Source organism: Nocardia amikacinitolerans NBRC 108937, from assembly GCF_001612615.1.
GTDB classification, from domain to species: Bacteria; Actinomycetota; Actinomycetes; order Mycobacteriales; family Mycobacteriaceae; genus Nocardia; species Nocardia amikacinitolerans.
In genome coordinates this window covers 113,708-171,378 of record NZ_BDAU01000009.1, presented here as the reverse complement: position 1 = coordinate 171,378, position 57,671 = coordinate 113,708, and the positions used below count along the sequence as shown (strand labels likewise).

At 70.0% G+C, this 57,671-nt stretch carries 49 protein-coding genes and 3 pseudogenes (1 of these 52 cut by a window edge); 11 read left to right on the top strand and 41 right to left on the bottom strand.

Annotated elements, in window-relative coordinates:
* From dprA to NAM01S_RS08805, 9 genes are all read right to left on the bottom strand, one after another.
* On the bottom strand, window positions 1-708 hold the 5' portion of the coding sequence (gene dprA, locus NAM01S_RS08850; RefSeq protein ID WP_255284297.1) for a DNA-processing protein DprA. It extends 426 nt beyond the left edge of the window; only the first 708 of its 1,134 coding nucleotides appear in the window; it begins with the start codon at window positions 706-708; its stop codon lies off the left edge, out of view.
* A 571-nt stretch (window positions 709-1,279) separates the two neighbouring features.
* Window positions 1,280-2,788 carry a YifB family Mg chelatase-like AAA ATPase gene (locus NAM01S_RS08840; RefSeq protein WP_067782174.1) on the bottom strand — a complete coding sequence of 503 codons (1,509 nt, stop codon included), beginning with the start codon at window positions 2,786-2,788 and terminating at the stop codon, window positions 1,280-1,282.
* Complete coding sequence (locus tag NAM01S_RS08835; RefSeq protein ID WP_067782692.1) at window positions 2,788-3,144, bottom strand: YraN family protein; 357 nt, start codon at window positions 3,142-3,144, stop codon at window positions 2,788-2,790. The genes NAM01S_RS08840 and NAM01S_RS08835 overlap by 1 nt, the downstream gene beginning before the upstream one ends.
* 315 nt (window positions 3,145-3,459) lie before the next feature.
* Window positions 3,460-3,765 (bottom strand): DUF2469 domain-containing protein, encoded by a 306-nt coding sequence (locus NAM01S_RS08830; protein ID WP_011210678.1) that lies wholly within the window; start codon window positions 3,763-3,765, stop codon window positions 3,460-3,462.
* A gap of 123 nt (window positions 3,766-3,888) precedes the next feature.
* Window positions 3,889-4,644, bottom strand: coding sequence for a ribonuclease HII (locus NAM01S_RS08825; protein ID WP_084482673.1), 756 nt, complete (start codon window positions 4,642-4,644; stop codon window positions 3,889-3,891).
* A 57-nt stretch (window positions 4,645-4,701) separates the two neighbouring features.
* On the bottom strand, window positions 4,702-5,472 hold the full coding sequence (gene lepB / locus NAM01S_RS08820) for a signal peptidase I (protein WP_067782171.1): 771 nt from the start codon (window positions 5,470-5,472) through the stop codon (window positions 4,702-4,704).
* An 83-nt stretch (window positions 5,473-5,555) separates the two neighbouring features.
* Window positions 5,556-5,897 carry a 50S ribosomal protein L19 gene (gene rplS / locus NAM01S_RS08815; protein ID WP_011210681.1) on the bottom strand — a complete coding sequence of 114 codons (342 nt, stop codon included), beginning with the start codon at window positions 5,895-5,897 and terminating at the stop codon, window positions 5,556-5,558.
* Between the two features lie 178 nt (window positions 5,898-6,075).
* The gene (locus NAM01S_RS08810) at window positions 6,076-7,392 is read right to left on the bottom strand and encodes an FAD-binding oxidoreductase (protein ID WP_067782168.1); all 1,317 of its coding nucleotides are present in this window, start codon (window positions 7,390-7,392) and stop codon (window positions 6,076-6,078) included.
* 34 nt (window positions 7,393-7,426) lie between these two features.
* A complete protein-coding gene (locus NAM01S_RS08805; protein ID WP_253798518.1) occupies window positions 7,427-7,915 on the bottom strand; it encodes a DoxX family protein in 489 nt (162 codons plus the stop codon).
* Between the two features lie 183 nt (window positions 7,916-8,098).
* On the opposite strand from NAM01S_RS08805, the gene sigJ reads away from it, so the two are divergent.
* The gene (sigJ, locus tag NAM01S_RS08800) at window positions 8,099-8,995 is read left to right on the top strand and encodes an RNA polymerase sigma factor SigJ (protein ID WP_067782165.1); all 897 of its coding nucleotides are present in this window, start codon (window positions 8,099-8,101) and stop codon (window positions 8,993-8,995) included.
* 7 nt (window positions 8,996-9,002) lie between these two features.
* Here sigJ and NAM01S_RS08795 read toward each other — a convergent pair whose 3' ends face one another.
* The 4 genes from NAM01S_RS08795 to NAM01S_RS08780 all read right to left on the bottom strand — a co-directional run bounded on the left by NAM01S_RS08795 (window position 9,003) and on the right by NAM01S_RS08780 (window position 16,191).
* The gene (locus NAM01S_RS08795) at window positions 9,003-9,875 is read right to left on the bottom strand and encodes a hypothetical protein (protein WP_067782162.1); all 873 of its coding nucleotides are present in this window, start codon (window positions 9,873-9,875) and stop codon (window positions 9,003-9,005) included.
* Window positions 9,876-9,908: 33 nt separating this feature from the next.
* Entirely contained in the window at window positions 9,909-12,299 is a 2,391-nt protein-coding gene (locus NAM01S_RS08790; RefSeq protein WP_176579725.1) for a Tex family protein, read from the bottom strand.
* Between the two features lie 617 nt (window positions 12,300-12,916).
* Complete coding sequence (locus NAM01S_RS08785; RefSeq protein WP_067782160.1) at window positions 12,917-14,551, bottom strand: AMP-binding protein; 1,635 nt, start codon at window positions 14,549-14,551, stop codon at window positions 12,917-12,919.
* Window positions 14,548-16,191, bottom strand: a complete 1,644-nt coding sequence (locus NAM01S_RS08780; RefSeq protein WP_067782158.1) for an AMP-binding protein — start codon at window positions 16,189-16,191, stop codon at window positions 14,548-14,550. Before NAM01S_RS08780 ends, NAM01S_RS08785 begins: the two co-directional genes overlap by 4 nt.
* A 96-nt stretch (window positions 16,192-16,287) precedes the next feature.
* Between NAM01S_RS08780 and NAM01S_RS08775 the strand changes: the two genes are divergently transcribed.
* A complete protein-coding gene (locus tag NAM01S_RS08775; protein WP_067782156.1) occupies window positions 16,288-17,139 on the top strand; it encodes a helix-turn-helix transcriptional regulator in 852 nt (283 codons plus the stop codon).
* A gap of 161 nt (window positions 17,140-17,300) precedes the next feature.
* Window positions 17,301-17,669, top strand: a complete 369-nt coding sequence (locus NAM01S_RS08770) for a VOC family protein (protein WP_067782154.1) — start codon at window positions 17,301-17,303, stop codon at window positions 17,667-17,669.
* A gap of 9 nt (window positions 17,670-17,678) precedes the next feature.
* Here the strand turns inward: NAM01S_RS08770 and trmD are convergent, their stop codons facing one another.
* The 4 genes from trmD to rpsP all read right to left on the bottom strand — a co-directional run bounded on the left by trmD (window position 17,679) and on the right by rpsP (window position 19,705).
* A complete protein-coding gene (gene trmD / locus NAM01S_RS08765) occupies window positions 17,679-18,362 on the bottom strand; it encodes a tRNA (guanosine(37)-N1)-methyltransferase TrmD (protein ID WP_067782152.1) in 684 nt (227 codons plus the stop codon).
* Between the two features lie 61 nt (window positions 18,363-18,423).
* Window positions 18,424-18,948: a ribosome maturation factor RimM gene (rimM, locus tag NAM01S_RS08760; protein WP_067782146.1), complete on the bottom strand. Its 525-nt coding sequence runs from the start codon at window positions 18,946-18,948 to the stop codon at window positions 18,424-18,426.
* On the bottom strand, window positions 18,949-19,191 hold the full coding sequence (locus tag NAM01S_RS08755; protein WP_067782143.1) for an RNA-binding protein: 243 nt from the start codon (window positions 19,189-19,191) through the stop codon (window positions 18,949-18,951).
* An 82-nt stretch (window positions 19,192-19,273) separates the two neighbouring features.
* Window positions 19,274-19,705, bottom strand: coding sequence for a 30S ribosomal protein S16 (gene rpsP, locus NAM01S_RS08750; protein ID WP_067782140.1), 432 nt, complete (start codon window positions 19,703-19,705; stop codon window positions 19,274-19,276).
* Window positions 19,706-19,990: 285 nt separating this feature from the next.
* Here rpsP and NAM01S_RS34855 point away from each other — a divergent pair, with 285 nt between their 5' ends.
* Complete coding sequence (locus tag NAM01S_RS34855; RefSeq protein WP_157107647.1) at window positions 19,991-20,164, top strand: hypothetical protein; 174 nt, start codon at window positions 19,991-19,993, stop codon at window positions 20,162-20,164.
* A gap of 52 nt (window positions 20,165-20,216) precedes the next feature.
* Here NAM01S_RS34855 and NAM01S_RS08745 read toward each other — a convergent pair whose 3' ends face one another.
* The 10 genes from NAM01S_RS08745 to ftsY all read right to left on the bottom strand — a co-directional run bounded on the left by NAM01S_RS08745 (window position 20,217) and on the right by ftsY (window position 31,335).
* Entirely contained in the window at window positions 20,217-20,657 is a 441-nt protein-coding gene (locus NAM01S_RS08745; RefSeq protein ID WP_253798520.1) for a dihydrofolate reductase family protein, read from the bottom strand.
* A complete protein-coding gene (locus NAM01S_RS36445) occupies window positions 20,650-20,838 on the bottom strand; it encodes a hypothetical protein (RefSeq protein ID WP_253798523.1) in 189 nt (62 codons plus the stop codon). Before NAM01S_RS36445 ends, NAM01S_RS08745 begins: the two co-directional genes overlap by 8 nt.
* Window positions 20,839-21,081: 243 nt before the next feature.
* Entirely contained in the window at window positions 21,082-22,176 is a 1,095-nt protein-coding gene (locus tag NAM01S_RS08740; protein WP_067782680.1) for an amidohydrolase family protein, read from the bottom strand.
* Window positions 22,177-22,206: 30 nt separating this feature from the next.
* Entirely contained in the window at window positions 22,207-22,380 is a 174-nt protein-coding gene (locus NAM01S_RS34850) for a hypothetical protein (protein ID WP_157107646.1), read from the bottom strand.
* Between the two features lie 567 nt (window positions 22,381-22,947).
* Window positions 22,948-24,516, bottom strand: a complete 1,569-nt coding sequence (ffh, locus tag NAM01S_RS08735) for a signal recognition particle protein (RefSeq protein WP_067782138.1) — start codon at window positions 24,514-24,516, stop codon at window positions 22,948-22,950.
* A 102-nt stretch (window positions 24,517-24,618) separates the two neighbouring features.
* Window positions 24,619-24,906: a hypothetical protein gene (locus NAM01S_RS08730; protein WP_372508152.1), complete on the bottom strand. Its 288-nt coding sequence runs from the start codon at window positions 24,904-24,906 to the stop codon at window positions 24,619-24,621.
* Window positions 24,907-25,064: 158 nt separating this feature from the next.
* Window positions 25,065-27,515: a [protein-PII] uridylyltransferase gene (locus tag NAM01S_RS08725; protein WP_067782133.1), complete on the bottom strand. Its 2,451-nt coding sequence runs from the start codon at window positions 27,513-27,515 to the stop codon at window positions 25,065-25,067.
* A gap of 83 nt (window positions 27,516-27,598) precedes the next feature.
* On the bottom strand, window positions 27,599-27,937 hold the full coding sequence (locus NAM01S_RS08720) for a P-II family nitrogen regulator (RefSeq protein WP_067782130.1): 339 nt from the start codon (window positions 27,935-27,937) through the stop codon (window positions 27,599-27,601).
* A gap of 4 nt (window positions 27,938-27,941) precedes the next feature.
* A complete protein-coding gene (locus NAM01S_RS08715; RefSeq protein WP_174554792.1) occupies window positions 27,942-29,240 on the bottom strand; it encodes an ammonium transporter in 1,299 nt (432 codons plus the stop codon).
* Between the two features lie 442 nt (window positions 29,241-29,682).
* A complete protein-coding gene (gene ftsY, locus NAM01S_RS08710; protein WP_067782676.1) occupies window positions 29,683-31,335 on the bottom strand; it encodes a signal recognition particle-docking protein FtsY in 1,653 nt (550 codons plus the stop codon).
* 163 nt (window positions 31,336-31,498) lie between these two features.
* On the opposite strand from ftsY, the gene NAM01S_RS08705 reads away from it, so the two are divergent.
* Window positions 31,499-31,888, top strand: a complete 390-nt coding sequence (locus NAM01S_RS08705) for a DUF2237 family protein (protein WP_019048221.1) — start codon at window positions 31,499-31,501, stop codon at window positions 31,886-31,888.
* Window positions 31,889-32,267: 379 nt separating this feature from the next.
* Here NAM01S_RS08705 and NAM01S_RS08700 read toward each other — a convergent pair whose 3' ends face one another.
* Complete coding sequence (locus tag NAM01S_RS08700) at window positions 32,268-33,050, bottom strand: TetR/AcrR family transcriptional regulator (RefSeq protein WP_067782125.1); 783 nt, start codon at window positions 33,048-33,050, stop codon at window positions 32,268-32,270.
* Window positions 33,051-33,157: 107 nt separating this feature from the next.
* Between NAM01S_RS08700 and NAM01S_RS08695 the strand changes: the two genes are divergently transcribed.
* The 3 genes from NAM01S_RS08695 to NAM01S_RS08685 all read left to right on the top strand — a co-directional run bounded on the left by NAM01S_RS08695 (window position 33,158) and on the right by NAM01S_RS08685 (window position 36,320).
* Entirely contained in the window at window positions 33,158-34,075 is a 918-nt protein-coding gene (locus NAM01S_RS08695; RefSeq protein WP_067782123.1) for an NmrA family NAD(P)-binding protein, read from the top strand.
* 242 nt (window positions 34,076-34,317) lie between these two features.
* Window positions 34,318-35,202, top strand: coding sequence for an MBL fold metallo-hydrolase (locus NAM01S_RS08690; protein WP_067782121.1), 885 nt, complete (start codon window positions 34,318-34,320; stop codon window positions 35,200-35,202).
* 137 nt (window positions 35,203-35,339) lie between these two features.
* Window positions 35,340-36,320, top strand: coding sequence for an Acg family FMN-binding oxidoreductase (locus NAM01S_RS08685; RefSeq protein WP_067782673.1), 981 nt, complete (start codon window positions 35,340-35,342; stop codon window positions 36,318-36,320).
* A 26-nt stretch (window positions 36,321-36,346) separates the two neighbouring features.
* On the opposite strand, the gene smc is transcribed toward NAM01S_RS08685, so the two are convergent.
* Complete coding sequence (smc, locus tag NAM01S_RS08680; protein WP_067782119.1) at window positions 36,347-39,961, bottom strand: chromosome segregation protein SMC; 3,615 nt, start codon at window positions 39,959-39,961, stop codon at window positions 36,347-36,349.
* Window positions 39,962-40,425: 464 nt separating this feature from the next.
* On the opposite strand from smc, the gene NAM01S_RS08675 reads away from it, so the two are divergent.
* A complete protein-coding gene (locus NAM01S_RS08675; protein ID WP_067782116.1) occupies window positions 40,426-41,877 on the top strand; it encodes a hypothetical protein in 1,452 nt (483 codons plus the stop codon).
* Window positions 41,878-41,888: 11 nt separating this feature from the next.
* Here the strand turns inward: NAM01S_RS08675 and NAM01S_RS37215 are convergent.
* The 4 genes and pseudogenes from NAM01S_RS37215 to NAM01S_RS08660 form a co-directional block, all read right to left on the bottom strand.
* A pseudogene (locus tag NAM01S_RS37215) lies at window positions 41,889-42,260 on the bottom strand (WD40 repeat domain-containing protein); the annotation flags it as partial.
* Window positions 42,261-42,434: 174 nt separating this feature from the next.
* Window positions 42,435-46,259, bottom strand: a pseudogene (locus NAM01S_RS08670) (nSTAND1 domain-containing NTPase); the annotation flags it as partial.
* Between the two features lie 116 nt (window positions 46,260-46,375).
* Window positions 46,376-47,308, bottom strand: a complete 933-nt coding sequence (locus tag NAM01S_RS08665) for a DUF4231 domain-containing protein (protein WP_067782110.1) — start codon at window positions 47,306-47,308, stop codon at window positions 46,376-46,378.
* A gap of 65 nt (window positions 47,309-47,373) precedes the next feature.
* Window positions 47,374-47,799: a DUF1707 SHOCT-like domain-containing protein gene (locus tag NAM01S_RS08660; RefSeq protein ID WP_067782105.1), complete on the bottom strand. Its 426-nt coding sequence runs from the start codon at window positions 47,797-47,799 to the stop codon at window positions 47,374-47,376.
* A gap of 171 nt (window positions 47,800-47,970) precedes the next feature.
* Between NAM01S_RS08660 and NAM01S_RS08655 the strand changes: the two genes are divergently transcribed.
* A complete protein-coding gene (locus NAM01S_RS08655) occupies window positions 47,971-49,056 on the top strand; it encodes an S-(hydroxymethyl)mycothiol dehydrogenase (protein ID WP_067782102.1) in 1,086 nt (361 codons plus the stop codon).
* Window positions 49,053-49,679, top strand: a complete 627-nt coding sequence (locus tag NAM01S_RS08650; RefSeq protein WP_067782099.1) for an MBL fold metallo-hydrolase — start codon at window positions 49,053-49,055, stop codon at window positions 49,677-49,679. Before NAM01S_RS08655 ends, NAM01S_RS08650 begins: the two co-directional genes overlap by 4 nt.
* 59 nt (window positions 49,680-49,738) lie before the next feature.
* Here the strand turns inward: NAM01S_RS08650 and NAM01S_RS08645 are convergent, their stop codons facing one another.
* From NAM01S_RS08645 to NAM01S_RS34845, 8 genes and pseudogenes are all read right to left on the bottom strand, one after another.
* Complete coding sequence (locus NAM01S_RS08645) at window positions 49,739-50,188, bottom strand: DUF350 domain-containing protein (protein ID WP_067782094.1); 450 nt, start codon at window positions 50,186-50,188, stop codon at window positions 49,739-49,741.
* Window positions 50,189-50,227: 39 nt separating this feature from the next.
* Window positions 50,228-51,394, bottom strand: coding sequence for a glutathionylspermidine synthase family protein (locus NAM01S_RS08640; protein WP_067782091.1), 1,167 nt, complete (start codon window positions 51,392-51,394; stop codon window positions 50,228-50,230).
* Window positions 51,394-52,092 (bottom strand): hypothetical protein, encoded by a 699-nt coding sequence (locus tag NAM01S_RS08635; RefSeq protein WP_067782088.1) that lies wholly within the window; start codon window positions 52,090-52,092, stop codon window positions 51,394-51,396. Before NAM01S_RS08635 ends, NAM01S_RS08640 begins: the two co-directional genes overlap by 1 nt.
* 31 nt (window positions 52,093-52,123) lie before the next feature.
* Complete coding sequence (locus NAM01S_RS08630) at window positions 52,124-52,432, bottom strand: acylphosphatase (protein ID WP_067782085.1); 309 nt, start codon at window positions 52,430-52,432, stop codon at window positions 52,124-52,126.
* Between the two features lie 139 nt (window positions 52,433-52,571).
* Complete coding sequence (locus tag NAM01S_RS08625; protein ID WP_067782082.1) at window positions 52,572-53,039, bottom strand: OsmC family protein; 468 nt, start codon at window positions 53,037-53,039, stop codon at window positions 52,572-52,574.
* A 137-nt stretch (window positions 53,040-53,176) separates the two neighbouring features.
* Window positions 53,177-53,848, bottom strand: a complete 672-nt coding sequence (locus tag NAM01S_RS08620) for a response regulator (protein ID WP_253809573.1) — start codon at window positions 53,846-53,848, stop codon at window positions 53,177-53,179.
* Window positions 53,849-54,702: 854 nt separating this feature from the next.
* Window positions 54,703-57,177: pseudogene (locus NAM01S_RS08615) on the bottom strand (DUF4118 domain-containing protein); the annotation flags it as partial.
* Between the two features lie 71 nt (window positions 57,178-57,248).
* Window positions 57,249-57,407: a hypothetical protein gene (locus tag NAM01S_RS34845; RefSeq protein ID WP_157107645.1), complete on the bottom strand. Its 159-nt coding sequence runs from the start codon at window positions 57,405-57,407 to the stop codon at window positions 57,249-57,251.
* Window positions 57,408-57,671: the final 264 nt, after the last annotated feature.

Here is a 57,671-nt window from a genome sequence, read left to right as displayed (position 1 = left end):
CAGTCCCGCCTCGGTGACCAGCACACCATCGGCAAACGCCGCGATCAGGCGGTTGCGCGCCAAGAAGTGGTGCTTCCTGGCGACCGTGCCGGGCGGATACTCGCTGACCACCAGGCCGACGTCCGCGATCTCGGCGAGCAGCCGCTCGTGCTGTGCGGGATACGGACGGTCCACGCCGCACGCGAGCACCGCGATGGTCGGCCCGTCGACCGCCAGCGCCGCGCGGTGCGCCATGGCGTCGACGCCGAACGCCGCGCCGGACACGATGGTCCAGCCCTGGGCGGCCAGATCCCCGGCGATCTCGGCGGTGACCTGATTGCCGTATCCCGTGCTGCACCGCGATCCGACCACCGCCAACGCGCGTTCGCTCGACTCCAGCAGGGACCGCGGTCCGCGCACCCAGAGCACCAGCGGGACCGCGCCGTCCGGATCCCGCCCCACCTCGAGTTGGCTCAGCCCCAGCAACCGCCACGCGGGCCATTCCGGGTCGTCGGGCGTCACCACCCGGCCACCGATCCGCTCGATGAGCTCCAGATCGTCCGCCGCCGAGTCGATCTCGCGCCGCCGCCTGGTCGGTCCGCGCAGCGACTCCGGCAACTCGCACTCGCGCACCGCCCGTGCGGCCTCCACCACCCCGACCGATTCGATCAACGCGGACAACGCCGCACAGGGCCCTTCGACGACCCGCGAAAGGTACACCCATGCCAACTTCCGCTCGTCCGCCGTTCCCGCACCACCCACTACCCGCGACTTCGCACCGGGCGCTTGCCGCCGACCACTCGGGTCCGCGCCACAACCCGCGACACCGAGCTCCGACCCACACCCGTCCCGCTCGTCGGCCCACACCGCTCGCTCCGGACCAGAACCATCCCCGCCGAAGCCTCGAATGCCGGACTCCACACCACCCTCGCCGTCCTCGTCCATCGAAACCCTTCGACCCCCGCGAGCCGCGCGCCGGTCGACGCCGCCCCGATCGAGCTCAACCGTGCAGTCCGGACGACCGTCAAGATATGCGGCTGGCCGCGAAATGCCCGACCGCCCATCGAAACCGTGGCCATCCCCTACGCGGGGAACCACCTCGTACCCGACGGCATCCCGCCCCGCTCGGCTCGCGCCGGTCATCGCGCACCCCCGTCGCGGCCGTCCGCCGACAAGGACATCGCCACACGGCCGCGGCACGGCGCCCACCGTTGAGTCGATGCCGCAGCGCGGTCACCGCACCGCACCATCGATGGCTGCGGCGGCACCTCGGCGCCAAAACCCCTGCCACGCCGCGTGTTCACTGCGCACCCCGCTGGCGGAAGTTCAGCGCCAACATGACGTCCTGCGCGCTGGGGACATCGGCACCGCGCAGATCGCAGATCGTCCAGGCGACGCGGATGGCGCGGTCGGCGCCCCTGGCGGACATGCGTCCCATGCGCAAGGCGGCCTCGACCGGGGCGACGGATTCGCGGGGCAGTCGGAACCGTTGGCGCAGTGCGTGTCCCGGGACCTCCGCGTTGGTGAGCCAGCCGTGCTCGCGCCAGCGGTGCAGCGCGGCCTTTCTGGCCGCCGCGACGCGCTCGCGCACCACCGCGCTGCTCTCGGCGGCGTCGGAGCTGAACGTGGCGCCCGACTGACCGTGCATCTGCACCCAGATGTCGATGCGGTCCATCAGCGGCCCGGACAGTTTGCCGAGGTAGCGGCGGCGGGCCAGAGGTGCGCAGATGCAGTCCACGTCGCGGGCGGGCGCGCACGGGCAGGGGTTCGCGGCCAGGACCAGTTGGAAGCGGGCCGGGTAGCGCGCCACCCCGTCGCGGCGGGCGATGCGAACTTCGCCTTCCTCCAAAGGCGTTCGCATCGCTTCGAGGACCTTGACGCCGATCTCGGCGCACTCGTCGAGGAAGAGCACGCCACGGTGGGCGCGACTCACCGCGCCCGGACGGGCCGAGCCCGAGCCGCCGCCGATCATCGCCGTGACCGAGGTGGAGTGGTGCGGCGCGACGAACGGCGGCACGGTGATGAGCGGATGATCGCCGGACAGCGCGCCCGCCACCGAGTGGATCGCCGTCACCTCCAACGCCTCCGCTTCCGACAGCGGCGGCAGCAGACCGGGAAGACGTTGCGCGAGCATGGTTTTGCCGATGCCCGGCGGCCCGGTGAGCAACAGGTGGTGGCCACCCGCCGCGGCCACCTCGAGCGCCCAGCGTGCCTCGTCCTGACCGACCACCTCGCTGAGGTCGCCGTAGGAGTGCGTAGTGTCGGGCAGTTCGCCACTCGGCTCCGGCAGCGCCGCCTCGCCGCGCAGCCAGGCGACCACGGCGCGCAGACTCGCCGCGCCGAACACCTCGACGTCTTCCACCAGACCCGCTTCCGCCATGGCGCATTCGGGTACCACCACCGTCGAACAGCCCGCGTTGCGCGCGGTGATCACCGCGGGCAGGATGCCGCGCACCCGGCGCACCCGCCCGTCCAACGCGAGCTCGCCGAGCAGCACCGTCTTCGCCAGCCGTTCCGAGGGCACCGCGCCCGCAGCGTCCAGTACCGATACCGCGAGTGCGAGGTCGTAGACGCTGCCGATCTTGGGCAGGGTCGCGGGCGACAGGGCCAGGATCACGCGGCCGTCCGGCCACTTCTCCCCCGAATTGGCCACCGCCGAGCGGACCCGGTCGCGCGATTCGGAGAGCGCGGTGTCGGGCAGGCCGACCAGGTGCACCGACGGCAGCCCCTGACCGATGTCGGCCTCGATCTCCACCAACTGCCCGTCCACGCCCGCCACCGCGACGGAATGGGCGCGCCCGAGCGCCATCAGAAGACCGCCTCGAGGTGGTCGATCACCGGGTTGTGGCCGGGCTGGATCAGTACCGAGATCACGTCGAAGCGGATCCGCCGCCACGGACCGTCCTGCTCGGCCAGCCAGAGCAGCGCGAGCCGCCGGATGCGCTGCTGCTTGGCGAAGGTGACGGCCTCGGCAGGCGTGCCGAAGCCGAGACCGCTGCGGGTCTTCACCTCGACGAACGCGGTGGTCCCGGAATCACGCGCGATCAGATCGAGCTCGCCGTACCGGCAACGCCAGTTGCGCACGACGATCTCCATGCCAGCGTCCTGCAGGAACCGTGCCGCCAGCTCTTCCCCGTATGCGCCGAGCGCCTGTTTGTCTGCCACCCGACGATCGTGACCGCGCCGCACCGCGGTCCGGTCGCGGTGACCTGGGCCGATGCCCGCCCTGTGGACTACGCCGCCGCTGTGGACAACACGCCGCCGCGCGGTCCGCAGCCGGGTCGTGTTGTCGGAGCGCAGTGGTAAGGCGCTGCCGACGGCGTGCTCGTCGACCTACGCACGGCCGCGACCTGGGCGAGGCAAGCTCGGTCGACGCGAACGCTGTTGTCGGCTCGCGGATGGCCGGAGAGTCCGAGGTCTACCGGGCGGCGCTGCCGGACGTAGTCCAGCGCCGTCCGCGAGCGCTTCCCGCCGACCGGACTACTCCGGAAGCCGCAGGTCCGGCTTCTCCAACTCCTCGATGTTGACGTCCTTGAAGGTGATCACCCGGACGTGCTTGACGAAGCGGGCGGGCCGGTACATGTCCCACACCCACGCGTCGCTCATGCGCACCTCGAAGTACACCTCACCGTCGGCGTTCTGCGGACGCAGTTCCACGGAGTTGGCCAGGTAGAAGCGGCGCTCGGTCTCCACCACGTACGAGAACTGACCGACGATGTCTTTGTACTCGCGATACAGCGAGAGCTCCATCTCGGTTTCGTACTTCTCGAGGTCCTCGGCACTCATCGGGTGGGACGTCCTCCTTCTCGCCGCACTGCATCGTATCGGCGGCGTTCGCGTGGCCCGCGTGGTTACCCCGCGCTATCGCCTCCTGGCCTGACGCTCACACCGCCTGGTCGTCTCTTCACATCATCTCGCATGGGCGGCATCGGTAGCCACTCGGCTGTCCTCGAGGCCGTCGGCGAGCACCGCGTCGGCGTACTCGACGGCCGGATCGAGCGGCCGCAATCCCGCCGTCTCACGCACATTGCGCCACGATCGCCGGTGCTCGCTGCACGGACCGAGCTGCTCGAGCGCGGCGGTGTGTTCGGGCGTGTTGTAACCCTTGTGCGCCGCGAAACCGTAGCCGGGGAATCGCTGGTCCATCTCGACCATGATGCGGTCGCGGGTCACCTTGGCCAGGATGCTGGCCGCCGCGATGCAGGCCGCCGCGGCGTCACCGCCGATCACGGGCAGTGACGGCACCGGAATGCCCGGGACACGGAAACCGTCGGTCAGCACGTAGCCGGGAGTCTGCCCGAGGCCCGCGACCGCGCGGCGCATGCCCTCGATATTGGCCACGTGAATGCCGATCGAGTCGATCTCCCACGCCGGGATCACGACGACCTTCCAGGCCAGCGCCAGCCGCGTGATGACCGGATACAGCTGCTCGCGGGTGGCTTCGGTGAGCCTCTTGGAGTCGTCGAGGCCCGCGAGTCTGTCGTAGGCCTTCGGTGCGAGCAGGCAGGCCGCCACGACCAGCGGCCCGGCGCACGGGCCGCGACCGGCCTCGTCCACACCCGCCACCGGGCCGAGCCCGCTGCGGATCAGCGCCGCCTCCAGCGTGCGCAAGCCGCCCGCTTTGCGCATCACCACGCGCGGCGGCCACCCATTGCTTGCCGTCATTCGGTTACCCACTGCTCCGGCCTGCCCCACCGTCCAATTATCCTGCGGCCGCGCCGATCAGTTGGTCTGCGGGTCCTGGGAACGGATGAGCCCGATCCGATTCGGCGGCCAGATCTTCACGACGGCCTTGCCTCGGACGTTGTCGATGGGGACGGTGCCTTGCAACTCGTCGCCGACGTGGGCGCGGGAGTCCGCGGACTGGTTGCGGTTGTCGCCCATCACCCACAGGTGCCCGTCCGGAACCTTCACCGGACCGAACACGCGGCCCGCGGGATAGGTGGGGTTCTGCTGGCCGGGCAGCCAGCGGTAGTCGTTCTCGACGTAGGGCTCGTCGAGTGGTTTGCCGTCCACCATGACCCTGCCCTGCGCGTCGCAGCACTGCACGGTCTGGCCGCCGACCGCGATGACCCGCTTGACCAGGTCGTTCTCGTCGGGCGGCACGAGGCCGAAGAAGGAGAAGAAGTTCTGCACGCCGCGCACGATCGCGTTGTCCGAGCGGATCGACTGGTAGCGGGTGTTCCAGGAGGGCGGTCCGACGAAGACCACCACGTCACCGGGTTGCGGGTCGCTGCCGTAGTAGCTGACCTTCTGCACGTAGATGCGGTCGCCGATCTGGAGGGTCTCCTCCATCGACTGGGAGGGGATCACGTACGGCCGCCCGACGAAGCTGACCATCAGCGCGGCGATGACGGCCGCGATCACGATGAGGACCGGCAGCTCCTGCCAGAACGGGCGCTGCTTCTTCGGCTTCTTCGCCTGCCGCCTGCCGCGGCGTCCCCCCTCGTCGTCCGATCCGGACACCGACACCGACCCACTTTCGTCTGCCACGCGGAACAGACTAGCCCGGCACCATGACTCGCGTCCGGTGCCGGGCCAGTGAAGATCACTCGTGCCGGGTCAGGGCGAAGCGCTCAGCGCTTTTCCTTGATCTTGGCCGCCTTACCGCGCAGGTCGCGCAGGTAGTACAGCTTCGCCCGGCGGACGTCACCGCGGGTCACGACGTCGATGTGGTCGATGTTGGGGCTGTGCACCGGGAAGGTGCGCTCCACGCCGACACCGAACGACACCTTGCGCACGGTGAAGGTCTCGCGGATGCCACCGCCCTGGCGACGGATCACGACGCCCTTGAAGACCTGGATGCGCTCCTTCGAGCCTTCGATGACCTTCACGTGCACATTGAGGGTGTCGCCCGGACGGAAGTCGGGGACATCGCTGCGCAGCGACTTTTCGTCGACGAAGTCAAGGGTGTTCATTTCCATCCTTCTGGAGTTCGCGCGAACAGAGGACCCTGGCGGCACAGCGCGTGCTCGACCGGTTCATGCTCCGAATTAAGGGATGCTCCCGGGGTCGACATGCACCCAGGGCAACCTGTGCATTGTGCCAGACCGAGAGGGTCCGCCGAAAATCGGGGCCGAGGGAGTCCGCCTCAGCTCATCCGAGCACCGGGTAGTTCGCGCGGAAGACACCTCGCGGATCACGGGCCCGTTTGATGTCGGCCAACCTGCTCACCGTCGACGCGTCGAAGGCTGCCGACGCATGCTCCCCCGGCGTCAGGAAGGTGTACGGCTTGCCAGCGCCGAGATGGCCGTCCAGCGCGCCGACGATCCGCCGCTGTTCGGCGGTCACCGCTTCGGCGAGGTGCGGAAGACCGAGGCCGAGCAGGTAGAGCAGGTACGGCTCGCGCACCGCCGCGCGGGCGCCCGGCTCCGGCTCCGGCCCGGTCGCGGCGAGCGCGCCGCCGAGGTGGCGGATCTGCAAATTCACCAGCGGCGCGAGCGGATCGTCGAGCAGGATCTTCGCCACCGCGTCGTCGAGATCGGTCAGCAGCTCGGCACGGGACAGTGCCGGGCTCGGATCGGTGGGTTCGGCGGTGATGTCGCCGAGGTTCGCTACCGACAGCTCGCCGCGCTTGTCGGCGATCGCGCCGCCGATGGCGTTCACCCCGGCGAGCAGTTCCCCGGCCGCCTCGGCATCGCCGAGATAGGCGAGGTCGAGCGCGACCATCGGTGGGGCGTCGGGGAATTGGAAGCGGTGGAACCACAGCGACAACTCGTCGGGAGCCCGCTCGGTGAGTTCGGTGAACGCCTCGAAGACGGCGCGGGTCGCGGTGCCCGGCCACATCAGGCGGCCGCCGTAGAGCGCGGGCGCGGGGTGCAGGTCGAGTTCGAGCGCGGTCACCAGCGCGTAGTCACCGCCGCCTCCGCGCAACGCCCAGAACAGCTCCGGATCGGACGCGGCGGTGACGCGCGCGGGACGGCCATCGGCATCGACGATCTCGAACGCGCGCACGCCGTCGCTGGCCCAGCCGAACTTCCTGCCGAACCAGCTCAGCCCGCCGCCGAGGGTGTAGCCGGTGACGCCGACGACCGGGTTGCTGCCCGCCAGACCGGTCAGACCGTGCGCGCCGACGGCCGATTGCACCTGCCCCCACGTCGCGCCGGCGCCGACGCGCACCCACCGCTCGCCGGCGTGCACCTCGATACCGTCGAGGCGCGCGGTGCGGACGAGGATGACGCCGTCACCGTTTCCGGACGCGCCGTGGCCGGTCGGCTGGGTGGCGACCGTCAGCCCGGTGCCGCTCGCGTGGCGGACCAGCGCCGCCGCGTCGGCGGCATCGGCGATCTCGACCACCGCGGCCACGGATTGGCGCACGGTGAGGTTCCACGCCCGCGCGGCGCCGTCGAATTCCTCGTCTCCGGGGAGAAAAACCCGGCCGCGAACGACGCCGCGAATATCTTCCAGTGTCATTTCTCTTCTCCTGTCTGCTGTTTCGAAAGAATTGCTAGGCGCGGCCGAATCGGCGCAGCGCGGACCACGCTTCGGGCAGCGGTTTCGGATCGCGCCGGGCGGGCGGACGCAGCGCCCAGGACGCGACGGTCAGCCCGAGGAAGACCAGCGGGGATATCGATGCGGCCGCAGGGTCGCCGACGGCCAGGTGCGAAAGGGCGGCGCCGCCGTAGACGAAAGCCAGTCCGGCGTAAGCCCATTCCTTCAATCGCGGCGTGCCGGGCGCGAGCACCGCGCCAACTGCTGCGACCTTGGCCGCGCCGATGATGGTCGCGAAGTAGAGCGGGTATTCGAGACGCTCGAAAGTGTCCTGTACGTACGGAATTCGCGCGAGATCCCAATACGCGCCGACAACCGATTCGGTCATCAGAAGGGCGGTGGCGCCACCGAAGGCGATCATCCGCGCGCGGGATCCGCGGTGCGACGCACCGTCTTCGGTCGGGGTCGTCATGAATTCCGTGCGAATCGGCGTTGCTGTCTTCATCTTTCGGCCTCTCGTTCATCCGATCGGCGCCGCGCCTTTCACGCATCGCCTGCTCGCTGTTCGACTGGATGACGGAGGGGAGCGCGGAAAGGTGACCGGGTGTGACGTAGCGCACAGGAAACCCCGGCGCTGTTACGTCCGGCGACTCGGGTTCGTCAGTACGTCGAACGGAGAGGACACGACGTGAACGACCACGAATTTTTGGCGGGGCGCTTCGAGGGCCATCGGCCGCATCTGACCGCGGTGGCCTACCGCATGCTCGGCTCGGTCGCCGAGGCCGACGACGCGGTCCAGGAGGCGTGGCTGCGACTGGCCAGGACCGATGCCGCCGAGATCGACAACCTCGCGGGCTGGCTGACCACCGTCGTCGGCCGTGTCTGCCTGGACATGCTGCGGGCGCGCACTTCCCGCCGGGAAGAGCCGATGGCGGAGCGCCTGCCGGACCCGGTGGTCGGCATCGAGGACGGCACCGATCCGGAAGGCCAAGCGCTGCTGGCGGATTCGGTCGGCATGGCGCTGCTGGTTGTCCTGGAGTCGCTGAATCCGGCCGAGCGGCTCGCGTTCGTGCTGCACGACATGTTCGCGATGCCGTTCAACCAGATCGCGCCGATCGTCGGCAAGTCGCCCGCCGCGGCCAAGATGCTGGCCAGCCGCGCGCGCAACCGTGTTCGCGGCCGGGCGCCGGTGCCCGATCCCGATCTGCCCCGCCAGCGCCGCGTCGTCGACGCGTTCCTGAGCGCGGCGCGCGGCGGCGATTTCGACGCGCTGCTTGCGATCCTCGATCCGGACGTGGTGCTGCACGCCGATGGCGGCGCGACGGTGCCCGGCGGCCTGCGCGTGGTGCGCGGCGCGGAGCGGGTGGCGGCGATGCTCGACACGTTCCACCGGATGTCCAACCTCTACGACACCCACCCGGCCCTGGTCAACGGCGTTGCGGGACTGCTCAATACGGCCGAGGGAAAGCCGATGTCGGTGATGAGCTTCACCGTGACGGACGGCCGGATCGCGCAGATCGACATCCTGTCCGATCCCGAACGTCTCGCGCGACTCGATCTGGTCCGGGCCGACGACCGTCGATGAACGCGGGTCAGCGCTCCTCGTCGTGATCGGCCGACCACGGTAGGTGGTGGTGCCGGTGCGGGGCGGGCGGCGCGGGCACGACCGTCCTGGTCAGCTCCGCCTCCGCCGCCGTGCGCACGTGCTCGACATCGGGCTTGCCCGCGACGAGGTCCTGTACGAAGATCTTGGCCCGGATGACCGGCCTGCGATACCGGCGTTCCCGCACGATCGCCCGGTACATCAACCGACGCCGGTCACCGTAGCGCCACCGTGCCCACGGCGCGCCCGGCCTGCTCAACCGCAGCGCGCCGACCACGAGCAGCGGCGGGAAGAACATGCCGAACAGGCCGGTCCAGATCTTGCCTTTGGCGATGACGATCGCGGCGAGCATCAGGTTCACGAGCGCGAACACGGTCGCCACGATCCGCGCGCCGGTGCCGATGGACGCGCGAAAGTCGTTGATCTCCAACAGCGACAGCGGATGGAAGCCGAGCAGCAGCAGCCCGGTCACCGCGAGCGCGACGAACACGGCGTCCACCGAGGTGCGGCCCTGTTCCTCCCAGTACACGTCGCGCAGGTAGTAGATCAGCGCGAACTCGTCGAGGACCAGCGCGGCGCCGACGCCGAAGGCCGCCGACAACGCGCCCGCGGTGGCGCTGCTGCCGTTCTCGAAGACGGCGACCAGCCCGAGCCCGGAGCCGAGCACCAGGATCACGCCGAACACCATGTGGTGGATGTGCACGGTGCCCGCCCGCAGATTGCCCGGCCACCAGCGCACCTTGGCCCTGATCATCCGGACGCTGAGCCGGATGAACAGGAACCCGACGATGAAGCCGAAGAGGAAGCACAGCAGGGGTAGGCGGCCTTGCGCGATCACATCGTCTTCGAGCCACCGTCGCATGGCCGCCTACATCCCTCCGCCCCGCGCTGGCGCCTACTGTCCGAAACCGGCCCGGCGCAGCGCGTCGGCCATGGAACCGCTCGGCGCGGGGGCGTTGCGCCGCTGGTTGCCCTGGCCGCGGCCCTGCTGCTGCCGCCCTTGACCATTCTGCCGCTGCTTGCCGTCGCCGCCCTGACGTCCGCCGCCCTGGCCGCGGTTGCCGCCGCGCTCGTTCTTCGCTGGCGCGCCCGGCTCGTCGTCCAGGCGCAGGGAGAGCCCGATGCGCTGACGGGCGACGTCGACCTCGAGCACCTTCACCTTCACCACGTCGCCGGACTTCACCACCTCGCGCGGATCCTTGACGAAGCTGTGCGACATGGCCGAGACGTGCACAAGACCGTCCTGGTGCACGCCGACGTCGACGAACGCGCCGAACGCCGCGACATTGGTGACCACACCCTCGAGCACCATGCCGGGCTTCAGGTCGGCGACCTTCTCCACACCCGCGGCGAACTCGGCGGTCTTGAACTCCGGACGCGGGTCGCGGCCCGGCTTCTCCAGCTCGCTGATGATGTCGGTGACGGTCGGGACACCGAACTTCTCGTCGGTGAACTCCGCGGGCCGCAGCGCGCGCAACACGGTGGTGTTGCCGATCAGCTCGGACATCCCGCGGCCGGTGGATTCCAGGATGCGTCGGACCACCGGGTAGGCCTCGGGGTGCACCGCGGAGGTGTCGAGCGGGTCGTCGCCACCGCGGATGCGCAGGAAGCCCGCGCACTGTTCGAACGCCTTGGGGCCGAGCCGAGGCACGTCCAGCAGTGCGGTGCGGCTGCGGAACGGACCGTGCTGGTCACGATGCGCCACAATGCTTTCCGCCACCGAGGAGGCGATGCCCGAGACACGGGAGAGCAGCGGCACCGAGGCGGTGTTGACGTCGACGCCGACCGCGTTCACCGCGTCCTCGACCACCGCGCCGAGCGAGCGGGCAAGCAGCGTCTCGGAGACGTCGTGCTGGTACTGGCCGACGCCGATCGACTTCGGGTCGATCTTCACCAGCTCGGCGAGCGGATCCTGGAGGCGGCGCGCGATGGAGACGGCGCCACGCAGCGAGACGTCCATGTCCGGCAGTTCCTGGGAGGCGTAGGCCGAGGCGGAGTACACCGACGCGCCCGCCTCCGAGACCACGATCTTGGTCGGCTTGTTCTCGGGGATCCGCGAGATCAGCTCGGCGGCAAGGGCGTCGGTCTCCCGCGAGGCGGTGCCGTTGCCGATCGCGATGAGCTCCACGCCGAACCGCGCGACCAGCGCGCCGAGCACCGCGAGCGACTTCTCCGTCTGGCCCTGCGGCTTGTGCGGGTAGATGACCTCGGTGGCGACGACCTTGCCGGTCGCGTCGACGACCGCGACCTTCACGCCGGTACGGTAGCCCGGGTCGAGGCCCATCGTGGTGCGGGTGCCCGCGGGCGCGGCGAGCAGCAGATCGCGCAGGTTGGCGGCGAACACGTCGACCGCGTCCTTCTCCGCGGCCTGACGCAACCGCATGCGGGTGTCGATGCCGAGGCTGACCTGGAGCTTCGTGCGCCACGCCCAGCGCACCGTGTCCAGCAGCCAGGAATCGGCGGGGCGGCCCTTGTCGGCGATGCCGAACCGCACCGCGATGCGACCTTCGTAGATGCTGCGCTCACCGGGCTCTGGCTCTTCGGTGTCCGGCTCGAGGTGCAGGGTGAGCACGTCCTCCTTCTCACCGCGCAACAGCGCGAGCACGCGATGCGAGGGCAGCTTGTGGAACGGTTCGCTGAACTCGAAATAGTCGGCGAACTTCGCGCCCGCCTCCTCCTTGCCCGGCCGCACCGTCGAGGTGATCTGGCCGCGGTTCCACATCAGCTCGCGCAGTTCGCCGACCAGATCCGCGTCCTCGGCGAACCGCTCGACCAGGATCGCGCGGGCGCCGTCGAGCTGCTCGGCGGTGTACTGCGCGGGATCGGTGGCCGGATCATTGATCAGCGCGTCGGCCACCGGCTCGTGACCGGCCTCCCGCGCGATCTGCGCCTTGGTGCGCCGCTTCGGCTTGTACGGCAGATAGATGTCCTCGAGGCGGGCCTTGGTCTCGGCGAGCATCAACTGCTGGAGCAGCGCGTCGTCGAGTTTGCCCTGGCCACGGATGGATTCGATGATCGCGCCACGGCGCTCGTCGAGTTCACGCAAGTAGGACAGCCGCTCGTCGAGCTGGCGCAGCTGGGCGTCGTCCAGCCCGCCGGTCACTTCCTTGCGGTAACGCGCGATGAACGGCACGGTCGAACCCGCGTCCAGCAGTTCGACGGCGGCGCGGACCTGGCTCTCGCGCACACCGAGTTCCTCGGCGATACGCCTGCCCACGCTGGCCAGCGGGGCGCCTGTGGGTGCGGCGGCGGTCGTGTCGGTGCTGTTCGGCTCTGAACTGGCGATCTCGGGCGCTGTCGTCACGACCCGCAACACTAGCTCCCCCGCCTCCCCGAGCCTCAGGCCGGTCGTTAGTGCCGCGGGAGTTTCGTGCCGGGGCGGCGGTTGGGGGCCGCTCGGGTTTTGGGCGTACCCGGTGAGTTACCCGGATCTTGCGAGATCAGTTGTCGCGTTGGTAATCCTCAGGTTGGCTCGATGGGTTCGTCTGCCAGTGATTTACCCCGGCCTCGCCCATCCATTGTCGCGAGATCCTCAGGTCGGCTCGATGGGTTGGTGTGCCCGTGAGTTACCCCGGCCTCGCGCAATCAGTTGTCGCCTTGGTCGTGCCCGTGATCAGGGCTCGCGCGGGTTTCAGGCTGCTCGGTGAATCGCTCGAGGCTCGCGAAATCAGTTGGCGCTGCGGTAGGCGTACCTCCGCATTCGCTCGGGCCGTGCGTGGGCTGACGACGGACTACGTCCGGCTGCGCCCATTGGGCTCGATCAAAGCCCGCGCGGGTTTCCACGTGGTCGGTGGATTGTCCGGCCTCGGAGATCAGTTGTCGCCGAGGCTTCTCGGGGTGCGGCCAGCCGGGTTTGCGCGCCCGGCTGACCTTGTCCTCGAGAGATCGGGTACGGGTCGGCAGTCAGTCGAGGAGTTCCTTTGCCATCTCGCGCATTTCGGCCTTGCGGATCTTGCCGGTGACGGTCATCGGGAATTCGTCGACCAGGTGGACGTAGCGCGGGATCTTGAAGTGGGCGAGTTTGCCGGTGCAGAAGGCGCGCACGGCCTCGGCGTCCAGCGGGGTGGCGCCCTCGCGCATGCGGATCCAGGCCATGAGTTCCTCGCCGTACTTCGCGTCGGGCACGCCGATCACCTGGGCGTCCAGGATGTCGGGGTGGGTGTAGAGGAACTCCTCGATCTCGCGGGGGTAGATGTTCTCGCCGCCGCGGATGACCATGTCCTTGATCCGGCCGGTCACGGCGATGTAGCCGTCGGCGTCCATCACGCCGATGTCACCGGTGTGCATCCAGCGGGCCGCATCGATGGCTTCGGCGGTCTTGTCAGGCTGATCCCAATAGCCGAGCATCACCGAGTAGCCGCGGGTGCACAGTTCACCGGGCTCGCCGCGCGGGACGGTCAATCCCGTTGCGGGATCGACGATCTTGACCTCGAGATGCGGGCCGACGCGGCCGACGGTCGCGGTCCGGCGATCGAGGTCGTCGTCGCGGCGGGTCTGGGTGGAGACCGGAGACGTTTCCGTCATGCCGTAGCAGATGCAGACCTCGTGCATGCCGAGCCGATCGATGACCCGCTTCATCACCTCGACCGGACACGGTGAACCCGCCATGATGCCGGTGCGCAAGGTCGACAGATCCGGTGTCTCTCCGGTCTTTTCGAGGACCGCGTCCAGCTCGGCGAGCACGGCGATGAACATCGTCGGCACGCCGTAGAGGGAGGTGCAGCGCTCCCGCGCGACCGCCTCCAAGGTGGCGGCCGGGTCGAAGGACGGTGCCGGAATCACCACCGCCGCACCGTGACTGGTGGCGGCCAGGTTGCCCATCACCATGCCGAAGCAGTGATAGAAGGGCACCGGAACGCAGATCCGGTCCTGTTCGGTGTACCCGCACAGCTCACCGACGAAGTAGCCGTTGTTCAGGATGTTGTGATGGCTCAGCGTGGCGCCCTTCGGGAAACCCGTTGTGCCCGAGGTGTACTGGATGTTGATCGGATCGTCCGCCGACAGCGTCGCCGCGACGGCAGCCAGCCGTTCGGCGTCGACCGGCGCGTCGGCCACCGCGGCCCAGTCCGCGCCGCCGAGGATCAGCACCTGGTCCAGGCCGGGACATTCCGGCCGGACCTCCTCGATCATGGCGACGTAGTCCGAGGTCTTGAACTCCGGCGCGGCGATCAACATCCGAACCCCGGCCTGGCGCAGCACGTAGCCGAGTTCGCTGGTGCGGTAGGCCGGATTGATGTTGACCAGGATCGCGCCGAGCTTGGCGGTGGCGTACTGCACGAGAAACCACTCCGCGCAGTTGGGCGCCCAGATGCCGACGCGATCACCCTTGCCGAGACCGCGGGCGGCGAGACCGGACGCGATCGTGTCGACCGCGGCGACGAGCTCGCGGTAGGTCCAGCGGCGTCCGGTCGGCAAGTCCACCAACGCTTCCCGATCCGGATGCGCCGCGGCGGTGCGGTCCAGGTTGGCGCCGATGGTGTCGCCGAGCAGCGGCGCGTCCGAGGTGCCCGAGGCGTAGCTCGGCAGTGCGGGAGTCATCGCGCACCTCCCTGCTGCCGCAGCACGAAACGCTGCACCTTGCCGCTGGGCGTCTTCGGCAGGCTCGTCACGAAATGCACCCGGCGCGGATAGGCGTGCGCCGCGAACTTCTCTTTCACCAGTTGTTGTAGCTCGGCGGCCAATTCGGCGCTGCCCGCGGATCCGTTGCGCAACACCACGAATGCCTCGAGCACTTCGCCGCGCAGCTCGTCCGGCAGACCGACCACCGCGGCCTCCGCCACCTGGTCGTGCAGCACCAGCACACTCTCCACCTCGAACGGGCCGATCCGGTAGCCGGCCATGATGATCACGTCGTCGTCGCGCGCGGAGAAGTGGAAGAACCCGTCGGCGTCACGGGATCCGGCGTCGCCGGTGAGATACCAACGGCCGTCGGCGGTGTAGCGCTGTGCGGTGCGCTCGGGGGCGTCCAGATAGCCGAGGAACCACAGCAGCGGGCTGCGCTCGGTGTCGATCGCGACCCGGCCGAGTTCGCCGGGCGCGGCCTCGACGTCGGCGTCCTCGGCGAGCACGGCGCAGGTCCAGCCGGGCAGCTGCCTGCCCATCGACCCGAGCGGGGCTGCGGCGCTGAGCTCGTCGTGCCAGGCGTTGCAGATGACCATGCCGTGCTCGGTCTGCCCGTAGTGGTCGCGAACGGCGACGCCCAGGTTCCGCGCCGACCAGGCGACGACCTCGGGGGTGAGCGGTTCGCCCGCGGAGGAGGCGCGGCGCAGCGCGAAACCCGTTGGCGGCGTGGTGTCGTCGGCGCGCAGGGCGCGGTAGACGGTGGGCGCGGCGGCGAAGTTGGTGACCCCGAAGCGCTCCAGGACCCGCCAAGTCAGCGGTGCGGAGAATCCCGCGTGCAGCAGCAGACTTCGAGTGCCCGACGCGAGCGGGCTCAAAATCGCGTAGTAGAGCCCGTAGGCCCAGCCGGGATCGGCGGCGTTCCAGTAGACGTCGTCGGGGCGGACGTCCAGCGCGAACTCCTGATACGCGTGGAAGGACGCCAGCGCGCGCAGCGGGATCGGCACGCCCTTCGGGGTGCCGGTGGTGCCGCTGGTGAACAGCTGGACGAGCAGTCCGGCACCACCGACCGCGACCGCGGCGGCGCGCGGGTCGTCGGCGGCGTACGCGTCGAGCAGGTCGGCGAAACGCAACGTGTCCGGTCCGACCTTCTCGGGCGCTCCCGCGACGACCAGTCGCCACGGCGCGTCGGCCGGAATGTCGTCGCCGGGCACCAGCTTCGCGGCCTGATCGGCGTCCGCGACGACGAGCGCGGCGCGGCTGGCCGTCAGGCGGAAGGCGATGGCGGGCGGCGCGAACGCGGTGAACAGCGGCACGTGCACCGCGCCGCGGCGCCAGATGCCGAGCAACGCGACGATCAGGTCCGCGGACTTGCCCATCAGGGTGGCGACGCGATCGCCGCGCCCGACCCCGAGTCCGGCCAGCGCCGCGGCGAACCGCGCCGAACGCTCGCGCAGTTCACCGTAGGTGAGGTCGGTGGCGCTCAGGTCGGCGTCCACCACCGTGAACGCGACGCGGTCCGCCGGATGGCGGTCGCACAGCAGCTCCGCCGCACACGCCTCCGGTCCGTCGTAACCCTCCAGCAGCTCGCGCACCCGCGCGTCCAGGTCCGTGCTCATCTCGCCTCTCCTCGTCGGTGATCCACGCCACCCTCGTGTCCCCTAGGATGTGGGTTGCATCACGTTCGTCACTACCCCCGAAAAGGGGTGAGTCGTTTGACCACCACTTCCCTGCTGCGGCCCCGCGACGCGGACGCGCTGCGCGCCGAGATCCGCTGGGTGGCGCACCGGGCGGGCGTTCCTGTCGTATTCGGTGGCGAGGTGCACGAGGATGCGTTGCTGCTCACCGAATTCGTCGGGACGATGACCAACGGGCTGCGCGGCCTCACCGTGCTGCGCAGTTCGGGCCTCGGCGGCCGGGTCATGGATATGCGCAGGCCAGCGTCGGTGGCGGACTACCGCAACGCCGTCTCCATCACCCACCACTACGACGCTCCGGTCTCGGGCGAGGGCATCCGTTCGGTGCTCGCGGTGCCGGTGGTCGTCGACGATCGGTCGCGCGCGGTGCTCTACGCCGCGACGCGCGGTGCGAGCCCCCTCGGCGACCGGACCGCCGATCTGATGATGCAGGCGGGCAAAAGGCTGGCCACCGAGTTCGCGATCCGCGACGAGGTGGATCGGCGGCTGCGCCTGCTGGAGATGACGACGCCGACGCCGGACACCGCGCCCGCCGTCACCGAGGAACTGCGCGACATCGGCGCCGAACTACGCGGCTTGGCGCGCACGGCCACCGACGAGCAACTGCGCGCCCGTCTGCACGGAATCTGCGATCGTCTCGGCCGGGCGCTCACCGGCGAACCCGCTCCCGACGCGCCGCGCCTGTCCCGCCGGGAGTTGGACGTGCTCGCCGAGATCGCGCTCGGCTGCACCAATCAGGAAGCGGCCCAACGCCTCTCGCTCGGCGCGGAAACGGTGAAGAGCTACCTGCGCAACGCCATGACCAAACTGGACGCGAGCACCCGCCACGAGGCCGTCGTCACCGCCCGCCGCCTCGGCCTTCTCCCCTGAGTTCAGGCCCTCGCCGGTTCGGTCTCGAATCGCCTTGCGCCTCTTCGGTCGTCGGCGTTTCCGGTGTTCGGGCCAATTCGCCCGGCCGCCAAGGGAATGCGGTGGGCGTTGCGGGGCTCCCGGGTCGGAGTGGTGATGTGGCCCGCCCTACACTCCCTTGCGTGACAGAGCCTTTCCGTATCGCGGGATTGTCCCTGGACTGCGCCGACCCCGATGCGCTCGCGCGGTTCTACCTCGATCTGCTCGGCGGGCACACGCTGTGGAACAAGGAACGCAGCGCGGCGATCCGCATCCCGTCCGGTCTAGCGGTCATCGCGCAGCGGATCCCGGACTACAAGCCGCCGGTGTGGCCCGGCAGCTCGATCGTGCACTTGGATTTGGCGGCCGACGACGACCTGGACGCGTGCGAGCAGCGCGCGCTCGCGTTGGGTGCGGTACCCGCGCCGACCCAGCCGGGCGACCGGTGGCGGGTCCTGCTGGATCCGGCCGGGCACCCGTTCTGCATCACGACGGCACAGCTGCCCGACTGAGAATCGGGCTCACTCCGGCGGCAGCAGGTCCGGTCGGCGTTCGCGGGTGCGGGCCAGCGACTGTTCGCGGCGCCAGGCGGCGACCTTCGCGTGGTCGCCGGAGAGCAGGATCGGTGGCACGTCGAGGCCGCGCCAGCTGACGGGCCGGGTGTAGCTGGGTCCTTCGAGCAGGCCGTCGGAGAACGAATCCTCTTGGTGGGACTGCTGATTGCCGAGCACGCCGGGCAGCAGCCGGACGACGGCCTCGGTCATCACCAGCACCGCGGCCTCACCGCCGATGAGGACGTAGTCGCCGATGCTGACCTCTTCGACGCGCACCCGTCGCGCGGCGTCGTCGAACACGCGCTGATCTATGCCTTCGTAGCGGCCGCAGGCGAAGACCAGGTGCTGCTCGTCGGCCCAGCGCTGGGCGGTGGCCTGGGTGAACGGGACGCCCGCCGGGGTGGGCACAACGAGCAGGGCGTCGTCGGGGCACACCTCGTCCAGCGCGTCGCCCCAGACGGTCGGCTTCATGACCATGCCCGGCCCGCCGCCGTACGGCGAATCGTCGACCGACTTGTGCACGTCGTGCGTCCAGCGCCGCAGGTCGTGCACGTCGACGGAGATCAAGCCCTTGTCGATGGCTTTGCCGAGCAGCGCCGTGCGCAGCGGCTCCAGATACTCCGGAAAGATCGTGATGACGTCGATCCTCATCCCAGCCCCTTCGTCGCACCGGGATTCCCGCGCCCGGTCGCGGCGGCGCGCGTCGTGTCCATCACTCGGGATCGAGCAGGCCCTCGGGCGGATCGATGACCACCAGCCCGTCGGCGAGCGACACCGTGGGCACGATCGCCGTGACGAACGGGATCAGGATCTCCCTGCCGTCGTCGGCGGCGCGCACCGAAAGCAGTTCTCCCGCTGCCGAATGCAGCACCTCGGTCACCGTTCCGACGGCCGTGCCGTCGGTGAGCTGGACGGTCAGCCCCTCGAGCTCGTGGTCGTAGAACTCGTCCGGATCGTCCGAGGGCGGCAGGTCTTCGCTGTCCACGACGAACAGCGTGCCGCGCAGCGCGTCGGCGGCGGTGCGGTCGGCGATCCCGGCGAGAAACACGAGGAGCCGGCCCGAGTGCTCGCGGGCCGACTCCACGGTGAAGTCGCGAACCTCCGACGAGCGCGGCAGGCGACCACGCAGGGTGGTGCCCACCGCGAAACGCTCTTCGGGTTCGTCGGTGCGGACCTCGACGACGAGCTCGCCGCGCACACCGTGCGACTTGGCGACCCGCCCTACGACGAGTTCCATCTACTGATCGGTGTCGACCACGTCGACCCGGATGCCACGGCCGCCGATGCCCGCGACGAGGGTACGCAGCGCGGTCGCGGTGCGTCCGCCGCGACCGATCACCTTGCCAAGGTCCTCGGGGTGGACGTGCACCTCGACGGTGCGCCCGCGGCGGCCGGTGATCAGCTCGACGCGGACGTCATCCGGATTGGCGACGATGCCGCGCACCAGGTGCTCGACGGCATCGGCCACTACGGCGCTCACGACTCCACCTCGCTAGCGCTCGGCTCCGTCGCGACCGCGATGGCGGCTGCGCCGATGGTTCGCTCGCTGCGCTCGCTCACGACTACTCGGCAGCCTCAGTAGCGGCCTCGCCCTCGGCCTCTTCCTTCTTGGCCTTCTTCTTCGGGGTGACGGCCTCGGCGACCGGCTCGTTCTCGGCGGCGGCCAGCGCGGCGTTGAACAGGTCCAGCTTGGACGGCTTGGCCGGCTTCACCTTCAGCGTGCCCTCGGCGCCGGGCAGGCCCTTGAACTTCTGCCAGTCACCGGTGATCTCCAGGAGGCGCTGCACCGGCTCGGTCGGCTGCGCGCCGACACCCAGCCAGTACTGCACGCGCTCCGAGTCGATCTCGATCAGCGACGGCTCTTCCTTCGGGTGGTACTTGCCGATGGACTCGATGGCCCGGCCGTCACGACGGGTGCGGGCGTCCGCGACGACGACGCGGTACTGCGGGTTGCGGATCTTGCCCATGCGGGTGAGCTTGATGCGAACAGCCATGCTGATCTGCCTCTTTCAGGTAGTTGGTCACGGCGCGATTCAGCGACTCGCACGGTCTGCGAGCCCGGTTTCGCGCTTGAAGTGTGTGACCGCCGCGCGGTACGTAACCGGAGACGGGCTGACACTGTCCGGAAGGACGGTGGTCCATTCTGCCAGACCGGTCCGCTCCGCCCGAAATCGCCTCGCGACGTCGGTCACCAGCGCCCGGCGACGTGGCCCGGCCGACGATATCGGCGGGTTTCAGCCCCACTGCAACGTTTCGCGGCCTGGCCGCAATAACCGGTCATGGGGATCTTCCGACGCAACACCAGGCGCACCAGTTTCAAGCGCGAGGCCGCGCGTGAGGTGGGCGGCGAGGTCGCGGCGGAAGCGGCGATCCATGCCGCTCCCCTGCTGTTCCGTATTGTCGGCGCGGGGTTGCGCGGCATCGGATCGGCCGTCAACGCAATCCTGAACTGAGCTTCCAGGCTCCGCTTCCTATCGGCCGCGCCTCCAGGCGACTTCGCGCGAATCAGGCGGGGCGGTAGCGCAGCAGCACAACCCCTGAACGGAACGGCTTGCTCTCGACGAGTCGCAGCGCCGGAATCCGCGCGCCCTCGGCGAACAGCCGCGCGCCGCGGCCGAGCACGACCGGGTAGACGAACAAGCGGTACTCGTCGACCAGCTCGGCCTCGATGAGCTGGTGCGCGAGCGCGATGCTTCCGGTGCAGACGATGTCCTTCCCCGGTTGCTCCTTGAGCGCGCGCACGTCGTCCAGCCCACGCAGCACCGTGGAGTTCTGCCATTCCGGATCGTCCATCGAGCGCGACACCACGTACTTCGCCATCTGGTTCAGGTCGTCGGTGATGCCGGTCCGGTCGTCGGTCTGCTTCGGCCAGTAGCCGCGCATGTCCTCGAAGGTGACGCGCCCGAACAGCGCCGCGTCGCAGGCCGCCGTGTGGTGGTCAGACACAGCCGGACGTAGTCCGCCGACAGCCCGCGCCGGGCCGAGCGGAGGCGAGGCAGCCGCCCATGAGTTCCGCGAGGATGTCGGATTCGTCGTCGACCGCGTCGTTGCCGACGGTGAACCACCCCTCCGTCGCATCGATCACCCCGTCGAGCGTGATGTTTTCCGTCACGACCAGATCCCGCATCTGCTGACCTCCCTGGTACGAATGCCTTCCTCAATACCGACGACGCGAGTACGCCGAATTCATCGCGCCAGGCTTCACGAGTGCCCCCACACACTTTTCACACGCCTCACATAGCCGGTGCCTATGTGAGGCGTACGAAAGGTGTGTGGCACCAGAACGATCCCGGGTGGGACGCAGGTGACGAGTTGCCGGTGGACGCCGACCGCGAAGCCGAACTCGCCCGCAGGGTGATACCGGGCGGGCTCAGCGGTGGCCGGTGACGGGGTCGGCGGAGCAGTAGACGCGGCCGCGTAGGACGACGTATTCCGGAGCGCTGAGGGTCGCCGGTGCGAGGCGCGGATCTTCCCGGTAGACGACGAGATCGGCGGGCGCGCCGTGCTCGATGCCGGGCCGATCGAGCCAGGTGCGCGCGTTCCAGGAGGCGGCGCCGAGCGCGTCGTGCGCGGACAGGCCCGCGCCGGTCAGCGCGATGATCTCGTCGGCGATGCGGCCGTGCCGGATGGAGCCGCCCGCGTCGGTGCCGGTGTAGATGGGCACGCCCGCGTCGTGGGCGGCGGCGACCGTCTGGCGGACGCGGCGGTGCAGGTCGCGCATGTGGGCGGCGTAGACGGGGAATTTGCCCGCGCTGTCGGCGATGGACGGGAAGGTGTCGATGTTGATCATCGTCGGGACCAGTGCGGTGCCGTGCTCGACCATCATCTCGATGGTCTCGTCGGTGAGGCCGGTGCCGTGTTCGAGGCAGTCGATGCCCGCGTCGATCAGCCCGGGCAGCGCGTCCTCGCCGAACACATGGGCGGTGACCCTGGCGCCGTTGGCGTGCGCGGCGTCGATGGCCTCTTTGAGGATGGCGTCGCTCCACAGCGGGCGCAGGTCGCCGACGGAGCGGTCGATCCAGTCGCCGACGATCTTCACCCAGCCGTCCCCGAAGCGCGCCTGCTCGGCCACGATCTCGGGGAGGTCGCGTTCGTCGTCGAGTTCGATGCCGAGCTCTCGGATGTAGCGCTTGGGCCGCGCGATGTGCCTGCCCGCGCGGATGATCTTGGGCAGCTCCTGGTGCTCGTCGACGAAGCGCGTGTCGATCGGCGACCCGGCGTCGCGCAGCAGCAGCGCGCCAGCGTCGCGCTCGGTCACCGCCTGGGCGATCGCGCCCTCGCGGGTCTCGTCACCGCCGCCGTAGCGAATGCCGACGTGGCAGTGCGCGTCCACCAGCCCCGGCACGATCCACCCTGCGGTGCACAGGGTTTCGGCTCCCGGTACGGGCTCGAAGGACACCAGCCCGTCGTGCACCCAGAGATCGCGCACCTCGTCGTCCGGCAGAACAACCCCGCGTAGACGCACCGCAACCTCCTCCGACACCCTCGGCCGCACTCAACCTACTCCGGACCCGACCGGCTCGCCCCCGGAGACGAGCGGAGCCGAGCCGCTGCCTGTCACCGCCGCACACGGCTGGACCACGGCGATCTCAGCGGCAAGCAGCACCAGCCAGCCCGACCAGAACACCTGATCCGCGCCGCGCAGCCGATCCGCCCGGCCTGCCACCACGGCCCATTACTGGACCACCGCGATCCCAACGACAACCAGCACCAGCCAGCCCAACCACAACACCTGATCCGCACCGCAGCCGATCCGCCCGGCCTGCCACCACGGCCCATTACCGGACCACCGCGATCCCAGCGGCAACCAGCACCAGCCAGCCCAACCACAACACCTGATCCGCACCGCGCAGCCGATCCGCCCGGCCTGCCGCGACGGTCCATTGCCGGACCACCGCGATCCCAGCAGAGCACCAGCCAGTCCGACAACGACACCTGATCCGCGCCGCGCAGCCGATCCGGCCGGCCTGCCACCACAGCCCATTACCGAACCACCGCGATCCCAGCGGCAACCAGCGCGATGACCGACGGCCCGGCCTCCGTGCCTGTTCTTTGCAATCCCAGCCATGCGGCTGCGACGGTTCACCTGGCGACCGCACCCACCGTCATGGCAGATCTGGCCGCGATATCGGTGGCACCCCGCGACAAGCACACGCCGAGGCGTACCGGTGTCCGCACAGGCCGAGCCGCCGAACAGATCACGATCGCACCGCGGCGCAGCGGGCGATGCGGGCGCCTACTTCTTCGGGAACTTGAGCTTGGACAAGTCGAAACCGTCGAGCCCCGGCGGCAATTCGTTGAGACCCGCGGGCATGTTCGACAGGTCGGGCATTCCCGCCGGCATCTGCGGCATGCCCGGCATGCCCATGCCGGGCAGACCGCCGCGCACCTTCGGCGGGGTCGGCCCGCGACCGCCCTTCTTGCCTTTCTTGCCCTTCTTGCCGCCGCCGCGGCGCGAACCGGGCAGGCCCATCTGACGGCCCATCATGGCCATCATCTTCTTGGCCTCGAAGAACCGGTCGACGAGCTGGTTGACCTCGGAGACCGAGACGCCGGAGCCGTTGGCGATGCGCAGGCGGCGGGAGGCATTGATGATCTTGGGGTTGTCCCGCTCGGCGGGGGTCATGCCGCGGATGATGGCCTGTACCCGGTCCAGCTGCTTGTCGTCGACCTGGGCGAGCACGTCCTTCATCTGGCCCGCGCCGGGCAGCATGCCGAGCAGGTTGCCGATCGGGCCCATCTTGCGGATCGCCAGCATCTGCTCGAGGAAGTCCTCGAGGGTGAGCTCGCCGCTGCCGATCTTGCGCGCGGCCTCCTCTGCCTGCTGCGCGTCGTAGACCTGCTCGGCCTGCTCGATGAGGGTGAGCACATCGCCCATGCCGAGGATGCGGCTTGCCATGCGGTCCGGGTGGAAGACGTCGAAGTCCTCCAGCTTCTCGCCGCTGGAGGCGAACATGATCGGCTCGCCGGTGACGTTGCGCACCGAGAGGGCCGCGCCACCGCGCGCGTCGCCGTCGAGTTTGGTGAGCACGACGCCGGTGAAGCCGACGCCGTCGCGGAAGGCCTCGGCCGTGTTGACGGCGTCCTGACCGATCATGGCGTCGAGCACGAACAGCGTCTCGTCCGGCTGCACCGCGTCGCGGATGCCCGCGGCCTGGCGCATCAGTTCCTCGTCGATACCGAGGCGACCCGCGGTGTCGACGATGACCACGTCGTACTGCTTGGTTCGCGCCTCGGCGACACCGGCGCGCGCGACCTCGATCGGGTCGGCGGCGGAGATGCCGAGCGGGTTGTCGCCACCGCCGATCGAAGTGCCGGGATGCGGGGCGAACACCGGCGCGCCCGCGCGCTCACCGACCACCTGGAGCTGGGTGACGGCGCCGGGACGCTGCAGGTCACAGGCCACGAGCAGCGGCTGGTGGCCCTGACCCTTCAGCCACTTGGCGAGCTTGCCCGCCAGGGTGGTCTTACCGGAGCCCTGCAGACCGGCGAGCATGATCACCGTCGGCGGGGTCTTGGCGAGGTTCAGCCGCCTCGTCTCGCCGCCGAGGATGCCGATCAGTTCCTCGTTGACGATCTTGACGACCTGCTGGGCCGGATTCAGCGCCGCGGAGACCTCCGCGCCCTTGGCGCGCTCCTTGATCCTGGCGATGAAACCGCGCACCACGGGCAGCGCGACGTCGGCCTCGAGCAGGGCCAGACGGATCTCGCGGCACGTGGCGTCGATGTCGGCCGGTGACAGACGCCCCTTACCACGCAGATCCTTGAGGGCACCGGTAAGCCGGTCGGACAGGGATTCGAACACCGATCGCGCTCCTGATCTCGAGTGACGTCAACTTCCTCCCAGCGTAATGGGATCGCCCGCGTGTTCGCGCAGGCGGTGCGTCCTTCGAGCGGCGCGCGAGAGTTATTCGAGTGCGCGGCGGCGTGGTTTGGAAGTCTTGCGGTAATCGTGGTTCTCCAGCCGGACCATGTACGCGGCCTCCCGGCCGGTCAGTCCTAGCTCGAGCGCCAGATCGTCGAGCATCGCCCAGTCCGCGCCCTCGGGCGCGTCGGGCGTGGTGGAAACCGTCGAGGCGATCGTCATCGCGGTCACCGCCTGCTGCGCGGTCAACGTACGGCCTGGCAACCAGGAAACGACCCACCGATCTCCGCCGACACACCGCGCCATGTGCGTGGTTTCGTCGCTCGTCATCATCGAAGCCGAAACAACCTCAATTGCCACCGACCTGCTCCCCTCGTGCTCGCGATAGCCAGACGCTCTGATAGTAGGGGTCACTTGCCCCCACGGAGAGAAGTTCCAGCAAATCGCGCGCAACGCCGGGGTTTGCGCCGTGGCGCGGGTCTTTCGGCTCAAGAAACGGACGAATCGGCGTCGTCGGCCTGCTTCGGCGCGGGGCGTGGCACCACGTCCAGCACCGCCTTCTCGATGGCGTCACGGCGTTGCGGGCCGTCCTCGGCGCCGAGCTCGAGGCAGAACGCGTCGACCACGGCCGAACCCATGGTCACCACCTTCGCCCAGCGCACGTCCGCGCCGCAGCGCGCGAACGCGGCGGCCAACCGGCTCAGCAGGCCGACGCGGTCCTCGGCGCGCAGTTCGAGGATCACCTGGCCGGGCGTCGTGGTGGACGACCAGATCAGGCGCGGCTGGGCCTGGGCATACGGACTCGGGCCCGCGCCGGTCGCCTCGCGTTCGCGCTTGGCCAGCAGCGCGGTCAGATCGAGATCCCCGGCGATAGCCCTGATCAGCTCCTGGCGCAGCAGACCGGCGTCCGGCGGGTCGCCGAACTTCGGCGAGACGACGAAGGTGTTGACGGCCGAGGCGCCCTCGCCGCCGAGCGCGGCGGAGAGCACCCGCAGCGAATGCAGTGCGAGCACGCCCGCGGCGTCCGAGAGCAGGCCGGCCGTGTCCGGCGCGATCACCGTGACCACGTAGGTGAACTTGCCCTCGCCCGGTTTCAGGTCGACGTGCACGCCGCCCGCCGCGGCCTTGGCAAGCAGTTCCGGCGCGATGGGCTCGGGCTTCGGCAGTTCGTAGCCCGCCATGACCGTGCGGCAGCGCCGCACCAGATCGCCGATGAGCGAGGCCTTCCAGTCGCCCCAGACGCCGGGGCCGGTGGCCAGCGAATCGGCTTCGGCCAGCGTGTGCAGCAGTTCCAGCAGCTGGGCGTCGCCGTCGAGCGCGTCGACGACGAACCGCACCGTGTCCGGGTCCGCGAGGTCGCGGCGGGTCGCGGTGTCCGGGAGCAGCAGGTGGTGGCGCACCACGGCGCTGAGCGTGCGCACGTCGGAGGGCCACAGCCCGAGCCTGCGACCGATGTGGGTGGCCAGCTCGGCGCCGACCACGCTGTGATCGCCCGCGCGGCCCTTGCCGATGTCGTGCAGCAGTGCGCCGAGCAGGAGCAGGTCCGGGCGGGCGACCCGGGTGCTCAGTGCGCTCGCGTAGGCCACCGTCTCCATCAGATGACGGTCGACGGTCCAGGTGTGCAGGGCATCGCGCGGCGGCAGGTCACGCACCGCGCCCCACTCCGGGAGCAGCCTGCCCCACAACCCGGTGCGATCGAGCGCCTCGATCGCGTCGAGGGCGCCGCGACCGGCGCCGAGCAGCACGAGCAGATCGTTGAGCGCGTCCTTGGGCCACGGCTCCCGCAGTTCGGGCGCGTCCTCGGACAGGCGGTTCAGCGTGGTGGCCGACATCGGCAGCCCGGTCTGCGCCGACGCCGCCGCCACCCGAAGGATCAGCCCGGGATCGCGCTGCGGCCGCGCGTCCCTGGCCAGCACGACCTCACCCGCGTGTTCGACCACCCCCTCATCGAGTGGTCGTCGCACGGGCATCCGGCGCAGCCTGGCCAGACCGCGTCGCGGCAACGCGTTGGCCGCGGTGCGCAGTCCGACGTCGACCGAGTAGCCGACGGTCCGCGCCGAATCGCTGAGCGTGCGTGCGAGATCGAACCGATCGCCGATCCGCAGCGCCGCGCCGATCTCGTCGGCGTCCTGCGCGCGCAACTGATCGCGGGACCGGCCCGCGACCCGATGCAGCTCCGTGCGAACATCCAGCAAACGCCGCTGCGCCTGTTTCACGCCGCCGCCGGGCACGTCGGGACCGAGCCCCGGCATGGCGTCGGTCAGCTGGGCGACGGCCAGCGCGTCGAGCAGCTGGATATCGCGCAGGCCACCGCGCCCGTTCTTCAGGTCGGGCTCGGCGCGGTGCGCGATCTCGCCGCTGCGCTGCCAGCGGGCGTTGGCTTGGGCGATCAAGTCGTCGAACCGGTTGCGGATGCCGGTACGCCATTCGCGTCGCACGCCGCCGATCAGCAGGTTGCTCAACTCCACGTCGCCGACGATGTGCCGCGCCTCGAGCATGCCGAGTGCCGCGATCAGATCGTCGTTGGCGACCCGCAGCGCTTGGGGGACGGTCCGCACGCTGTGGTCCAGCTTGATGTGGGCGTCCCAGAGCGGGTACCAGAGCTGGTCGGCGACCTCGGCCACCCGCGCCGGATCCACGTCGTCGTGCAACAGCACCAGATCCAGATCCGAGTACGGCAGCATCTCCCTGCGCCCGAGCCCACCGACGGCCACCACCGCGAGCCCGCTGTCGGCGGTGATGCCGAGTTCGGCGCCCTTGCTGGTGAGCCACAGGTCGAAGAGATCGACCAGCGCGGACCGGAGGCTCTCGGCATCCAACCGCGGGTTGCGCGGCACGCCGCCGTCGAGCAGCTGATCGCGCGCCGCGACCAGATCGGCGGCCCCGTTGGAGACCCGCTCGCCGTTGCCGCGCTTGCCGTTTCCGCTACTGCTACCCACAACCCACCGCCCATTTCGATGCGTGCGGCCCCGCCCCGACCGGGTCTCCGGTGGGAGCGGGGCCGCCGCTCATCTGTCTCCGCTTACAGCGCGTCGGTACCGCGTTCGCCGGTCCGCACGCGGATGATCGACTCCACCGGGGTCACCCAGACCTTGCCGTCACCGATCTTGCCGGTGCGGGCGGCCTCGACGATCACCTCGACGACCTTGTCGACCGACGCGTCGTCCACGACGACCTCGACCCGCACCTTCGGCACGAAGTCGACCGAGTACTCGGCACCGCGGTAGACCTCGGTGTGGCCCTTCTGCCGCCCGTAACCCTGTACCTCGCTGACGGTCATGCCGAGCACGCCCGCCTGCTCCAGCCCGGACTTCACGTCCTCGAGCGTGAACGGTTTGACGATTGCGGTGATCAGTTTCATGTCGTCATGCCTCCTTGACGAGCGAGCGTGCCGTGCCACCCACAGCAGCGAAATCGTATGCGGTTTCCGCGTGCTCGGACTCGTCCAGGCCGACCGACTCGCCCTCGTCCGTAGCGCGCAGACCGATCGTGAACTTCACGATGTAAGCGATCACCGCGGTCGCGACCAGGGAGAACGCAAGCACGGTGAAGGCACCGACAGCCTGCAGCTTCAACTGCTCGATCCCACCACCGTAGAACAAGCCTTCGACAGCCGCCGGAGCTTCGGGCGCGGCGACCAGGCCGACCATCAGCGTGCCGACCAGACCGCCGACCAGGTGCACGCCGACCACGTCGAGCGAGTCGTCGAAGCCGAACTTGAACTTCAGGCCGACCGCGAGGGCGCACAGCGCACCCGCGACGATGCCGATGGCCAGCGCGCCGACGACGTTCACCGAGGAACAGGCCGGGGTGATCGCGACGAGACCGGCGACGATGCCCGAGGCGGCGCCCAGCGAGGTGGGGTGGCCGTCGCGGATCTTCTCCACCAGGAGCCAGGCGAGCATGGCGGCGGCGGTGGCGATGGTGGTGGTCAGGAAGGTAGCGCCCGCGATGCCGTTGGAGCCGACGGCCGAACCGGCGTTGAAGCCGTACCAGCCGAACCACAGCAGACCGGCGCCGAGCATCACGAACGGCAGGTTGTGCGGACGGAACGGCGTCTGCGGCCAGCCCTTGCGCTTGCCGAGGATTAGGGCGAGCACGAGACCGGCGGCGCCCGCGTTGATGTGGACCGCGGTGCCACCGGCGAAGTCGATGGCCTTGAGGTTGTTGGCGATCCAGCCGCCCTCTTCACCGGTGTAGCCGTCGAAGGCGAAGACCCAGTGCGCGACCGGGAAGTACACCACCGTGACCCAGATACCGGCGAACAGCAGCCAGGAACTGAACTTGAGGCGGTCGGCGACCGCGCCCGAGATGAGTGCGACGGTGATGATCGCGAACATCAACTGGAACGCGACGAACACCGACAGCGGAATGGTTCCGTTCAACGGAATCGCGGCCGGGGCCGCCGGATCGGTGGAGGCAAGGTAGCTACCGCCGAAAACGCTCTTCAGACCGAAATACTGTCCCGGGTCGCCGATGAGGTTCGCCTTGTCCTCACCGAAGGTCATGGAGAAGCCGTACAGCGCCCACAGGACGGTTACCAGTCCCATGGCGCTGATGCTCATCATGATCATGTTCAGCACGTTCTTGCTGCGGACCATGCCGCCGTAGAAGAACGCGAGTCCGGGTGTCATCAAAAGCACGAGTGCTGAACTCGCCAGCATCCATGCGGTGTCACCGGCGTCCGGCGCGCCGATTACGGGAAATGCCACCTTGAAGTCCTCCTCATCTCGGGCCCAGCCGCCTTCGGCAAATGGACCTGCACAGAAGGGTCGCCATTCGGTGTTTCATCCGTTGAGCTGTCGTGTTTCGCCTGCGTGAACGGATGGCGCGGTTGTGTTGCTTCCACGTTTCGTGCTGTGCACCGCGTGTTTCCCCGAGGTTGTGAGCTTTGTTTCGGCGCACCGCGAGGAGAGGTTACCGGTGAGTTCAGCGCCGCAAACTTTCCGTTCACCGCTCGGCGCGGCGGAAGTCTCGAGGGCGGGAGCGGAAGTCTCGAGAGAAAGAACGCCGGGGCGGTCGCGGGCCGAGATCGTCCGCTATCGATGCGCAAACGAGGAACGGCCGAGCGGGCGGTCCCGCTCGGCCGTCGAACGATTCCTCGGCTCAGCCGAGCAGCGCGTCCACGAAGGCGCCGGGCTCGAACGGAGCCAGATCGTCCGCGCCTTCGCCGAGACCGACCAGTTTCACCGGGACGCCGAGCTCGTGCTGCACCTGGAAGACGATGCCGCCCTTGGCGGTGCCGTCCAGCTTGGTGAGCACAACGCCGCTGATGTCGACGACCTCGGCGAACACCCGCGCCTGCATCAGGCCGTTCTGCCCGACGGTGGCGTCGAGCACCAGCAGGACCTCGTCGACCTCGGCCTTCTTCTCCACGACGCGCTTGACCTTGCCAAGCTCGTCCATCAGGCCGGTCTTGGTGTGCAGGCGGCCCGCGGTGTCCACGAGCACCACGTCGACACCGCGCTCGATGCCCGCGCTGACCGCGTCGAACGCGACCGCGGCGGGGTCGGCGCCCTCCTTGCCGCGCACAGTCTCCGCACCGACTCGCTCGCCCCAGGTCTGCAGCTGGTCGGCGGCCGCGGCGCGGAAGGTGTCGGCCGCGCCGAGCAGCACCCGGCGGCCGTCGGCGACGAGGACCCGGGCCAGCTTGCCGGTGGTGGTGGTCTTTCCGGTGCCGTTGACGCCGACGACCAGCAGGATCGACGGATGGTCCGCGTGCGGCAGCGCGCGGATGGAACGGTCCAGTTCGGGGCGCAGCGCCTCGACGAGCACGTCGCGCAGGACGGCCCTGGCCTGATCGGTGGTGCGCACGCTGCGCGCGGCCATTTCCTCGCGCAAGCGGGCGACGACGGCGGTGGTGCTCGCGGTGCCGAGATCGGCGAGGACCAGAGTGTCCTCGATCTCCTCCCAGGAGTCCTCGTCCAGGTCGCCGCCGCCGAGCAGGCCGAGCAGGCTCTTGCCCACCGCGTTCTGCGAGCGGGATAGGCGGCCGCGGAGGCGGACCATGCGGCCCGCGGTGGGTTCGATCTCCTCGAGCGCGGGGGCGGTCTCGGCGGCGGCCGCGGTGTCGGGCACCGCGGGTTCCACGGTCGCGGGGGGCTCGGTGAGTTCTGTGTCGGACGCGGGCTGGTCGACCGGGGTCTTCGGCTCGGCGCTCGGGGCGACCGAGGACTGCTCGACCGGGGCCTGCTCGGTGGGCTGCGCGTCGGTCGGGACCTGCGTGTCGGTCGGGACCTGCGTGTCGGCGGGGGCCTGTGTGTCGACAGGTGCCTGTGTGTCGACAGGTGCCTGTGTGTCGATGGGCGTGTCGGTCGGAGCCTGCGTATCGGCTGCCTGCGATTCGGGAGCGAGGTCCGCGGTGGGAGCCTCTGTCGCGTCCGCCTGTTCCGGTTCGACGGGCGCGGTGGCCGACCCCTCCGGCCTGGTGAGAACGTCGCCGTCCGGCAGCGGCACGTTGGTGATGCCGCGCCGCGGCGCGTCGCGCGGAATCGCCGCGTCGTCGCCGACGTGCGGCTGGCCCTCGGTATCGGTTCGTTCCAGGGTCGGTTCCGGGCGTGTCGCGGTGGCCGCGCCGCCCTGGCTGAAGGTGAACCCGCCCGACGCCGTGTAGCCGCCCGACCGGTCGGTCAGCTCCTTCTCCGGCTTCGGCGCCGTGATCGAGACGCGGCGGCGCTTGTACAGGACGAATCCGGCGACGAACGCCACAACGAGCAGGGCGGCGATCGCGGCTATCAGAATCCAGGCTTCGGAACTCACGCCGACCATCCTTGCAGAACTCCGCATCGCCGCTGGACAGGGCCGCTCGGTCGCGGTGCCGGAAAGGCCGTGCACATAGCACGCCGCGCGCGAGGCGTAGACACAGCCCCCGAGATTTCTTGTCCTGCGGAACTTCTCGCGAACTGACAATAGGATCGGCGACGTGACCGATCGAAACGTGCTTGGGGGGCCGCTGGAAGAGTGCGGCACCGATCCTCTGACCGGTTTCTACCGGGACGGCTGCTGCAGCACCGGGCCGGAGGATCTGGGCAGCCACACCGTGTGCACCGTCGTCACGGCCGAGTTCCTCGAACATCAGGCGTCCATCGGCAACGACCTGAGTACGCCGCGCCCGGAGAACAACTTCCCCGGACTGCAGCCGGGCGACCGGTGGTGCGTGGTCGCGGTGCGCTGGCTGCACGCCCACGAGGACGGTGTCGCCGCGCCCGTCGTGCTCGCGGCCACCCACGAGAACGCCCTCGAAGTGATCTCGATGGACATCCTGCGCAAGTACGCGGTCGACGTTCCCGACGACGTGAGCGACCTGCTGTAGCGGTCACAACCCCACCGACGTCATCCGGCGGTCTAGTTCCCGCCCTGGGCACCGCCCGGAGAACCGGGATCATTCGGCTGCCCTCGTAACCGCGGAATTCCCGCACCGGAGCGGACCAATGATCAGCACGGTCATCAACCGGCGGTTTCCTCCCCGTTGTGGGCACCGCCCGGAGAACAGCATCGAAACAGAGCTCGTTCGCCTGCTCTCGAGGCCGCCGAGTTCCCGCACCGGGCCGAACCGACGATCAGCACGATGCGCCCGGGACATCTATCAGACCGGTGCGCCAGCGGGTCTATCAGACGTGCGCCCAGCGGGTCTATAAGAACAGCACTCGAAGCACCGGATCGACTTCAGCGGGACGTGAGACCCCGGCCGTTCAGCGGCGGCGCGCGGCGGCGCGGGAACGGTGCGCTTTCTGCCGACAGGCCGCCGAGCAGTAGCGGCGCGGGCGTCCAGCTCCCAGCTCGGCCAGTGTCGCCCCGCAGACAGGGCAGCGCGGACCGGCCCCCGTTTCGTTACGGGCGTCGGTTTCGTCACGCATTTCCGGGGCGGTCCGTAATTTCGTTACACCCCCGGCGCTCGGCGTGGCGCGCAGCGCGTCGAGCAGGATGACCACCGCGGGCGCCAGTTCGGCGTCGGCGGGCCGATTACGTTGGATGGCAACGCATCCGGTGAAGACGTCGAGCACATCGGCCACCGCGATGTCGGCGCGGACCGAACCCTGCCGCTGCGCCGCCAGCAGTAGCGCCTCGAGCGCGCGGTGGAAACGCTCACCCGCACTGCGCATCAGGGTGCGCGGCCAGCCGTCGTCGGACTGCACCATCTCGCAGAGCGCCTGGTTGCGCGGCGTGGACCACACCACATCCGCGCACACCGCGAAGAACGCCGCGCCGGGATCTCGCGCCCCCACCTGCTCGGCGGCCAGCCGGGCCAGCCGGTCGACGCGCTGTTGCATGACCGCTTCCAGCAGATCGGTTTTCGTCGGGAAGTGCCGGTAGACCGTCCCCGCGCCGACACCCGCGCGGCGCGCGACCTCGGCCAGCGTCACCGCGGCGCCGCGTTCGGCAAAGGCCCGCTGCGCGGCGGCGAGCACGAGCGCGCGGTTGCGTTGCGCGTCGGCACGCGCCACGAGGGTGGAGGGGCCGGGCGAGACCACCATTTCGTTACGCACCTTCCGTCGAGCGCCTGGCGAAGCGGGTCGAACCACCCGTAACGTCCGAAAGCGGGTCGACCGACCCGATTCTATCGAGAGCAGGTAAGGCGAACATGTCCGCTCAGCACGACCCGATTCTCGTCACCGGAAGCACCGGACAGCAGGGCGGCGCCACCGCCCGGCGACTCCTCGCCGACGGAGTTCCGGTACGCGCCCTGGTGCGCGACCCCGACGCACCGGCCGCCAAGGCACTGGCCGAGCTGGGCGCCGAATTGGCGATCGGCGATTTCGACGCACCGGATACTTTGGTGAAAGCCGCGACCGGCGCACGCGGCGTATTCGCCGTTCCCCCAGCGACTTACCGCGCCGAGGGATGGGACGGCGACCTCGAGGCCGAGCGCGGCGTCGCACTGGTCGACGCGGCGCGCACCGCCGGAGTCGACCACATCGTGTTCACCGGCGTCGCCTCGATGGGCGAACCCGCCGCGTGGGGTGTGCACGGCAAACAGCGCATCGAGGAGGCCGTGACCACGAGCGGCCTCCGCTACACCGTGCTGCGCCCGGTCCGGTTCATGGAGAACTATCTGCTCCAGGGTTCTCCGGTGGACGGCATCGCCGACGGCGTGCACCGTCACCTGTTCGCCGCCGACCGGCCGCTGCAGATGATCGCGGTCGCCGATGTCGCGGTGTTCGCCGCACTGGCCTTCGCCGATCCGGACCGCTTCCACGGGCACATCCTCGAATTGGCAGGCGAGGCAATCACTCCCGTCGACGCCGCGGCGACGATCTCCCGCGCCATCGGGCACGAGGTGCGGTACGAAGAGGTGGGCGAGGCCGAAGCGGACGCGATCGGACCCGAGATCGGCACCGTGTGGCGGGTGACGCGGAAGACCGGTGGTTGGCACGCCGACATTCCCGCGCTGCGCGAACTGCATCCCGGCCTGCAAACCCTGGACGCCTGGCTCGCGTCCGGCGGAGCCGACCGGATCACGGCGCTGCTCGACACGCAGAAGGACAGCGTCACAAGCTGATTCGCGCGAGTAGGACGGCGCGGCCTTCGCACCGCGACTCTGCGCCCAGCGCCGCCCGGCCGGTACCGGCGAGGCGGCGCTGCGGGCCGTCGGGCGACGGCAATGCCGGTCACCCGGCACACGACCCGGCGAGAAACGTTCTACGACAGCGATATTCGATTTCAGTTCGCGGCGACACGGCGCCGAAACATGGATAGAGTCGTAGCACCTCCGCACCGAACGCCAGTGAAAGCCGAGACGCGATGACCACCACCGTCGCCGAGCGTTTGACCCAACCCGCCCCGATCCGCACCGTGCACGTCGGTCCGCTCCGGGTCACCTACCTGCCCGACGGTCTGACCACCATGAACGCGCGCGCGTGGCTGCCGACCGCGCCCGACGGATTCTGGAGCAGGCACAGCGAGTACCTCGACGCCGACGCCTTCGTCGGCAGCGTCGGCGGTCTGCTGATCGAATACCGCGAGCGGGCGATGCTGATAGACGCCGGTTTCGGTCCGCTCACCTTCCGGACGGGAGTCGGCATCCTGCGCGGCGGCGGGCTGCTGGACAGCCTCGCCCAGGTCGGCCGCGACCCCGCCGAGATCGAGACGGTCGCCCTCACCCACCTGCACGCCGACCATTTCGGCTGGCTGTGGCAGGCCGCCCCCGGCGCACGCAGGCCGCCGTTCGCGCACGCCCGGGTGCTGGTCTCGGAAGACGAGTGGCACCATCGTGCGCTCGCCGCCGCCGCGGGCACCACCGCCGAGATGCTGGACGTGTTCGCCCATCAGGTCCGCACCGTCGCCGACGGCGACGAGATCTTTCCTGGCGTGCGGGTGCGGGCGCTGCCCGGCCACACGGTCGGCCACACCGGGTTCGTCATCGGCTTCGTCGGACAGCGGCTCATCGCGTTCGGCGACGCGCTGCACTCGTCGCTGCAGATCGCCCACCCGGAACTGTCGGCCGTTGTCGATCACGACCCGATGTGTTCGGCGGACGTGCGACACGGCTTGGTCGAAGAACTCGCCGTGCCGGGCACATTGGGCTACGGATGCCACTTCGCCGACGTGCAATTCGGCAACGCGATCGCCGCCACCGAGGGGCGCATGTGGCAACCGCACCGCTTTCCCGCGCCGACTCGAAGCTGAAGTCCATAGCTATGTGACATATCTCCCGAAGAAATTATCTTCTGGGTTTCGCCTGTTTCAGACTGAGAGGATTGCTTCAGGCCGGAAACAACCGCGGCGCTCCGATCGCCGCCGACCCGGAAGGACTACTCGAATTCATGACCGATCGGCAACCCACCGCTGAGGTCTTCGAAAACGCCGTGGCGATGGCGGTCCGCGCACCGTCGGTACACAACACCCAACCGTGGCGATGGCGACTGGAAGAACAGTTCGTCGACCTGTACGCCGACCCCACCAGGCGGCTCCCCTCGACCGACCCGACCGGCCGCGCGCTGCTGCTCAGCTGCGGCGCGGCGCTGCACCACCTGCGCGTGGCGCTCGCGCTGCACGGCTGGTCCGCCGAGGTGGACTACCTGCCGAATCCGGTCGACCACGATCATTTGGCCCGCATCACGGTGAGCGCCGACAGCCCGTCCCGCGACGACATCGACCTCGGCGCCGCCATCCTGCACCGGCAATCCGACCGCAGGCGCTACTGCGACCGCCGTGTTCCCTACGGCAGGCTGCGCCAGGTGGCCGAGCGCGCGGTGCCGTTCGGCGCGGTGGCGCGGGTGGTTCCGCCGCCGATGCGCGCGCCGCTGGCCCGTGTGACGCGCGCCGCGGGAGCCAGGCACGCCCGCGATCGCGCCTACCTCGCGGAACTCGCCGCGTGGAGCGGCAGGCACGGCACCGCCGACGGCGTCCCCGCCGCCAACACCCCGCGTCCGCGTCCCGACGACGACGTCTCGCAGCGGGTCTTCCTCGACCCGGAACTCGCCGACACTCCGTTCGAGAACGACGGCTCCGAATGGCTGGTGGTCGGCACCGCCGCGGACGACCCCCGCTCCGCACTGCGCGCGGGCGAGGCAGCCAGCGCGTTGCTGCTCACCGCGACCAGTCTCGGCATGGCCAGCTGCCTGCAGACCGAACCGCTCGGCATGGCCGAATTGCGCTCCGCGATCCGATCCGACGTGCTGCTGGATTGCGCCCACCCGCAGGCGATGGTTCGCCTCGGCTTCATGCCGACCAGCGTCGCGCCGCTCCCGTTGACCCCGCGCCGCTCGGTCGACCAGGTGATCGACGCCGGGATCTCCGTCTAGCCGGGATCGCGAGGCCGGCGTTTCGCCTAGGCGGGCGCGGGCGCGAGGTTCTCGCCGCGAAGTCGCTGCGAAATGACCTGAGTGATGCCGTCGCCGCGCATGCTCACGCCGTAGAGCGCGTCGGCGATCTCCATGGTCGGCTTCTGGTGCGTGATCACGATCAGCTGGCTCTTCTCCCGCAGCTGTTCGAACAGCCCGATCAGCCTGCGCAGGTTGGTGTCGTCCAGTGCGGCCTCGACCTCGTCCATGACGTAGAACGGCGAGGGTCGGGCGCGGAAGATGGCGACCAGCAGCGCGACCGCGGTCAGCGACTTCTCACCGCCGGACAGCAGTGAAAGCCGCTTGACCTTCTTGCCCGGCGGACGGGCCTCCACCTCGATGCCGGTGGTGAGCATGTCCGACGGATCGGTGAGCAGCAGCCTGCCCTCGCCGCCGGGGAACAGCTTGGCGAACACCTGGACGAACTCGCGCTCGACGTCGGCGTAGGCCTCGGTGAAGACCTGCAGGATGCGCGCGTCCACCTCGGCGACGACGTCGAGCAGGTCCTTTCGCGCGTTCTTGACGTCCTCGAGCTGCGTGGACAGGAAGTTGTAGCGCTCCTCGAGCGCCGCGAACTCCTCCAGCGCCAGCGGGTTCACCTTGCCGAGCGTGGCCAAGTCCTTCTCGGCGCGTTTGGCGCGGCGCTCCTGGCTCGCCCGGTCGTAGGGCATCGGCTGCGGCGCGCTGACCTGTTCGCCGCGCTCCTTGGCCTGCTCGTACTCCGCCATTTCCAGCGGCGAAGGCGGCAGCGGCACATCGGGCCCGTACTCCGCGATCAGGTCGTTCAGCGCGATGCCGAACTGTTCGGCGATGGTCGCCTCCAGCTGCTCGATCCGCAGCGCCGCCTGCGCCTTGGCCACTTCGTCGCGGTGCACCGCGTCGGTGAGCTGGGCCAGCTGCGTGCTCAGCGCGCGCACCCGCTCCTTGACCTGCTCGACCTGCGCCGCGCATTCGGTGCGGCGGCGAACGAGATCGTCGCGGCGTGCGCCGGCCTCGGCCACCACTTTCTCCAGCTCCCCGGCCACCCGCGCGCCCGACTCCGCGACGGCGGCGGCCACCGCGGCGGCCTGGCGGCGCGCGGCATGGGCGCGTTCGGCGCGGGCCCGCGCCTCGCGTTCGGCGCGGGCCGCGCGGCGCAGCGAATCCGCCTTGCCGCGAACCGATTCCGCCCGTTCCTCGGCCGTGCGCACGGCGAGCCTCGCCTCGACCTCCATCGAGCGGGCCTCGGCCAAGGCGGCCGCGGCTTCCTCGCGGTCGCGGCCCGCGGTGTCGGTCCCCGCGGCGCCGACGCCGTCGGCATCGATCTCGGATTGTTCGAGTTCGGCGTGCCGCAGCCGGTCCTCGAGTTCGGCGAGCGAGGCAAGCGCCTCCTCGCGCGCGGATTCCGCCTCGGTGCGCTGGGCGGCGAGCCGGTCGCTGTCGGTCTGGGCGGCGCGGGCAGCCTGACCGAGCCTGCCGAGGCGGTCGTAGATGGCCATCAGCGCCTGATCGGATTCGTGCAGCGCGAGCAGCGCGTGATCCACGGACTCCTTGCGGTCGGCTTGTTCGGCCAGCGCGCCGGAGAGTGCCGCCTCCAGTTCCTCCGCGTGCCGCTGCGCGGCGACGAGTTCGGTCTTGGCGGCGTCGATGTCGGCCTGGATCTCCAGCTGACTCGGGGCGCGATCGGATCCGCCGAGCAGCCAGCCGGTGCCGGTGAGATCGCCGTCGCGGGTGACCACCCGCAGCTCGGGTCGGGCCGCGACGAGTTCGGTCGCGGCCGCGAGATCGTCGACCACCGCGATGCCAGCGGTCAGCGCGCCGATGGCCGCCCGCACGGAATCCGGGCATTCCACCACGTCGACCAGCCAGCGGGCCGAGCCGGGCAGCACGCCGCCGGTCGCGCGCGCCGCGTGTGTCGCACCGAAGACCAGTGCGGCCCGGCCGCCGTCCGCTTCCTTGAGCGCGCGCACCGCCGCGTGCGCGGAATCCTCGGTGTCGGCGGCCACCGCGTCGGCGAGCGGACCGAGCGCCGCGGCGACGGCCGCCTCGAATCCGGTGTGTACCCGCAGCAATCCCGACAGTGCGCCGAGCAGCCCGTCGGCGCGGTTCTCCAGCAGCCAGGCGGCGCCGTCGCGACGGGCGAGACCCATGCCGAGCGCCTCGATGCGCGCGGAAAGAGAGGCGACCCGTTTGCTCGCGTCCCGATCCTGTTCGCGCAGTTCGGTGACCCGCTGATCGGCCAATTCCAGCGCCTGCACGGCGTGCTCGTGCTGGGCGTCCAGACCTTCCTCGCCCGCGTCGAGCTCACCGAGTTCGTCCTGCACGCTGTCGAATTCGGCCTGCGCGGCCTCGCCGCGGTGCCTGGCCTCGGCGATCGCCACCGAGAGCCGGGCGATCTCCGCGTCCACCGACTGCGCCCTCGTCCGCAATGTGTCGACCTTGCCGGAGAGCCGGGCCAGCCCCTCGCGCCGATCCGCGATGGCGCGGACCGCGGCCAAGTGCGCCTGCTCTGCGGCCTTCGCGGCGTACTCGCGCTCGGCCAGCTGTTCCCTTGCGGCCTCCAACGTCTCCACCGCGATCTCGACGGCCTCGCGCAGCTCGGCCTCCTCGGCTTCGACGCGGTCGGCCTCCGCCTCCAGCTGATCGGGGTCGCGGCCGGTGCCGACGGGCGACTCGGCATGGAGATGGCGGGCTCGGTCTTCCGCGATGCGGATGGTCGCGTTGACCCGCTCGGCCAGCGCCGAGAGCTGGAACCAGATCTGCGCCGCGGCCTCCGCGCTCGGCGTGAGCTTGGACAGCTGGAATTCCTGCTGCGCCAGCGCGGCGTTCGCGGCGTCCAGCTCGCTCTGCACGGTGATCTGTTGTTCGCGGGCGTAGGCCTCTTTGCTCTGCTGGCTCTCCAGTTCGCCACGGCGAGTGACGAGGTCGTCGGCCGCAAGCCGCAGGCGCGCGTCGCGCAGGTCGGCCTGCACGGTCTGCGCGCGCCGGGCGACCTCGGCCTGCCTGCCGAGCGGTTTGAGCTGGCGGCGCAGTTCGGTGGTGAGGTCGGTCAGGCGCGCGAGGTTGGCCTGCATCGCCTCCAGCTTGCGGACCGCCTTCTCCTTGCGCTTGCGGTGTTTGAGCACGCCCGCGGCCTCTTCGACGAAAGCGCGGCGGTCCTCTGGCCGCGATTCCAGGATCGCGGACAGCTGTCCCTGCCCGACGATGACGTGCATCTCGCGGCCGATGCCGGAGTCGCTCAGCAGTTCTTGCACGTCCATCAACCGGCAGGAGCTGCCGTTGATCTCGTACTCGCCCGCGCCGTCGCGGAACATGCGCCGGGTGATCGACACCTCCGCGTAGTCGATGGGCAGCGCACCGTCGGAGTTGTCGATGGTCAGCGTGACTTCGGCGCGGCCGAGCGGGGCGCGTCCCGCCGTGCCCGCGAAGATGACGTCCTGCATCTTGCCGCCGCGCAACGCCTTCGCACCCTGCTCGCCCATCACCCAGGTGAGCGCGTCGACGACATTGGACTTGCCGGAACCGTTCGGGCCGACCACACAGGTGATGCCGGGTTCGAAGCGCAGCGTCGTCGCGGACGCGAAGGACTTGAAGCCCTTCAACGTCAGACTCTTCAGGTGCAAATTCGACGACCTTTCCGTGCGCGGTGGTCGGACACATCCCCGCGGGGCGACCAGCCATGGTATCCGCCTGCCGCGGCATCGCTCGTCGGCGGGCGGCGCACCAAGTCGCGGGGTGGGTTCGGCGCGACCGATGGGCTCCACCCTAACGAGTCGCCCCGCGAGCGCGCGCAATTCGATGTGCTCGGGATTTGCCACAGGCCCGGCGACACCCCATCGCCGCTGGTCGCCGAGCCGCGTTCGGCGGACGTCTCGGCCGCACCGCACCGCCTTCAGCTCGGTACGAGGCCGCTCCAAAGGATCGCGCTTCGCGCGTAGCTGTCGCCCGCGAGTAATCGACCGGCATCCACCGGCCGCTCGACCCGTCGGCCCGCCGAGCGCCTATGGTCTCCCACCGGAGGGCTACTGGCCTTACGATCCTGTCTGATTCGGCAGCGGCAATGTCTTTGTTCGGGAGCAATCAGCGGATGCGCGCACCTACGGTCGACACCGGCACGGCCCTCCGTCTTGCCCGGATCGCCGCGCTCGTCGTGGGCTGTCTGCTGTTCCTGCACGCGTGCGAACGGACGCGGCGGGTCGTCCCGACCGACGTCTGGATCGAGCTGGCGCTCGCCGCCGCGCTCGGCGTCGCCGCCATGGTCGTCGCCTGGTTCGAGATCGCACGCGCCGAAGAACTCGACGAAGCCGAAGCGCCCGAGCCCGCGGACGCGGCCGGTCCGGCGGACGCGCCGCGCGAGTGCCGCATCGAGTCCGACGGGCGCACGGTGCGCGCCCGCATCGCCAAGTCGGGCAATCTGGTCCTGCACGGACACGACCACGACGGACCCCACCCCGGCCACGAATGGTCCTGGACCTTCCGTCCCGCCGTGTTCCCCGCCATCCGCGCCGCGCTCGGCGGCGACAGCGAGAGCGATCTGATCGAGCTCCTGGAAGACGTCGTTCTCGACTCCCGCCCGGAGATCCGGGACGACCCCGGCGCTTGGCTGCGCGCGCACGGCATCGCCGCCGCCTACCGCGAGAAAGGCGACCACCCGAGCCGCGTCACCGCCAAACTGCCGATCTTCCGCGTCGGCATGCGCCGCGTACCGGAGACCGAACGCGCCAAGGCCTTATCGCGCGGCCGGGCCGAAGACGAGCTACCGGAACGATCCGCACGGGCGGCGAGCGGTGACGAGTCACCGGAGCGGTCCGTGCGGTCGAGGAGAAGTCGCGAGTCGGTGGCCGCCAAAGCGGGCGTCACCGGGTCGCGTTCGCGATCACCGCGGGCGGCGTCGGAAACCCGGCGAGCGGCGCAGATTCCTGACTCACGTCTCGCCGCACCGGTCTCCGAATCGCGCCGCGCCACCAACGGCTCGGCTCCGCACCGCGCCGCAACCGCCTCCGAAACCCGCCGTACCGCAACGGCCGCCGAAACTCATCGCGCCGCGGCCGCTTCCGAAACGCGCCGCGCCACCAACGGCTCAGCATCGCACCGCGCCGCAACCGCCTCCGAAACCCGCCGCGCCGCAACGGCCGCCGCAACGCACAGTGCCGTAGCCATTCCCGAAGCCGCGGACGACCGCCCCGCCCTGCCCCGGCGCGAGCGCACCGCCGCCTCCGAACGCGCGGCCACCCGGCGCTCCAGGCAGTCCTATGAACCGCCGCGACCGGCCGAAGAACCCGTGTCCGACCGACCACCGCGCGATCGCCACCCGTCACCGAAACGTGCACCGGTGACGGCCGCTTCGTCGTACACACCGGACCGGCCTATACCGCGCATGCCCGCCGCGGCCGCCGCCTACGAGTCGGCCGACCGAGCCGCGCCACCGCAACGCAGGCCCGCCTACGATGCCCCCGACTCCTGGCACTCCGCAGAACCACCCGAGCGCGACTACCCGCCCCCGGCACCCGAGGGCCGCCGCGCGCACCGGTACCTGTGAAACCAATTGCCCTACTGGTCGTCCGGAAGTTCCGGTAGGTCTTCACAAGTCTTCCGGTAGGGAATATCCGGTGACACCCATTCGTCCCATTGCTCCCTGCTCATGTTGGATGTCAGTTTGGCGCAGAGATCTTCAGGCCAGGACGCGGGCCCGGGCCACTCCCAGATGCCACTGCTGTGGTCGTACCCGAGGAAAAGCGCATGGACTCGACGATTGTCGGAAGTGATGCGCGCGTCCCAGATCCAGCCGTCGGGTCCGGTGAGTGGCTCGCCGATCGGTTCGCCGGTTACCGCGTCCCAGAACCGGAGAGTCTTGTCGGCACCGCCGGAGATGATGTAGCGACTGTCGCTGCTCACGGCGATGGCGCGCACCATCACCGAACCATGTCCGGTCATCGGGCCGCCGATCGCATTGCCGGTACGCAGGTCCCAGCGGTGCAAGGCCAGGCCTTCCGCGGTGACGTAGAAGTCACCGTTCGGGCTGACGGTCAGTGCGTCGATGCGGTTGGCTTTGTGCGGCTCGTGGACCGCCGCGCCGGTCCCCGCATCCCACAGATGCACGGAATCCGGACTGTAGGACAACACGGCGGCGCCGTCGGGACTGAACCAAACCGAGGAAACCTCCAAGCTGTGGCCCGTGAGTGCGCCGCCGATCGGCGCTCCGGAATCCATATCCCAGATCCGGACGCTCTTGTCGCCGCCTCCTGCCGCGATGCGCTCTCCGTCGGGACTGACCGCGACCGCATTGACAACGCCGATCCCGGTGAGCGGCTCGCCGATCGGCTGTCCGGTGGCCGTATCCCAGATCCGGATCGATTCGCCGGTGGCGGCGACGAGCAGTCGGTTGTCCTCGCTGAATTCGAGAAGGGTTGCGGGACTGTCGAAACCCGTCAACGTCGGACCCGACGGCTGACCATCGGCATTCAAGATCTCGATCGTCTTCTCCGGCCCGGCCAGCGCGATCTTTTGGCCGTCGGGACTGAACGAAGCGACGACCGGACCTCCGGGATAGTCGGCGATCGGGCCGATGTACCGGCGCGTGTCGAGGTCGAGAATCCAGATGGTGCCATCGGCGTTGTCTCCCTTGACCAGTCGTCGCCCCTCGTCCTGAAATGCCAGGATCGGCCCGTATCCCGGGCCCGGCGCACCCGATTGCCACTTGTGGCCGACGGAACGGCGCGGGTCGGCGTTCCACACGCGCAGCGTTCCATCGTGGCTGGTCGAGGCGAGGCGGGTACCGTCAGGGCTGAAAGCGACGCCCATGATCTGAGCGGTGTGACCGGTCAGTGGGGCGCCGGATTCCTTACCGGTTTCGGCATCCCACAGGCGCAGTGTCGCGTCCGTGGCTGCCGAGACGACGCGGCGGCTGTCCGGGCTGAACGCGACGCTGGTGATCATGCCCTCGTGACCCTGCAATGGTCCGCCGATCGGCGCCAAAGTCTCGGCGTTCCACAGCAGCAGGCCGGAACTGAGATCCTCGGTGACGCCCGCCGCCGGCGGCAGCCCGGTGCTTCCGGAGACGATTCGCTGTCCGTCCCTGCTCCAGGCGACCGCTTGCACTGATTGGGCATGACGCTCGAGTTTCGCGACCGGCTGCCCGGAATCCACGTTCCAGATCTGGAGAGTGGCGTCCTTGCCCGCGGACACGAGACGGCGGCCATCGGGACTGAAGGCGAGGCCGTTGACCGCACCAGTGTGACCCGTCAGTGGTTCGCCGTGACCGCGACGGGATTCGGTGTCCCACAGCCGAATCGTTCCGCCGTCGTCCGCGGAGGCGAGCAGACGGCCGTCCGGACCGAAGGCGATGGCGTAGATCGTGCTGGTGTGTCCGGGGAATTCACCGAGGAGACGACCCGAGTCGGCCTCCCAGAGCTGGACGGTGTAGTCCGCGGCGACGGCGGCGATGCGCCGCCCGTCGGGACTGAACGCGACCCGCAGCGCGCCACGGAAGGATTCGAACGATCGGTCGACCTGCGCACCGGTGTCCGCGTCCCACAGGCGCAGTTCCATCCCGCCGGTCAGGATATGACGGTTGTCCGGGCTGAATGCGACGGCGAAATCCGGACGCGCCGTGCGGTAGTGGTGCCCGATCTCCTCGGCGGTGTCGTAGAGCCGAATCGAGAAGGGAAGACCGGTCTTGACGACCTTCCGCACGCCTGCTGTGTGGGTCAGCGTGCGCAGCAGCACATCTGGTCCGTCGGTCGCCGAAAGGTGGTGTGCCGCCAGCGTTTCCTGGATCGTGCGAACGTCGTCGGCGGGACGAGCGCCGGACAACGCCGACTGCGCGTTGGTGGCGAGCCGCGCCGCGGTCGCTTCTCGGAAACGCGCTTGGGCCTCCTTCTCCTCCGACCGCGCACGCACCAGCCCGTATACCGCGACCACCGCGATCACAACCGTCACCGCAAGCACCGCACGCAGAATCCGCGACCGCTTCCGCAACACCGCGGCATGCGCCATGGCGGTCTCGAGTTCCGCGGCTTGCCGCTGCCGTTCGAGCTCGGCGCGATCGTCCGCGCGCTGTCGCGATGCCCGGACGAATTCGGTTGTGCCGGATAGTCGTTGCCGGTATCGCGGATCGGCGACGAGCTGCTCGGCGTCGGTGAGGCGGGTGCCCTCGATGAGCCACGCCTCGTCTCGATCGTTGTCCTGCCAGGCCGCCGCGGCGCGGTCGAGTGCGTCGGCGGATCGCAAGTTGGCGCGTTCCTCGGTGAGCCACCCGGCCAACGCGCCCCACTCGCGGAACAGGCTTTCCAGCGCGACTTCCACAACGGTTTCGCCGTCGCGTTCGTCTTTGACCAGCAGACGACGGGCGACCAAGTCGTCGATCAGCGCGCGGCTGTCCTCGGGCAGGTCCGACCAGCGCGCCACCCGCCGCAGCGGTTGATCGGTATCGGGGTTGATGGTCGCCAGCCACGGAACGAACGCGTGCTGAAGGCTTTCCAGCTGCCGGGCGCGTTCGGCGGGATCACCGCTGAGCACCGCGGCGATCTCCGACTCCACGACGTGGCGCATGCCGCCCATCGACTCGTAGTCCCGCACGGTCAGCGCACCGCTGCTGCCGTAGTCGGTGAACAGTCGCGACATCGTCAGCGACAGCAGCGGTAGCGGATCGGCGCTGGACGCGCATTCGTCCACCAGTCGCTCGACGAGCTCGGGCTGCACCCGCAGCGGAGTTCCGCCTTCGGAGGCGCGGGCCGCTGGTCCGCGGATCACGTCGGCGAACTGCGCAGGCCCGAGCGGACGCAGTTCGTCGAACACGACGCGCGACACGCTGTCCAGCGTCGGCGAGGTCTGCAACGGTTCGTAGCGGTCGGCGCGGATGGCCATGACCACGAGCAGGTCCACGGCCGAATCCTCGGTGAGCCGGGCGATGATTCGCAGCAGCTGCTCGGCTTCGCGTCCGGCGTCCGGGTTGAACAGCTCCTCGCCCTGGTCGATCGGCAAGACGATCGTCGGCGGCGCCGCGTCGTCGAGCAACCGCTGCTTCGCCGCCTCCCGTATCTGCACGAGCAGATCCCGCACGTCGTCGATGTTCGACAGGCACGCGGACTTGATCGCCCCCAGCGGCGGGCCGCCGAGCCGCAGCCGGGCTCGGCTCGCGTGCAACGACCGGGCCAGGCCGAGTGGTCCGGTGACCGCCGCCCGTTCCGGTCGGACGGTGTCGAGGACGACGAAGTGCCGGTCGTCGCGGACCAGCCGCGGCACGAGCCCGGCGCGCAGGAACGACGACTTGCCGCAGCCGGAGGGTCCGAGGATCACGAACAGCCGCTCGAGGCCGATGGACCGCATGCCGCGCATCGCGTCGAGGGATCGCACGATCTGGCCGTCACGGCCGAAGTACACGGCCGCGTCGACCGCGTCGAAGGGCTCCCATCCTCGATAGGGCGCTCGGTTCGGCTCGCCGGGCGGCGGCCACGGGAAGTGTTCGGCTCCGATTCCGGAGGCGCGCAAGGCGTCCCACAGTCGGCGAAGGCCTTCGGTCAGCAGCTCGACCGGCGGCCCGTCGTCGATGACGATGGCGGTGTGGGGTCCCGCGCCGAACAGGTCCACCTGCTGCCACTCGGCGGCGGGCTCACGGCTGGTCAGTTTCTCCAACCGCAGGCAGTAGATCGGTTTGTGCAAATTCTCGGCCGTGCGGAACTCCGTCTTGCATTCCGCGGAGCGCTCCCAGTTCGTGGAGAGCAGACAGATCACGGCTTCGCACCGTTCGGCCGCCCGGACCAGGGCGTCCTTCCATCGGACACCCGGCCGGATGCCGGTGGTCCGGTCCAGGTCGAGGAAGATCTCCTCCGCCAACGCGCGATCCTGTTCGACCAGCCACTGTTTCAGCGCGATCGCCGCGCGATCGTCTCGGCTGGAATGACTCAGGAATATGCGGGCCATGTGACACCCCCGGGTGCGGGGAACGGGCTGTCCCCACAACCTTCACACTCGACGGGCACCGAGTATCGAGTAGCGCACTACCCGACATGATCTCGGTTCGGTACGCGAAGCGACGCTCACCGTCCATCGGGTTGCGGCTCCGTCCATTTCGCCACCCACGTCTCGTTCTGCTGGGCGATCACCGTTTCGCAGTCGTCGACGAAGGTCGTCCACCGTGGCTCGTCGGTGGGTGAGCCTTCCGCCCGCCACTCGCGCAGCAGCTGCCCGAGCCGACGGGCGGTCGCGGAGTAGCTCATCACCAGGAACTCGTACCGGCGGCCTGCCAGATAACCGGCGACCCCCGCGCCGAGCGTCGTCAGCACGGCGACCCACGGTGTGAGGTTGGCGGCCCAGCTGTTTCGGCCAGAGGCGCCGACGAGGACGGCGCCGAGGGCGGCGACCACCGTCGCGGCCACGCCGAGCAGCAGGGCCGCCCCGCGTAGCCGTCGCGCCCGTACGGCGTATTCGCGCGCCCTGCGTTCGTAGTAGCCGGAGATCTGGCCCTGCACCCGATCCCGCACGTACTCCTCGGGGGTCAGGACCGGCGGCGCGCCGGAGGCGAGCTCGGCGGTGTCGGCACCGTTCGACGTCAGAAATGGCAGCAGATCGTCGGCGGACTCCTCGATTTCGCCTACGGCCTGGAGTAGCCGGAGCACCGCGTCGTCGTCGCGAAAGGGCTGTGCCCCTGCCCGAAACCGGTAGATCACCTGTTTGATGTTCTCCGCGACGGCGCGGGCTCGGGTCCAGCGACGGAGCTCGGCGGGGGTCAGGAATTGCGCGGCCAGGAACGTCGCCAGGGCGAGGCAGACCGCGCCGAGGGCGGCGACGACGAGCTGCGGCATGCTCGAGGTGCGCAAGACGGTGGCGGTCGCCGCCGTGGCGATCGCACCCACGCCGCTGAGGCAGAGGACGGCGACCCGGGTGCGGTCGGCACGCCGCTTCGCGGTGTCGGCGGCGCGGGCCCAGCGCATTCGCCGCGCCCACAGCGCCGCGACGGCCTCGTCGCTCATGACGCCCTCCTCGCCTGCACGCCTCGATTGTCACCTGCCGCGCGGGCGCCGTCCGGGAAAAGCGCCTAACCCGCCCGCTTGCAGCCGTGACCGGATTCCCAGCCGGTGAGCATGCGGAAGACCAGCACCGCGCCCCACGGCCCGATGACCCAGATCGGCCAGGGGTAGGTGAACTCGCCGACGCCGATCGAGATGGCGGCCCAGATGACCAGCACCAGGATGCTGACACCGAGCCAGCTGCCGCCCTCGATGCGCTGCCACACCGGAATCCGCGGCCGCGACTTCGGCGGCGCGGCGGCCTCTTTCGTCAGCTTCGGCAGGTCGGAGAGCACGAGTTGCAGGTCGTCGCGGGTGGTGGTGCCGTAGACGCGCGCGACCCGCTGGTCGTATTCGGCCAGGTCGAGGCGACCGTCGGCCATGTGCCTCCCGAGCAGCCGGACGACTTGGTCGCGTTCGGCATCGGAGGCGCGGGTACCGGGCGAGATGTCCATTCCAGTTCCTATCGACGATTCCACCCTCCACAGTGGAATATTGCCCCTAGCGTGCACCCTCCAATGTGGAATGTCAACCCCGGACTTCGCCGGACACCTCCCCGGGCGGGGTCCGGCACGGCAAGATGGAGCGGGTGCCGACGGCGGCATGCGAGCTTCGAGGAGGATTTCGTGTCCGAAACCGTGCGCGGCGTCATCGCCCGAGCCATCGGCGCTCCGGTCGAACTGGTCGACGTGGTCATCCCCGATCCCGGTCCGCACGACGTGGTGGTGCGCGTCCAGTCCTGCGGCGTCTGCCACACGGATCTGCACTACCGCGAGGGCGGCATCAACGACGAATTCCCGTTCCTGCTCGGCCACGAGGCGGCGGGTGTGGTGGAGACCGTCGGCGCGGCGGTCACGCACGTGGCGCCCGGCGACTTCGTGGTGCTGAACTGGCGCGCCGTCTGCGGCGAATGTCGCGCGTGCAAACGCGGACGCCCCTGGTACTGCTTCGCCAGCCACAACGCGAGCAAGAAGATGACGCTCACCGACGGCACCGAACTGAGCCCAGCACTGGGCATCGGCGCCTTCGCCGACAAGACGCTGGTGCACGAAGGACAGTGCACCAAGGTCGATCCCGAGACCGACCCCGCCGTCGCGGGCCTGCTCGGCTGCGGCGTGATGGCGGGCCTCGGCGCCGCCATGAACACCGGCAACGTCTCGCGCGGCGACACCGTCGCGGTGATCGGCTGCGGCGGTGTCGGCGACGCCGCCATCGCGGGCGCCCGGCTCGCCGGCGCCCGCACCATCGTCGCGATCGACCGCGACCCGCGAAAGCTGACCTGGGCCAAGGAGTTCGGCGCCACCCACACCGTCGACGCGAGCGCCGAGGACGTGGTGAGTCGGGTCCAGGAGATCACCGACGGTTTCGGCGCCGACGTGGTGATCGACGCCGTCGGCCGCCCGGAGACCTGGAAGCAGGCCTTCTACAGCCGCGATCTCGCGGGCACCGTCGTGCTGGTCGGCGTCCCCACCCCCGACATGACGATCGAGATGCCGCTGATCGACCTGTTCTCCCGCGGCGGCGCGCTGAAGTCCTCCTGGTACGGCGATTGCCTGCCGGAGCGCGACTTCCCGATGCTCGTCGAGCTGTACCGGCAGGGCAGACTGCCGCTGGACCGCTTCGTCACCGAGCGGATCGCGCTCGACGAGGTGGAGCGCGCCTTCGCCGCCATGCACGCGGGCGAGGTGCTTCGCTCGGTGGTGGTCTGGTGAGCGCGCGCATCGACCGGGTGGTCACCTCCGGCACCTTCTCGCTGGACGGCGGCACCTGGGCGGTCGACAACAATGTCTGGCTGATCGGCGACGACCGCGAGGTGCTCGTGGTGGACGCGGCGCACGACGCCGACGCCATCGTCGCCGCGGTCGGCGGGCGCCACGTCGTCGCGGTGCTGTGCACGCACGGCCACAACGACCACGTCACCGTCGCGCCAGAACTCGCCGAGCGCTTGGACGCGCCCGTCCTGCTGCATCCCGGCGACGACCCGCTGTGGCGGATGACCCACCCGGACGCCGGCTACCGTTCGCTCGCCGATACGGCGCGAATCTCCGTGGCGGACACCGAGATCGAGATCCTGCACACGCCGGGCCACTCGCCGGGCTCGGTCTGCCTCTACCTCCCGGAGCTGCACGCGCTGTGCACCGGCGACACACTCTTCGCCGGAGGACCAGGCGCGACCGGCCGTTCCTACTCCGACTTCGACACCATCATCGATTCCATCCGCGACCGCCTGCTCACCCTCCCCGACGAGACCACAGTCCACACCGGCCATGGCGAGGGCACCACCATCGGCGCCGAGAAGCCATCACTGGCCGACTGGATCGCCCGCGGCCACTAGTCGGCCCGACCGAAGGTCACATTCGACACTCCGGACACCGTGACGGTCACCTTCGGTCGTCAGAGAATGGCGACCGCGACCACCAGGCCGAGCGCGAAGTGGGCCGCCGCCACCACGAGCACCTCGGTGGTGAACTTCTCCGCGTGCAGCGCGGCCCCGATGTCGATGCCGAGCACGCGCTCGACGACCCGCACCGAGATCACCTGGGCGATGATGCCGACCAGACCGAAGACCAGCGCGGCGATCAGGCCCTCGGCGAGTTTGCCGCCCGCGGCGAAGATCGCGAGCACCACGATGAACGCCATGCTGAGCATGCCCGCCGCCGTGACGATGATCGCGTTGGGCTTGCCCTCGACGACCAGCCCGCGCAGCTTGCCGGGGGTGGTCAGGTCGATGGCGTAGAAGCCGACGAGCATCAGCGCGAGGCCGACGAGCGCGTAGAGGACGATCGCCCCCACGCCTTCGCCGAGCGCGCTCCAGTACCCCGATTCGAGGGCGACTGCGGTCATCGTGGTCCTTCCGGAGGTGTTCCCGTGTGGGTGAGTTGTCTATTCGGTCGGTATGCGGTGCGGGACGAACGCCGCGCCGTCGTCGGTGATCAGGCCCGCCGTCTCCCTGATGCCGAGGCCCGCGGACGCGTCGCCGACGATCCAGGCGCCGAGCACGGGCCGCATGTCGTCGAATTCCGGTAGCGGGTCGAGCAATTGGTACACGAAGCCCTCGGCGCCGTAGACGCCGCCGGTGGCGGTCTCCAGTCCCGCGCCGACGATGGTCATGTTGGCGCCCTCGCGGCCGAGCTTGGGTTTGCGGATGTACTCGGTGAGCTCGTTGGGCTGATCGAGGTAGGCGGGCAACAGATTCGGATGTCCGGGGTACATCTCCCACAGGATCGCCAGGATCGCCTTGTTGCTGAGCAACGTCTTCCACAGCGGCTCGACCCACATGGTCTGCGGCAGGCTCTGCACCACGCGCTTGCCGAAATCGTCGTCGAGCACCCACTCCCACGGGTAGAGCTTGAAGACGGACTCGATCGGCGCCTCGGCCAGATCGACGAAACGCTCCAGCTCCGTGTCGAATCCGACTTCCTCGATGGGCAGCGCGATGGTGTCGAAGCCCGCCTCGGCGGCGGTCTCCTGCATGTAAGCCGTGGTGACGTTGTCCTCGCCGGTGGCGTCGGCGGAGGACCAGGTGAAATGCAGCTGCGGCGAGGGCAATTGGTCGCGCAGCTCGCCCCAGCGCTCGACCAGCTTCTCGTGCAACGAGTTCCACTGGTCGTCGTCGGGGTACTGCGCGGTCAGCCAGTGCCACTGCACGATCGCCGCCTCCAGCAGCGAGGTCGGCGTATCGGCGTTGTACTCCAGCAGTTTCGCCGGGCGGCGCGCGTCGTAGCGCAGGTCGAAGCGGCCGTACACGTGCGGGTCGCCGCGGCGCCAGGATTCGGCGATCGGCTCCCAACTCCATTCCGGCAGACCGAAATCCCGGAACCGCTCGGTGAGCACGACGTGCTCGACGGCGTTCAGGCACATCGAGTGCAGCAGTTCGACGTCGGCCTCGAGCGCGAGGATCTCCGGCATGTCGAACTCGTAGTGCACCGACTCGTCCCAGTACGGGCGCGGCTGGCCGCTGGCGTCGCGGCCCGGTGCGCCGTAGACGAGTCCCTGCCCCTCGATGATCCGCTTCCAGTCCTGGCGCGGCGTGCTGCGAACCCGACGCATCAGGAACCACTCCCGCCGGTGCTCTTGCTGCCGAGACCGCCGCGCTGGATGGTGGTGCCGGACTTCGTGGTGATCTGCGCTCCCTTGGGTTTCAGGGTGGAGCCGCCGACGGGCGGCTTGCCGACGGTGTTGGCGCCGCCGTAGTAGTAGCGGTACTGCGGGCCGCCGCCGTAGATGATGATCGGGCCCGCGTGGCCGTGCGAGCCGCCGCCGCTGTCGTCGACGAAGCCCGCCGTGCCCGGCGTGCAGTACTTGTCCTCGACGACGATCTCCTGGCCGTTCTCGGTCTTCACGCAGTAGGCGGTGACCTCGTCCGGCGCGGTGAGCGCCCGATACGCGAGGTAGCCGCCGCCGACGAGTCCGGCGACGCCGACGATCGCGACACCGCCGATCAGCACGCGTTTGCGAGTGCGCTTCTTGGCCTCGGCCGCCGCCTCCGCCGCGCGCTGCGCCTCCGCGGCGCGTTTGCGGGCCTTGTCCCTGGCGCGAGCCTCGGCGACGCTGGGCGGGCGAGGCTGGGTGACGCCGGGCTCCTGGCGCTGGATGCTGCCCGGTTTCGGACCCGGCGGCGGTTCCTGACCCTGCCCCGGCATGTCCGGCGGCTCGGGCACGTTCAGCTCAGGGGTGGTCCACTCCGGTTGCTCGGCGGGCTCCTCAGGACGCCGTTGGTCCCCGTCGCCCGGGTTCTGCGTGCTCACCGATCCCTCCCCATGCCCGTCGGATCCACCACTAGCGCTCCTCGAATCCGGTCGAATCACCCCGCGGAGGCTCCCAGCTTTCCACAACCAAAGTCACCCGGCCAGGCGTATCGCCCGATCGCAGCAGTTCCAGCAAACGCTCGCACGCCGCGCGGGTGCCCTCCGCGATCACGTGCACGCGTCCGTCGCTGGCGTTGCGCGCGGAACCGACCAGGCCGAGTTCCAGCGCGCGCGACCGCGTCCACCAGCGGAAACCGACGCCCTGCACCGTGCCGTGCACCCAGGCGCCGAGCCGGACCCGGTCGGTGGATTCGGCCGCGCCGTGCGGAGTCTCAGTCATTCGCTCAGGATGCCGTACCGGTCGCCGCGCGCGGCGCAGGGGGCCGGACACGGCGAGCGCCCGGCCGCGGATCGGTGCGGACGGGCGCTCGGGAACGCGTCGGGGCCTCCGAGGCTTCGGACATGGCCCGACAGTGCTGTCAGGAGTCGACGTCGAAGGCGAGCGTGACCTTGGTGCCCGCCTTCAGCGTGCGGCCCACGGTGCACACTTTGTCGATGGCCCGCTGCACGGTGACGAGCAGCCGCTCCCGCGCCGCCTCGTCCAGCTCGCTCAGATCCAGCTCGAACACCTCGTCCAGCTGCGGGTAGACCTCGTTCTCCCGGTCGGCGTCGCCCGCGACGTGGATGGTCGCGTCGAAGTTGTCGCCCAGCTTGCGTGAGAGCGGGAAGTCGGCGCTCAGGCCGGAGCAGGCGGCCAGCGCGATCTTCAGCAACTCGCCGGGCGTGAACACACCGGGCACGCCCTGCGACCCGATCAGCACCTCGGCGCCACGCGAGCTGCGTCCGGTGTACGCGCGGGTGCCGGTGCGCTCGACCCAGAGGGTGGTCGGCTCCACGGTGGTCGACGCCGTGGTGCCGGTCGCAGGGGCAACGGTTGGTTCAGCCATGGGTTCGATCCTGCCATCTTCGTCGGGAACGGCTCACGCCTGGCAACAGTGCGCGGGTGGACGCCATTCCACGGTGCGACCTCGGCCACACCCGCCACTCGACGCCCGTCCTCGACTCGCGCGCGTCCGCGGTGTGCTCAGACCTGGAAGCGATACCCCATGCCCGCCTCGGTCAGCAGGTGCTTCGGCCGCGACGGATCATCCTCCAGTTTGCGGCGCAGTTGCGCGAGATAGACGCGCAGATAATGGGTTTCGGTCGCGTAGGACGGCCCCCACACCTCGCGCAGCAGTTCCTTGCGGCCGACGAGTTTGCCCTTGTTGCGGACCAGCATCTCGAGCATCCCCCATTCGGTCGGCGTGAGATGGACGGCCGCGCCGTTCTTGGTGACCTGCTTGGCGGACAGGTCGACGGTGAACGAATCGGTCACCACCACCGGATCGGACGTCTCGCCGTCGGTCGCGCCGCGCCGCACGGCCGCGCGCAGCCGGGCAAGCAGTTCGTCCATGCCGAACGGCTTGGTCACGTAGTCGTCGGCGCCCGCGTCGAGCGCCTCCACCTTGTCGGTGGAATCGGTGCGCGCCGAGAGCACGATGACCGGCGCGCCGGTCCAGCCGCGCAGACCGCCGAGCACCTCGATGCCGTCCATGTCGGGCAGGCCGAGATCGAGGATGACCACGTCAGGGTGCTTGTCCGCGGCGGCGCGCAGTGCGGCCGCGCCCGTGCCCGCGGTGATCACCTCGTAGCCGCGCACCGACAGGTTGATCCGCAGCGCGCGCACGATCTGCGGCTCGTCGTCGACGACGAGCACCTTGATCGGCGGCGCCTTCGCGGCTTCGGCCTCCGGCCTGATCTCGCTCACCACGAATTCCCGTGCGGCACGATCCGTTTCACCACGTTCCACCACCTTCGTCATCCGGGCGCGCCCCGCCCCGCGCCACCGCCGTCCCTGCCATCCTCCCCCGCGCCGACGCGCTCCCCCGAAGCCGCGCCGGACGACTCGCGACCGTCCCCGGCCCCGGACACCCGCCACTCACTCGCCGCGATTCCGTCGCCCGCCGCCGCTGGAGCTGCTTCGCCCCCGGCCATCGACGCGGACGCGGAACCGTGCCGCTGCGGCACCTCGGCCGCACTCGCAGCCTCGCCCACGATCACCGATCCGGGTGCGGGCGCAGAGCCGTTCTGCCCCGACACCTCGGCCGCACTCGCAGCCTCGTCCACGTCGAGGCCCTCCACCGACGCGGACCCGGAACCATGCCGCTGGGGCACCTCGGCCGCACTCGCAGCGTCACCCCCGCCCTCCGACGCGGACGCAGACGCAGACGCAGAACCGTGCCGCTCCGGCGCCTCGGGCCGACTCGCCGCCCCGCCCTCACCAGCCGCCGACCTGGACGGCTCGATCGCCGAACCATGCCGCTGCCGCACCTCGACCGCACTGGCAGCCTCGTTCGCCTCGCCACCACCCGTGGGCGCCGAAGCATTTCGCTCCGGCACGTCGGCTTCCCTCGCCGCATCTCTCCCGTCGAGTCGGACCTCCGGCCCGGGTGCGTTCGTGGCGGGGATCCGCTCCGGCACGTCGGCCGCGCTCGCCTTCGCACCGTCGCGCCCGACCGCCGACGCCGCGGATCGCATCTCGCCGTTCTCTTCCGCCACAACCGCATCGGCGGCGGGCAGGTCGACCAACATCGTCAGCCCGCCGCCCGGTGTCGGCTCGGCGCGCACGACGCCGCCCATCGCCTCGACGAAGCCGCGCACCACCGAGAGGCCGAGGCCTACGCCGGTGGTGTTGTCCCGGTCGCCGAGTCGCTGGAACGGTTCGAAGAGCTGTTCCTCCGCGCCGGGCGGCACCCCCCGTCCGCGGTCGACCACCGCGATCGCGACGTGGTCGCCGTCGCGTTCGGCGGTCACCCGCACCGGGGTGTCGGGCGGTGAGTGGCGGATCGCGTTGTCGATCAGATTGGCGAGCACCCGCTCCAGCAGACCCGCGTCGGCCAGCGCCGACACCTCGCCGACGGACACCTCCACTCGGTCCATCGCCGCGCGCCGCAGTCCGCGCGCGCCCATCCCGACGCTCACCAGCGCACGATGCACCACCTCGTCCATGTACACCCGGCGCAGCTGCGGGCTCACCACGCCGACGGCCAGTCGCGAGGAGTCGAGCAGGTTGCCCACCAGCGCGGTCAGCTGGTCCACCGATTCCTCGATGGTCTCCAGCAATTCGGTGGTGTCCTCCGGGGAGAACTCGATGTCGTCGCTGCGCAGACTGGACACCGCGGCCTTGGCGCCCGCCAGCGGCGTCCGCAGGTCGTGGCTCACCGCCGAGAGCAGTGCGCGACGCAGGCGGTCGGCCTCGAGCAGCGCCGCCGCGGCGCTCGCCTCCTCGGCCAGCTTCGCCTGGCGCAGGAGTGCCGCGGCCTGGTTGGTCACCGCGTTGAGGACCGGCAGGTCGGCCGCGTCGAGCGTGTGCCCGGCCAGCAACAGCTGGCTGGCGCCGTCCCCCGCCTCGATGACGGTGTCGGCGGCGCTCGTTCGCTGTGGCGGTTCCGTGCCGACCTGGGCGACGACCGCGCCGCCGCTCATCATGCTCACCGCCCGCAGCCCGAACGTCTCGCGCACCTGTTCGAGCAGATTGGGGAGATCGGCGCCGTGCAGCACCGCACCGGCGAACATGGTCAGCAGTTCGGCCTCGCGAGACGCCTTGCGCGCCTGTCTCGTTCGCTTGGCGGCGACATCCACCAGCGCCGCGACCGCGAGCGCGACGAACAGCATCACCACCACGGTGACGAAGTTGTCCGGTTCGGCGATGGTCAGGCTGTAGCGCGGATCGGTGAAGAACCAGTTCAGCAGCAGTCCCGACAGCAGCGCCGAGAACGAGGCGGGCAGCACGCCGCCGAGCAGCGCGACCGCGACGACCCCGATGAAGAACACCGCGCTGAGCCCGCCCAGCTGGAGGTAGGTGTCGAGCACGGCGCTGAGCGCGCACACCAGCGTCGGGACCAGGATCGCGGCGGTCCAGGCGAGAGCAGGCTGACGCGGCACGAGTCCGCGCCAGCGCAGGGCGCGATGGGCCTCCTCGTGGGTGACCATGTGCACGTCGATCTTCCCGGAGCGCTGCACGACAGACGAGCCGATGCCCTCGTCGAAGATCCGCGCCCACCGGGAGCGCCGCGAGGTGCCGAGCACCAGCTGGGTCGCGTTCACCTCGCGGGCGAATTCCAGCAGCGTGCCGGGCACGTCGTCACCGGTGACGGTGTGCAGCGAGGCGTCCAGGCTGGCGGCGAGCTCGCGCAGCCGGGCCAGCCGTTCGGTCGACACGCCCGCCAGCCCGTCCCCGCGCACCACGTGCACGACGACCAGATCGGCGCTGGACTTCGTCGCGATGCGGCTCGCCCGGCGCACGATCGTCTCGGACTCCGGGCCGCCGGTCACCGCGACGACCACGCGTTCGCGCGCCTCCCACAGCTCGGTGATGTGGTGGTCGGCGCGGTACTTCGCCAGCGCGGCGTCGACCTGGTCGGCCAGCCACAGCAACGCGAGTTCGCGCAGCGCGGTGAGATTGCCGGGCCGGAAGTAGTTGCGCAGCGCGGCGTCGACCTTGTCGGCCGCGTAGACGTTGCCGTGGGAGAGTCTGCGCCGCAACGCCTCCGGCGTGATGTCGACCAGCTCGACCTGTTCGGCGCCGCGCACAACGGCGTCCGGCACCGTCTCACGCTGCTGGATGCCGGTGATCCGCTCGACCACGTCGTTGAGGCTCTCCAGGTGCTGGACGTTGACCGTCGAGATGACGTCGATGCCCGCGTCGAGCAGCTGCTCGATGTCCTGCCAGCGCTTCTGGTTGGCGCTGCCCGGCGCGTTGGTGTGCGCGAGTTCGTCCACCAGCACGACCGCGGGCGCGCGGCGCAGCACCGCGGCCACGTCCAGCTCCGGGAATCGCGCGCCGCGGTACTCGATGATCTTCGGCGGAATCCGCTCGATACCGGCCAGCAACTTCTCGGTCTTGGCCCGGCCGTGCGTCTCCACCACCGCGGCCACCACGTCGCGGCCGCGCTCCAGCCGCCGGTGGGCCTCGCCCAACATGGCGTAGGTCTTGCCGACACCGGGCGCCGCACCGAGGTAGATCCGTAGTCGACCGCGCTTCACGTGTCCATCATCGCGCGTCCGAGCAGCCACGCCGCGAATCCCTCGGATCAGTCGACCCGCCGCACCGCGCCTCACGCATCGACGGTCCACGCGGCATCCCGCGGCCGGACGCGCCGGCCCCCGACGCTCACCCGCCGCGGCCGGACCGCCTCCCCGCGCAGCGCGAACCCCCGGATGACCAGCGCGCAGCACACGAAGCCGAGCAGCAGCGCGACGGTGACGGTCGACATATCGATCCTCTCCACAGAACGAGCAGGGCACCGGTCGCGCTGGATGTGCCCCGCCTCGCCGGCCCCATCAGGAATACCGCCGCCGCAGCCGCCCACCACGGATCCTTACGTTCTATTGACGCCTTCGACACCGTCCTTGACGCCATCTTTGTGTGCATCCACGTGGGGTGTGATCAGCGCCGCAACCTGCACGAACCCGCTCGCGCGCTGGCAGCCGCGTCGCGACGGCGAGTCCGTCCCGCGGGCCGAGCGACGGGCCCGTCA

Excerpts from the sequence above, each read along its gene's own strand:
- rplS (WP_011210681.1), bottom strand. The coding sequence starts at position 5,897 with ATGAACACCCTTGACTTCGTCGACGAAAAGTCGCTGCGCAGCGATGTC.
- NAM01S_RS08825 (WP_084482673.1), bottom strand. The coding sequence starts at position 4,644 with ATGACGGCAAGCAATGGGTGGCCGCCGCGCGTGGTGATGCGCAAAGCG.
- NAM01S_RS08840 (WP_067782174.1), bottom strand. The coding sequence starts at position 2,788 with ATGGCGCTCGGGCGCGCCCATTCCGTCGCGGTGGCGGGCGTGGACGGG.
- NAM01S_RS08810 (WP_067782168.1), bottom strand. The coding sequence starts at position 7,392 with ATGACACTGGAAGATATTCGCGGCGTCGTTCGCGGCCGGGTTTTTCTC.
- trmD (WP_067782152.1), bottom strand. The coding sequence starts at position 18,362 with ATGAGGATCGACGTCATCACGATCTTTCCGGAGTATCTGGAGCCGCTG.
- NAM01S_RS08730 (WP_372508152.1), bottom strand. The coding sequence starts at position 24,906 with ATGACGAGCGACGAAACCACGCACATGGCGCGGTGTGTCGGCGGAGAT.
- NAM01S_RS08700 (WP_067782125.1), bottom strand. The coding sequence starts at position 33,050 with ATGGTGGTCTCGCCCGGCCCCTCCACCCTCGTGGCGCGTGCCGACGCG.
- NAM01S_RS08805 (WP_253798518.1), bottom strand. The coding sequence starts at position 7,915 with ATGAAGACAGCAACGCCGATTCGCACGGAATTCATGACGACCCCGACC.
- NAM01S_RS08640 (WP_067782091.1), bottom strand. The coding sequence starts at position 51,394 with ATGCGTCGGGTTCGCAGCACGCCGCGCCAGGACTGGAAGCGGATCATC.
- NAM01S_RS34855 (WP_157107647.1), top strand. The coding sequence starts at position 19,991 with ATGGGGATCTTCCGACGCAACACCAGGCGCACCAGTTTCAAGCGCGAG.
- rimM (WP_067782146.1), bottom strand. The coding sequence starts at position 18,948 with ATGGAACTCGTCGTAGGGCGGGTCGCCAAGTCGCACGGTGTGCGCGGC.
- rpsP (WP_067782140.1), bottom strand. The coding sequence starts at position 19,705 with ATGGCTGTTCGCATCAAGCTCACCCGCATGGGCAAGATCCGCAACCCG.
- NAM01S_RS08645 (WP_067782094.1), bottom strand. The coding sequence starts at position 50,188 with ATGACCGCAGTCGCCCTCGAATCGGGGTACTGGAGCGCGCTCGGCGAA.
- NAM01S_RS08625 (WP_067782082.1), bottom strand. The coding sequence starts at position 53,039 with ATGGCTGAACCAACCGTTGCCCCTGCGACCGGCACCACGGCGTCGACC.
- NAM01S_RS08785 (WP_067782160.1), bottom strand. The coding sequence starts at position 14,551 with ATGACTCCCGCACTGCCGAGCTACGCCTCGGGCACCTCGGACGCGCCG.
- NAM01S_RS08715 (WP_174554792.1), bottom strand. The coding sequence starts at position 29,240 with ATGCTGGCGAGTTCAGCACTCGTGCTTTTGATGACACCCGGACTCGCG.
- NAM01S_RS08830 (WP_011210678.1), bottom strand. The coding sequence starts at position 3,765 with ATGAGTGCCGAGGACCTCGAGAAGTACGAAACCGAGATGGAGCTCTCG.
- NAM01S_RS36445 (WP_253798523.1), bottom strand. The coding sequence starts at position 20,838 with ATGCGGGATCTGGTCGTGACGGAAAACATCACGCTCGACGGGGTGATC.
- NAM01S_RS08690 (WP_067782121.1), top strand. The coding sequence starts at position 34,318 with ATGACCACCACCGTCGCCGAGCGTTTGACCCAACCCGCCCCGATCCGC.
- NAM01S_RS08685 (WP_067782673.1), top strand. The coding sequence starts at position 35,340 with ATGACCGATCGGCAACCCACCGCTGAGGTCTTCGAAAACGCCGTGGCG.
- NAM01S_RS08630 (WP_067782085.1), bottom strand. The coding sequence starts at position 52,432 with ATGACTGAGACTCCGCACGGCGCGGCCGAATCCACCGACCGGGTCCGG.
- NAM01S_RS08675 (WP_067782116.1), top strand. The coding sequence starts at position 40,426 with ATGCGCGCACCTACGGTCGACACCGGCACGGCCCTCCGTCTTGCCCGG.
- NAM01S_RS34845 (WP_157107645.1), bottom strand. The coding sequence starts at position 57,407 with ATGTCGACCGTCACCGTCGCGCTGCTGCTCGGCTTCGTGTGCTGCGCG.
- NAM01S_RS08795 (WP_067782162.1), bottom strand. The coding sequence starts at position 9,875 with ATGCGACGGTGGCTCGAAGACGATGTGATCGCGCAAGGCCGCCTACCC.
- NAM01S_RS08665 (WP_067782110.1), bottom strand. The coding sequence starts at position 47,308 with ATGAGCGACGAGGCCGTCGCGGCGCTGTGGGCGCGGCGAATGCGCTGG.
- NAM01S_RS08720 (WP_067782130.1), bottom strand. The coding sequence starts at position 27,937 with ATGAAACTGATCACCGCAATCGTCAAACCGTTCACGCTCGAGGACGTG.
- NAM01S_RS08660 (WP_067782105.1), bottom strand. The coding sequence starts at position 47,799 with ATGGACATCTCGCCCGGTACCCGCGCCTCCGATGCCGAACGCGACCAA.
- NAM01S_RS08780 (WP_067782158.1), bottom strand. The coding sequence starts at position 16,191 with ATGAGCACGGACCTGGACGCGCGGGTGCGCGAGCTGCTGGAGGGTTAC.
- NAM01S_RS08695 (WP_067782123.1), top strand. The coding sequence starts at position 33,158 with ATGTCCGCTCAGCACGACCCGATTCTCGTCACCGGAAGCACCGGACAG.